The organism is Stenotrophomonas sp. S39, assembly GCF_016624665.1.
Lineage (GTDB): Bacteria > Pseudomonadota > Gammaproteobacteria > Xanthomonadales > Xanthomonadaceae > Stenotrophomonas.
In genome coordinates this window covers 1-56,304 of sequence record NZ_JACVTT010000013.1, presented here as the reverse complement: position 1 = coordinate 56,304, position 56,304 = coordinate 1, and the positions used below count along the sequence as shown (strand labels likewise).

Genomic DNA, 56,304 nt, shown 5'->3' with positions numbered 1-56,304 from the left:
TGGGCTCTATACGGGGGCGAGGGCGTCAGAGGTCGGCCAGTTGCTGATCCGAGACGTGATCGAGGAGGACGGCATCCCGTGTATCCGAGTCTCCGACGAGGGCGAACACCAGAAAGTAAAAACGGAGGTCAGCCTTCGTACGGTTCCTCTCCATCCTGAGCTCCTCAAGATGGGTTTCCTGGATTGGGTGGACGGCAAGCGCAGCGCTGGTGAAACGAGGCTGTTCCAAGCAGCCAAGGCCACAGCGGTGAATGGGCAGGGCAACTGGATCACCAAGGCGTTTAGTAGACATCTGGCCGAGGTCGGGAAAGGCTGGGAGCCGGCGAAGCGTGGGTTCCACTCGCTCAGGAAGACGTTCATCCAAGAACTGCAGGGGGCTGGAGTGGTCTCTGAGCTCAGGGCGCAGATCGTGGGGCATGAGCTCGATGACGAGCATCATTCGACATATAGCCGAACCTTTACTGCGATTGAAAAGCTCACGGGACTGGGTGCGCATTCTCCTGGTTTAAGTTCACTTGCTTGGAGCTTGCGGTGACCCAGCTCGCCTAGTCGATGGCAAAAATATGACGGTGAACTCATTAGCCGGAGCTCGGGTGATCGCTAGCCAGATTTGTAGGACATCGGCTAGCCGTTTACCGATACTGGATAGCATGCTGACTTTGACCCAGCTTAGTTTCATCTAAGTTCAGGCACTGGTTTCGCTTCCCATGCATCAGCGGGGCAGCTTGAACGATGATCTTCAATATAAACGGCGGAGTGTGCTTGTGTAAGCGGGAAGAGAGTCGGGGTATTGTTAACTGGGCTTTGGATCTGTGCCAATCATTGATAAGGGCTTCTGATAGGTGATTTTTGTGTTAAGGGGCGGCCATGTCTGAGCAAGAAAGCGATGTTCAAGTGCAGCCAGTATATGTGGCATTTCAGGGGGGAGGGGCGAAAGGTGCGATTCACATTGGGGCCCTTAGAGCGCTTGAGTCTAATATAGTGGCTGAAAACTCTTTAGGCAAAACACTTAAAGCTGAGATAGTCGGCGTAGCTGGCACTTCAGCTGGATCGATTATGGCTGCGCTTGTGGCATGCAAGTATGAAGCTAATGAATTGTTTAAGAATGATTCTGAGCTTGTTTTTCTCGAAAAAATGATGGGGGATGGGAAGAGTTCGTTGACCAGTATGTTTACCTGGCGGGGCTGGCTAAAAATTAGCTTGGCAAGGTTCTTCTTTAAATTGTCCGCTGTGGCGATATTTATTATATCGATCCTCTGCTCGCTGGTTATACTGCTATTGGCTAGTCCTCAAATTTCTTCCAGTGGTTATGGGGTGATCTATGATACGGCTCTCCTGACTTCGTCTTACGTGGCCGCGGTTTGTATATTGTTTGCTTGGTTTGCCATTTATTTCTTTAGGCCGGGCCTGGCTCCTCTCAAAGAAGTTCGCAGTGCCATAAACAGAGCTTTGTTGGGAAGTGATATTTTTAAAGGTAAATCTCCCTCTGATGTTACGTTTAGGCAGCTTGAGGCGGCCGGTGGTAGGCCTCTTAAAATAGTCTCAACAAATATCACCACTAAAGGTATTCAGGTTTTTTCCGCGAGATCAACTCCTGACGTCTCAATTGCAGATGCGGTTTGCGCATCAATTTGTCTGCCTTACATATTTAAGCCGTATGAGGTTGCTCTTGATCATGATAGGACGTGCAAATTCGTGGATGGAGGCCTTCTTTCCAATTTGCCGCTATGGGTATTCGACGAGGAGCGGCGGGTAGATGATTCGGGAAGCTGGACCATTGGATTTTCGATTGTGGGTGAGGCATCAGAGAAATCTCATTGGTTGGGTGCCATCCTCGATGCTGTCGTTGCTGGTCCCCCGGAAATCCATGCTCGTGAAATAGATAATCTTATGGTTGTTCCGTTAAGCACTTCACTGGGAATGCTTGATTTTGGTGCTCCGCTAGAGGACTTTAAGAGGGAAATTGATTGTGTTGAAAAGGTTGCTGGAAATATTATAGTTTCTCGCCTTGATGAGTGGCATGTGGAAGGAGTTCTTGCGCGTCTTGGGGATTCTCTTGTCGATTTTTTCAGGTGTGAGCTGAGAAGATTTGGGGCAGACAAGAAGATAAGTTTGAAGTTGGCAATTGCGTGTCCGAGTGATGATGGTGATGGAGATATGGTCACTCGTTTTCATAGTGGATATCAGTTTTACGATATTCGAGAACGAGCGATTGGAAATGACTCAAGTCCTATCATCGATTTCAGTTTGAAGCGCAAGAAGAAGGATATAAGACTGAGCAGCAGTATCTGGATTGTTGCCTTGCCTCTTAAAACGACGGCGGGAAAGGTCGTGCCCTCAGTGATCCTGGTAGAGTCACCAGACTTGACATCTAGTGATGTTTGTCGTATATATGATTGTGAGTCGAAAGAGGCCTCGGAGGCCTTTAGGCGGTTGGCAGAAACAGTGGCTGATGCAGTGGTTAGAATAAATTTTGAAGCGGAAGTCGGCTCGATTGTTTTTCCGGAGACGAATAATGGAACGTAAAATCGCTAACGAAATATTCGACGTTACGATAGTTGATGAAAACGGCAATCGAACGAAGCGAAGTGTTTCGCAAAAAAAGGCAGGTTTTACCGTAACCATTAAGCCAGCGAGTGCTTCTGAGAAGAGGCTTGGGATGGCCACCCGCGCCATTCATAAGCAGAGGCGGGGTCTGAAGGCGATTCCTGGTGAGGGCGGCTTCCTCAATCCTGACGCTAAGCGCGCCAAGCCGCTGACCTGAGTTGCTGACCTCGACAAGATGCTTGCAGTTTGTTGCAAGTTCTCAAGCTGGGAATCCTTGTCCAGCAGATCTATAAACCAGCAGGGCCGCTGTAGGCGGCCCTTGCTGCGCTTAAGGTGCTAGGTTACTGAGTCGGCTTCGCATATACGACAAACAGAAACATTGGCAGCCCACTCAGCAGGGCGAAGACCCCAAACGCGCCCATCAGAGTCAGCACCATCATGACCCATCACTGCTTCCAAGCGAAGCCCTGCCTCGCAATTGGCCAGAAGGGCCTTGGCCGGATAAAAGGGAGCCGCCTTCCGGCTTGCGCGTCGGGCCGAGATGGGCCCGACGACGCATCCGAAAGGTCCGATGGGAAGCTGGAGCAGCCGAAGCCAGACTACGGCGACGATGTCGACCGGACCAGGTTGTAGACCACTCCACCCAGGACAGGCATCACCACGTGCGCCGGCACCAATGCCAGGACGAGAAGGCTGAAGACTGCGCGGCTTTGCTCAGGATGTGGCAGCAGGTCGGCAAAACCCATCCCTAGGAAAACTGCCAAGTGGGAAGTCGCCACGATGGCCCAGGTCACGAAGAAGCCCTTCCAGAACCCACCCCGCTTGGGCGAGGGAGGGGCGTACGATTGCCGCTCGGTTTCTTCCTGGCGTCGGTAGGCCCGGGCGTTGATCCAGTAGAGAAACCCCAACACGGCCCAGGTGGCCAAGCCGCCCGCGACGGCGAGCCAGCCCAGCGGGGCGCCCTTCTGCAAGGCCTCAAGGCCGCCGGCCACGAACAACAGGCCGGCGCCTCCCAGCAAGACCGTCGCGCAACCGACATGGGCGTAAGAACGCGTGGTCATGGTGGTCTCAGATCTTGTGGGCGGTCCATTCGCCGGACGCTTTCGAAAAGCGAACCGGTTGAACGAATGGCCGCGCCTGGACGACGCCACCGATGTCGAGGACGACCGAGCCGCCCACGTCGCAAACCACTCCCTCGGCCGTTTCCGATTTCTTGCAGCCGCTCAGGCTGAAGTCCCGATACTCTTTCACCCAAACTTGGCTGCCGAGCACGCGCTCAAATTCGGCAGTGATGGCCTTCTTGGCCTGCTCGTCGGAGGGTTTGCTGCCACAAGCCGTCAGTGCGAAGGCAGTGGTCAAGCTCAATGCAATGGTCCTGATCGTGTTCATGAGGGTCTCTTCCTGATTGAGGTGGGGGTCTTACTTATCGCGGTTGCCGGCCGGATCAAACCCGGCGATCCACATGCGGGTGTCGCGGAATGGCGTGAGCATTCCCGAGGGGCCGGGATACAGGTCATCAGCTCGCAAGAAGCCGGACACCCAAGCGGCGCTCAGGGCCACTTTTCGGGCTTGCCACGCCACACCGTCGCGGGTCGTGCGCACGTTGAAGGGCTCGCGGGGCGGGGTGGGGCCAGTGGTCCGATCGTCGCCCGTGTTCGGCTTTCCTGCCCTCACCCTCAGGCCGACCATCACGTCGGTGGTGGCCTTGGCTCGAGCATTGCTGTTGAGCTCCGCTTCTTCGCCCAGGTCGTCCCGGATGGTCAACGGGGCGTCCGCGCATGCCCGGTAGTTCTCGGTGGTGGAGGCGGTGGCGCTGGTCCAGATCCGGGCTTCGACGGTCCAGCAAGGCAGAGAGGCGCCCCATTCGCGGAAGGTAAGCGCGACCCGCGGCCAATCGAGACGGCCCTGCTGGGCGGCCTGGTGGTTCTCGTTCTTGAACAGCCCGGTGATGCGCCCAGCACCACTGATCGGGGTGTAAAGCGGACCGGAGGTGGACGCGCTGCTGGCTGCTGGCCTGGCTCCAAGCGCTTGCTGACCGGCGTCTTTCAGACTCTTTCCCAACTGCCGGAAGAAGCCGGGCTTCGTCTCAGCCGGTGCTTGGGCCAAGGCGGGGAAGCTGGCGATGGCCAGTGCGAGGAGCGCGACGGCTCCTTGTCGTGCGTGCTGCATGGGTAAGCCCCCTGTAGACCACCGGCGTGGTGGCATTTACGATAATCGCAGATGTGCAATCCGGTTCCAACCGTCAGACTTGGAGGGAGTTCAGCTATGGTGCAAGATCCCGGATGCCGCAACCTAAGACGCCCGCGACGGTCTATGGCAAGCGCCTGCGCAGTGCGCGGGTCGCGAAGGGCTGGACGCAAGCGCAGCTCGCCGAGCGAATTGGGATGGTCGACTCCGTCTCGGGAGCGACGAGGGTGAGCCGCTACGAAACAGGACAGCACGATCCTGACCCGGCCACTTCAGAGGCTCTGGCGAAAGCGCTCGGTCTTCCTGTGGCCTACTTTCACGCCACATCTGACCTCATTGCAGAGGTGATCCTGTTGGTATCAAAGCTACCCGTGTCCAAGCAAAAGGAAGCTCTTAAGCGCCTGCGTGAGATCGCCGATCCGAGCGATAGATAGTCCAGGCTGGCTTGGTCTCAAGGCGTGATACACGCGGCAGGCATAGTCAGCCCCAGGCGATGGCTTGAAGACCCCAACCCGTCTCTAGACTCAATTCAAACAGGAGTAGGCGATGTCGGTCGATCAGCGGCGGCGCGCAGTGGAGGCGGTGCAGAAGACCATTGCGCGGCTACAAACTGAGAAGTCGCGCGAAGTAGGCAAAGCGGCGGCTGAGCGAAAGAAGGCTGTGGACGCCTCGGCAGCGGCGGCACGGACGAAGTCGTTGCCTACGAAGATGGCTAAGCTTAAAGATTCCCAGCGCTATGAGGCGAGCGCGGTAGCCCTTGAAAAGAAAGTCGCAGATCTAGAATCCAAACTTGCGCGGGAACAAGTGAAGCTTGGTGATGCTAATAAGCAGCTCACGACCGCGCTACAGCAGGACGAGAGAAGGCGGGCGGCTATGCAAAAGCGTGAACGTGCGTCCCAAGTCGCAGAGCTCTCGCGAGTTCAAGGTCGTCTAACTCAGCACGACCAGCTCCATCGAACCACGGCGGACACGTTAAGGCGTTTGCAGGAGCTTCCCGAGCGTCTTACGGTGCTTTTCCTTGCCTCCAATCCCATCGATCAACAGCCGCTCCGGCTAGACGAGGAGGCTAGGTCCATCCACGAGATGGTGCGGAAGTCTGAGCACCGCGACGTGGTGAGGCTGGAATCTAGGTGGGCGGTTCAACCGCTGGATGTGCTTCAGGCCATCAATGAATGCAAGCCGGGTGTTGTGCACTTCAGTGGTCACGGGTCTGAAGATGATGAAATTTTGTTCCAAGACAGCGCCGGCCGAACGAAGCAGATTAGTAAAGAAGCCATCGTGCAGACCATGATGGCTGCATCCGGCGACATCCAGCTCGTGTTCTTCAATACCTGTTTTTCCCACAGCCAAGCGGCCGCAATCGTAGAGCACGTGCCCTGCGCGATTGGAATGAACACAGCCATCGGCGATCAGGCGGCTCGCGTCTTTGCCGCGCAGTTCTATTCCGCAGTTGGATTTGGGCTTTCTGTAGCGATGGCCTTTAACCAAGCCAAGGCGGCCCTCATGCTGGAGGGGATCAATGAAGCGCGGACGCCTGAGCTGTTCGCTGCGCCAGGGGTTGATCTTTCAGGCGTATTTCTTGTCCGGCCAGAAGGATAGAGCGAGGTTATACGCTATTTTGTCCGTGCCAGTTTTAGGAATTCTCCTTGGCTGACTGGGGGATAGTCAGCGCTGTTCTTCAACTTTGGGCAGTGCCGCGTGGGCGCATGGCTTAAGAACCCAACTCCCAGGCCGATAGGGGCATGACTTGCTGCTACGTGAGGACAAGGACGTGAGGAAGACACTGATTTTTGGAAACGGGCTGGGAATGGCGCTCGATCCCAATCTGTTCTCGCTTGATGGCGCGATTGGACGGGCATGGGAAGGTGAGGGCATCTTTGATCCGGAGAACCGGGCGCTGGTGCGCTGTTGTCTAGTAGACGATGGCGACACGGAGCGGCCCCATGGGGAGGACGACTTGGATGCGCTTCAGTTGGTGGTGTCGTCGTGTGATTTTCTGGATAGGATGAGCCAAGGCGGAGCGCATTGGCTTAGTTTGCACGGACAGCAGTTCCCTGCCGCCGTGCGTAAGTTTCTTTACCAGACAGCCCTCCAGTTCCATCAACGTGAAGTCGTTCTTCCATTGGAGTTTGCGCAGCCGCTGGCTGCCTTCCTTCACGATACCCACTCGCATGTCGCGACCCTTAACTACGACAACCTGCTGTATCAGCGGATGATCGAAGCCTACGTATTGAGGGGCTACGGCGGCGCGTTGGTGGATGGCATGCTGACCGCTGGCTTCGCATGTGAGAACTTGGAGCGCAGGCAGGGGAGAACCTTCGGATACTACCTTCATCTCCACGGCTCGCCGCTTTTCGTAGACCAGGATGGCGTTACCCGAAAGCTGGCACAGGCAGAGTTGAGAGAGGCTGGGGATGTCGTGGGGTCGCATATCGTGCTTACGCACGTCAAGCATAAACCCACCGTGATTGCGGCCTCTCCCTTATTGCAGAGCTATTGGAACCACTTGGAGCTGGCCCTGGCTGAATCTGAAGAGGTGATCTTGTTCGGCTATTCAGGGCTGGACACTCACCTCAACGAACTGCTTGAGCGGCGCTCCCCTGAAAGAATTCGCGTTGTTGAGTGGCAGGGGGCAGGGGAGCAGGCTGAGCGCGAGCTATTCTGGGGGAAGTCCTTGGGCAAGAATGCCACCGTTCTTCGCTTGGCTAACGTGTTGGATTTCACCGAGTGGGCCTGACGCCGGGGTAGGAAACTGGTTGTAGTTTTGGCCTTGCTAGAAACGTTGGTCGGTCAGCAGCATTGCATTAGGGCACTTTTCGATAAAGGGGACTTTCTTATGCAACAACTGGAAAACTACCTGCGAGCGCCTCAGCCAGGCTACGCTGTGCTGATTTCCGGGGACTGGGGCGTTGGGAAGTCTTACCAATGGGAACGCTACGCCTTGCGACTGTCAGAGCGTTCGCCGATCACCATTTCTGCGGCGGGGCTCGAGACGCTGGAGGATCTCGAACGGACTTTGCTCCAGGCATCAATAACCCTAGCAGTCCCCGGTGTCGTTGCAGAAGTGGGATCTGTGCTCGGAAAAGCATTGCTTCGCGTGGCAAAAATTGAGCCAAAAGACATTACTTGGCGCGCGGAGCTGACCCGTGAAAAGACTGTGGTCTGCATCGACGATATCGAACGCTTTGCAGGTTCCTTCAGCATCATCTTCGGCTTTGTCGTCAATCTCATTGACCGCAGTGGTGTTCATTGTGTCCTCATCGCTGACGAAGTTCGCGCCGGAGAGAGGTTCGATGATTTTGGGAAGTATAAGGAGCGAATTGTTGGCGCTACCATCCATATGGAACCCGATCTGTCGGAGTTTTGTAAACTGACCATTAATGGCTTTTCGGACGACAGGTCGCGTCAGGTTCTTGGAGGAGGAGTCGAGCACATCACTAGCCTCATCGAGAGTGCTCGCGTCACCAACTTGCGAACAGTCAGGACGGTGATCGGCGAGATGAAAAGATTGGCCGAAGCGCTTCCGCAGGACGCAATAGATCAATTTTTCAAGAGTTCCCTGCCCAGCGCAGTGTTCTTCTGGACGGTTTCCCTCGCCCGTGATGCCAATGGCCGCGAGTTGGTCAGGAAGGTCTTCTCGACCGATCAGGTGGGCATCATGCTTGCCCTTCATGACGTGATGAAGGAGAAGGGTCAGGCCGCAGAAGATGAGACATCCTCCCTCTCATCCACGTTGGAGCAACTTGGACTAAGCGCGGCTGTCCACAGTTGGCCAGCGTCTCAAGAGTTCATCGATCACATGCGTGGATCGGCGGCCGTCGACTACCAAATTCTCGCAGCTCAGTTTGGGCTGCTCCCGGAGGTTCGGTCTTATGATCCCCTCGCGATCATCGGAGACTACGCCTCTGCTACGGATGAAGAAGTGCAGGCGGCCATCAGTTGCGCCCAGGCCGAACTGGTAACGGGTGGTCAGAATGGTCAGATGGTCAAGCTGTCTCGGATCTTCAGCATCTATCGAAGCCTCTATTTTCTCAGCTTCAAAGGGGTGTTCGTCGAGACGCAAGAAGAGTGGACCCAAGCGGTGCTGCGGCGCCTGGATTACTATCTGAACGCACCTGACCTCATCGATTGCGATGGTTATGAAGTTTGGCCGGCCGACTACAATGCCGAAGAAAAGGAAGTTATCGCTAAGTGTGACGAGATCGTAGAGGTCGCCCGACAACATGCAAAGGAAGTAGCGAGCACAGGTGCACTTTCCTGGATTCTCAGCGGGAAAGGCGTGGCGCCCGATACAGACACCACGCCTGTGTTCAGTTCCGCGCCGCCACCGGAGGACTTCCTGGCAAAGCTTCGAGGAAGCGGCATAGAGGCTGTCATCCGCTTGACTAAAGCTTTCCGGAAGCGGCTCAGTGTCATCAATTCGCCTGATTACGTGGGTGGGGATAGGGACTACGCCCAGCGGCTCATAATCTGCATCGAGCGGGGTGTTCCCTCCAAGCGCCCAATGACGTTGCTTGATGCGGAACTCAGGCAAGCGATGACCTATCTTCGCTCCTTCGTTCAAAAAGTTGATAGGTATAAGCGCTAATCCACATGGGCCTCCCCGGGCTCCGGAGAATACCTGAGCACTAGCTCGTTGCCTTCCCTGGCACTGGTGCTCTATCTGGTTCGCGCGGTCACGTAACTCTATTCTATCGAGCAAGGGCTCATTCGATGAGAAAATCGCTGGGCGACTTGCCCTTCTGGACCAGCGCAGCAAGCCACCTCGGTTGGCGGCCACGGCCGGACCAGGTTTCGCTAGGGTTGGCCGGATTGCGGTATTTAGGAGCCACCTTACTGCCGGCCGTCTTCGCGGGCTTGCGGCCGGTGCGCTTCTTGGAGGTATCGGAAGAGGCCGTTGAAACTGCTCCGTAAAGCTCCTCAATCGTGTAGCCGTGGTCTTTGACGTATTGGTTGATCTTGGCTCGCATGGCCGCAGCCTTGGGTCGAGTCAGCACCTTCGTTTGCTGCTTTTCTGCCTGAGCGATCAGGGTCTTGAGTTCTTTGGCCGACAGGCCGCTGACATCGATGGTCATCTATTTTGATCCGAGTCTTGTGGTCTTTAGCGTAGTTCCAAATGGAATTCGATGCGAACTCTGCCTGACGAGCCCAGGCCGACCTTCAGGACTTGGTCGGGGCCTGGGCAACACCTTGGCCTCATGGATAGAACTTGCTGGGATCACCCAATTGTTCCGCAAACTGCCCACGCTGGTAACGTGGCAGTTCCACGTTGGGCTGATATAGCTCCAGGGCGCTGATCTGCTTGCTCCGCGTCACCTGCGGTTTCTTGTGGAGGTAGTGCTTGCGCAACACCTGGACCCGATCCCGGGGATCGGTGCTGTGGCCGGTGACCAGCGCAATCTCCTTCTCTGGAACGTCGTTCACATCGAGCTCGGTCGCCAGGGTGTGGCGGAAGGCATGGAACCCGATCCCCTTGGCGAACCCTAGGCTCTTCAAGTAGCGGCCAAAATCCACCACGAATTGCTGGCTGTAGCGCGCGTTGGTCTCCCCGGTCTTCCGGTTCACGCCGGCAGAGAGTAGGGGGAACAGTCGCGGGTGGCCAGTGGCCTTCATGTCTTTGACGAACTCGAGGAAACCGGCGTCCAATAGGGGCTTGGCGATGGGGACGACGCGCATGCACCCGGCTCCCTTCATGCTTTGCCGGCTCCGCCGTTGGCGTTTCGGATCCGCGGCGAGGTCTTCATCGACGGTCTTTTGGAAGGCGATGCACCAGACGCCGCGTTCCTGAAGGATGTCGGTCAGCTTCAGCTGGCACACCTCGTTGACCCTGGCGCCCGTGTGTAGGCCAATCATAGGAGCCCACCAATATTGCGGCTTCTTCGCCCACGGGATGAAGGAGGCCGGGTCGAAGATGGCCTGCAGGTCCCCGTCCTCGAACAGGCGGATGGCCTTATCGGGATCGATGGTGTGATCCTCCTTGGGCTTGCGGAAGGCCTTCATGGGCGAGGACGCGATGGCTTGCCCGTTGACCAGGTGGTTGAAGAAGGCGACCAAGAAGCGGCGGTGGCGCTCTTCGGTGGCCCGAGCCAGGGGCGCGACGTCCTGCTCTTGGCCCAAGGCGATCGCGTCCTGGTAGCTGAGGCGCTTCAATCGGGGATCAGATAGTAGGTTCTTCGGGGTCCAACGCAGCAGCTGCCACAACGCTTGGATGTGCTTGTAATCCACGCGGCAGGCCGAAATGTTGCCGCAGGTCAGCAGGAGAAGCTTCAGGGTGCGCTCGGTCGCGAGCACGGTCTTGGGATCCAGCTGCCGGCGGCGCATGTCCGCCAAGTGATCATCGATCTCCTTGGCCAAGGGACGCGCTGGTGTCCCCATGGGCAATGGCTGGGGATACCGGGTGCCGTTCTTCAGGGTGTTCTTGCGGCCGGTCTCGTCCAAGGCAGCCAGGATGCATTCCTGGAGATTGATCGCCGCCTCGCGACCTTGGATGGTGGCTCGGTCAATGCGGAAGCGACCGATGTGGATGCCTTCCAAATGAAGGGTGCCGAAAGGCGATGCGATGTAGTCGGTGAGTGCGGAGGAGGGGAGGGCGGTCATTGGTTCACTTCCATCTGGGGGATGGAAGTACGGATAAAACAGGCCGTAAATTCGTCAACCGGGTTGATACAAAAATTTGCACGCCGCGTAACCACCCTAGGCGTTGCGTTGCTGACGAGGTTACTTCTCGGAAACGATTGAATTCGTTATCAGCACGAAACCACCTAAAACAGGGGTTTTCTCGAAATTTACTTCGATTTATCGCAGTCAATTCCGTACTGTTTGCACAATATTGACTAACAAGTAAGGGGCTTGGATGGCTGATTTTATATGAACACAAGTTAAATGGGTGGGGGGGCTGGTAGGTTATCAGTTATTCGCTTTGGTCGGAACTTGCATCGCCATCCGGGAAGTTCTTCTTCCTCAGTTCCTCGATCGCCCTCCTATCTCTGTCTCTCTCGCCTTGCCGATCGTCGCTCGAGAAGCTGTCCACTTTCAACCTGACCGATCCGCGCAAAACTGGGCTAAGTCGCTCGTCAATGTGCTTGAGCGAACTTGCGAGCTGGATCAGCGGGTCGTTGCCGAGGCGGCTAACGCCTGAGTGGTCGTTCATGCTCAACGTGTAGATGTTGGATTGAATTTCACTCGCATTCGCTGCTTTGCGCCACGTGACCTCAACCTGATAGACATTCCCCTTGAGGTGCGCGAACTCGCAGAGATAGCTCGACAAGCCCTGCCCGGGCTTTAGGACACTGAGGCGCTGGAGAGGGATTGCGTCGCCCGAACGCGGCTCTCCGCTTGTAAGTGGAGGGTCGAAGTGGATCGCGATGTCGTAGGCAGTAGCGTTACCAGTGTTGTCCACATTGAAGTCAAAGTGAGTGAGGGACCAACGGTTGGGCACAAGGGTCGCTACAACATGGGGTTGAGCGGATGCCTCCGCCATGCGCTTGGTTTCTACGGCTAGGACACGGGTGACCCTGAAGAGGAAGTAGGTGGCAACGGCAGTGAGCACAGTGGCCAGCGCTCCGGTCCCCGCTACCACGAAACTGATCACCTGATCGGTATTCATATTGTCCTCTTGCTCAGGCCCGTAAGGGCAATGTTATGGCACTGTCGGCGGCATCTAGCTAGCAGGCCTCACAGTGGCGAGAACTCCCAACACGGACTTCGCTGCCTGTCGCTTTTCCACCTCTTCTCCAACCTTCTCCCTCCCATAACCCCAAGCAGCGCCGGCAATGGCCGCTGCCGGGACGGCGGCAGCGATAAGAGGGGCCAGGCTGGGAAGTAGGGTGGCCGTTGCTGCGGCGCTCGCACCTATGAGACCGCCAGCCACGGCTGCGGCCTTCTTCGGGGCATATTTGCGCTCGATCTCCGCCAGGACCTTCTTCTGTCTTTGAACCAGGGAGCTCAAACCATGGCTGACTTCCCTAACCATTGCGTCGGTCTCAATGGGACCGGCCGTCGCCAGCTGACTGGTGTATTTATTAAGCTCCTCTCGGAACCAGCGGTGCTCATTGTTGACCAGTAGGTTGGCAAGCGTTGCAACCGGGATGTTGGCCAGCCATGAAAGGCTGTCGTCCTGAATTGACCTGAGGGTCTGAAAAGCCTGCTCAGATAGAATGTCTTTCGACCGGAGTTCCGTTGCACTGGCCAAGGAAATCTTTTCGAAGTAGTGCCAATGAACCGGTTGAGACAGCAAGGGCTGAGCTCCCATTTCACTGGCATTTTCCAGTAGGTGATATTGGGGGCGCAGTCGCTCCAAAACTCCGTAGGTGAGCAATACGCCCGTGGGCAGCCGCTTCAGTTCTTCCAGATAGTCAGTTGCCCTGACGCCTTCAAGCTCTTGAAGGTATCGACTGGCGGCTTCGGTAGGCGGCAGAATAATGTTGGGCCGAGCCCCGGGCGCAACAAAGAGACCGGAGGGCATCAATGCTGCTAGGAACGCGTCTTCATGGTGCAGGGCATAGTCGAACACACCCTCGATGGAAGAGACTTCTCCGTTGCACAAGGGGCCGAGTAGCCTTAAGGCCAGCTGTTCGATACCAAGTTTGGTGTGCGCATCCCGTTCCTCAAGCTGTTCTTCGAAGCTCGGGAAGACGAAGACGGGGGGCACCGGCAACTCAGCTTCAACCAAGGGGCGCAGACGAAGGACATAGAAGAGCTGGATGGCGAGCTGTAGATGGACAGCGTTAAGGCTCAGGTTTGATCCTATGAAGGGATAGATGGGATCGGGGATGAGCTGGGTGTCAGCGTAAAGACCCGTGATCCGGACGGCATTCAGAGCGGATGGTCCGAATGTCCTCTGGCCTCCGGTCAGCAGCCTCATTCCACCCAGGGTCTTAGCATGTCGGAAGGTCTCTACCGCATGCTTCTGATAGAACTCTTCTAGCTCTTCAATGGCGCGATTGACAGAAGAGCCAAATAGACTCGGTTGATCTTGGATGCGCGATAGGATGAGTGGCTTTATTTCCTTCTCGTCATCGATGAGGCCGTGCGCGCGACCCGTGATGCCGCTGAAGAGATTGTTGAACAGCTGGAAAAGCTCAGCCTGTAACTCTGAAGCAGGTTTTGGGCTTGCAGCGGGGCTATCTTCCGGTGAAGGCTGCCGGGCCATTGCGGTGGCAGCAGCGAACGACTTCGCCATCATGACTGTCTCTCTAGACAAGCCTGTCGGGTCCACTAAGCCGAGGGCAGTCAACGGCGCCGACGTAAGCTCATCTGCAATGCGTTGGAGGTGTGGAGGAAGATGCATTCGTCCCTCCAATATCGCTTTGCGAGCCAGTAGGAGCCCATGAGCGGTTGACGAGTCCGTTTCATCCGCGCGATTCATGAAGTTTTCCAGGTCGATTGTCGGTGCTTGATGGAGAACGCCCGCCATAAGCATGCCACTCGACCAGAGTGATCCACAAGACAGTATGGCGGTATGCCTGGTGCTACTCTTGCGAGCCGCCGAGACGCTCAATGCCCCGTGATCGGGCAGCAGCGCTTAGCGCTTGGTTTTTCCTATTCGTAATGTGCTCTAACAACGCCCCAAGGAGCTCTGCATCGTCGAGTTCGTTGGCACCAGCCAAGAAGATCAAATCGGCTACCCGCTTGCGTCGCTTTGCTTCCTCTCTCCTCGCCGTTTCCCTAGCTTTTGATTGAAGGCGCTGGTTGGCTAGGAGCTCTCTCGCTTGCAGTTGAGCCAATCGTTCCGTGGCTCGGTGGATTTGGTCTCGGTAGTGATTTGTTGCGGCCATGTGCTTCTCCTGGAATGGCCCTCGAGTCAAACATGCAAACGGGCATCGTCAAGCTCTGGGCGGTCTCGAACATTTACTCGGCGTAGGAGTGTCGCAATGTTGAAGCGCCCGACAATAGAGAGAAGAGCAAGAGCGCACCTAGGCGTCACTACGTGACGCGTGCGCAAAGGGCGTCGCCCCTTGAACCCCAATCGCTTTCAGCTCTTGCGAAAATCCAAAGCCACGGCATAAACAAAGCAACATCCTCTGCTTTGGAGCCACATGGCCATCTACCATGCGAACGTCAAAACCTTCAGTCGAGCCAAGGGGCACTCGTCCATTGCCGCTGCCGCCTACCGCGCTGGGCTTCTTCTCGAAGACACGCGCACTGGGCAGCGCCACGACTACCGCCGGCGAGATGGCGTGGTCGAAACACGCTGCATCATCCCTGACCATGCGCCCGACTGGGCCCTGGTGCCTGCCGCACTCTGGACGGAAGCAGAGGCGGCGGAGCGTCGCAAGGACTCTACTATCGCGAGGGAGTTCGAGTTCGCGCTGCCCCACGAGCTTGACGATGAGCAGCGATCGTCTCTTGCCCTCGCCGTGGCGCGGGCGTTGGTAGATCGTTACGGTTTTGCCACACAAGCCAGCATCCACAGTCCCGGCAGCAAAGGCGGCATGAACTGGCATGTCCACATCCTCGCAACCACCCGCCGGCTTGGCCCTGACGGCTTCCTGGACAAAACCCGAGAGCTCGACGGAGGCCCTGCGGGCCGGGCTGAGGTCGAGTGGATCCGGGAGTTGGTGGCCGCGACGACGAATGCGCATCTGGAGGCTGCGAACCTGGACGTTCGCGTGGATCACCGCAGTCTGAAGGCCCAGGCAGACGACGCGCTGGCACGCGGCGACCTCGTGGCCGCCGCAGTCCTGTCACGCGCCCCCACGCGTCACCTGGGAAAAGACGCGTCAGCCATCGAGCGCCGAGGGGAGTACTCAGAGCTTGGGGAGAGGAACAGGTCCATTCACGAGGCGAACCAAGACGCCTTCGATGAAGTGCTAGCCCGGTTTGAACAGGAACGCCGGGCCATGCCGGTGCCTGAGGGGCACAGTGAGGCGCAGGCCCAACGCGAGGCGAAGCGCTCGAGCCTCAGTCAGATGCTTGCCTTCTCCGATGGGCAGATCGTCGTCTCGCACGGGTTGGGCAAAGCCATCAGCGAGAGGCGCTCCGACGGCAGCACCGAGGATGTGCCAAGCGAGACTCTCTCCGTTGAGGCAATCCGGATGGAGGTGGTCCGCCAAGGCGAGCTGCTCAGGGATGAATTGGCCGCCCACGCGCTCCATTCCACGCTGAGGCTGGTCAATGCACTGGCGAGCGGAGAAGTGGCTCCCGAAGAGTGCAAGGAGCATCGCTCTGCGCTCAACCGGCTGCTGCTGGGCTTGAAGCGGTTTGCAGCAGCGTTGGTCCGTTTCCCCAAGCGTCTCAAGGCCGTGCGCCGTGCGATCCGATTGCGGCACATGGCCGAACAGGCGTGGGACGACTTTGCGGCCAATCACCCGGAACCCGGGGTGTCCTGGACGGCTCGTGAGTGGGCCAGGCGTCGCGGCCGCCGGTTGGCGGCGCTGGAGCAGCGGTCTGCTGAGTTGGCGGCAGCCCAAGCTGCAGCGACCTCGGAGCAAGAGGTGATCTTGGCCGAAGACCTACGGCTGCGCGCTGAGTGCCTGGAAGCTGCGAGCCTGACGGTCTTGGAGAGTTGCTCTCGGCCCGCCGAGCCAGCACCGGAGGCGTCGCAGGCCTTCCAGGAAACGACGGTCGCGGTGCACGCGCCCCAGCCGGGCCGGCCTCCAAGACGCCCCCGGTTGCACTAAACGCAACGAGCCCCGCCTAGCGGGGCTCATCTTGTTTCAGGTGGCATCCTTCAGTGAACAGAAGGCCCCGAGTTCCGGGACACTGAAGGTGACGTGCTCTTCTTTGCGCGGCTACGCCGCCATTCGTCTGTCGGGATGAACGTGCGGTCCACCACGGCTTCACGTGTGCGCGTTTGGGGGATCGGGGTAGGTGGAGTGAACTTGGCACCCCGTGGTTGGTCCTCCTCCCATTGCCGGATCAGTTCAGCAGACACGTCCAACGCGTGCCTCACATCTTCAACGCGATCACTCAGTTGGCGGGAGGGGCCTTGGGACATGAGTCCGATAAGCAGTTGGCTGGCGATTTGGAACTGTGGGTGGGACAGCATAGTTGGTCCTCTTAGCGTTGATGGTGCAATCATCAAAGCGTGGATCGCCTCAAAAGCAAGGGTAGAGACCGAGGCCCTACTCACAGAAATGAATCTTAGTTTCTTCATGCCACCGGTAAGTCCTGCGAAAGTTCAGGAATATGCAAAGAGGGGCGAGTCTGCACTCTGCTGTCAGCGACGGCGGCAGTCTGGATGTCCCACGCTCCGAAAGCGCTAAGGACTGCCATTTCAGGGAGGAGCTGAGATAGGGGGAAGGCCAGAGTTGCCTACCATGTTCGGTCTGCAGAAGGCTATCCGGCACCGCGTCTTCCACTTAGCTGCCGCGTCCTGGCCTGGATGTCGGAGTATCTGGGCACATGGGCGAGATCTAGCGCGCTTCGGTCTCTTGTCCCCCGGGGGGGAGGGGCTGTCGGAATTGTTAGGTTGATTTTCTGAGTGATCGCCAATATGTTAAGCGTATGTGAGTGCAGGGGGCGCCCATGTCCACGGAAAGCGATTCAGGTCAATCGGGTTTACACTCAGCTGAGGCATCTGCGCTGGGCTTCTATTACCAATCGTTGTTTGCTCTGAAGACATTGCTCGAGTTGGACTCGGACAATGCCGCTGTAGCTATCGAGCGACTGGACGATGTAGAGGTAGTTGCGGACCAGCAGACGCTGCTTCTTCAGTTGAAGCACTCGTTGAGCACCACACCTGCACCAATCACCTTGGCTTCACGAGCGCTTTGGAAGACGCTCAAGGCGTGGATCGATACGCTGCCGAAGCTATCCATTGCGGAAACAGTTCTGCATCTTGTCGCAGTTGGGCATGTCCCAGTAGGAAGCCCTCTCCTAGCACTTTTGCAGGAAGGATCTGACCGGGAGGAGCTCATCGACGCGCTGGTCGCCGAGGCCACTCGTGTTGTTGAAAAGCGTGCAGAAGCCAAGGCTGCGAAGAAGGATTTGCCATACGCCGACCGTGCTGACGGGTGTGAGGCTCTCTTAAATCTGCCAGCGCTTGGTCGCGAAGCGCTAGTGAGAAGGATAAGAATTCACCCTAATTCGCCCAATATCGCGCTGATTGAGAGTGAAATTGCTAAGAGTTTGAAGTTGTTGCCATCCGAGCAGCGGGCGCTCGTGGCGTCCAGGCTCGTCGCATGGTGGGACAGAGAAGTCATTTATTCGCTGTGCGGTCAGCGCGATAGAGCCATTGCTAAGTTGGAAGTCCAAGCTCAAATCTCGTCGATCATCGGGGAGATAGAGTCTGGTTTGCTTCATGCAGACTTCTCAGGAGCGAAGCCTCCGCCTTCGCACGAGCCTGATTCGATGCTTCTTCGACAGATCCGCCTTGTGTGCGGTAGTAAGACAGACGAGAACAAGGCGACCGTGGAAGAATGGCGTGCCCGCGCTCAACGCTCCAAGTGGGTTGAGGATAATCCCGCTATGGCTTCCACTATCAATCGACACGATGACCACCTTTGCGAAGAGTGGTCGAATCGACACGAACAAATGACTGAGGACTGTCAGTTTTCTGGTGAGTCTGAAAAATGCACAAAAGGCTTGGCCTTGCTGCGTTGGACGCATGACGATGCCCCGGGAGCCGTTGAGGCAATTGCGGCAAAGTGGAGCGCTGTGTTCTACGTGAGGGGCAGCTACCAGGTGCTAGCGGTGGATAAGAGGGTAGGGTGGCATCCAGACTACATCCACCGTCTGGAGGATGACGTGTGAGAGGCACTTATGACGTGTTCGCTGAGTCGAATCCCGCATTCTGTGCCTATGCATTGAATCGGTTTATCGAAGCTTTTGAATCTTTCAATGCCGATGGGCCAGAACTTCCCCTTTGTTACCTCGCACTTCCCATCGCGTTATCAGGTGACTTGTCTCAGACATTTGAAGGGACAAACAAAAATACTGGCCTGCTCGAGTGGTTGACGAGGCGGCCCGAGGTGCAGATTGAATTGGTTGATCGACTAAACGGATCAATCGCAGTCGTTACGGAAGCGGTCCGTTTCAGTTGTTTTATGAAGGTGCTGACTTTGCAAGATGGGCGATTGAAGTTAGGTCCAAAGAAGCTAAAGAAAAGCGCTGTAAATGGACTGAGCGCAGGGCCTGCTTCGGTGATCAGGAGTTCAGAGCGACTTGGCTATTGGTTCGCAATGGCAGGTTCGGCACGGACGACATTTGATATGATGGGGCTTACTGTATGAAGCGCTGGAATGTGCTTGACATCTTCTTCCTGGGCGTCGAAGGTCAGCGCCGCATAGTGACTTTGAAGCCGGACCAGGTGAACATCATTACGGGTGCTTCTGGGACGGGAAAGTCGGCTCTTATCAAGGCCATCGATTACTGCCTAGGATCCAGCAAGTGCGAACTGCCGGCGCATGTGCGGCGCAGAGCGCTCGCCGTAGGCGTGCGATGGGCAAAGGGTGATGAGCAAATCATTGTCGGGCGAATCACTCCGCCGGTTGGACAACAAACCAGCGGAAGGATGTTTGTTTCCAAAGGGCGAGATTTGGAAATTCCCTCGAGCGTAGATCGCTTTGAGGGCAGTAGCACAGTCTCCGCAGCTAAGGCTTTTTTAGAGCGGGCTTTTGGCATCGGCGACACAGATAGTCCGGCTACTGATTTCGTGTCGAAGGGGCGCGCGAGTGTTCGTCAAGTCACGCCCTATCTTTTCCTAACCAAAGAGGTCATCGACAGCGAGACGGTGTTGCTCCACGGCTTGGAAAAGCTGGAGAAAGCTAAAGACATTGTTGCAACCTTGCCTTACTTTCTGCGAGCAACCGACGAGGAGAGCATTCTCGCGGAGCGTCGTTTGCGTCAGTTGCAGAGAGGTCTGGAGATTGCAGAGGCAAGAGAGCAGGCGAAGGCATCCTCCGATAGCTTAATGATGGGTCGTGCGCTCGGACTACTAACAGAGGCTAGACAGATTGGACTCGTGCGCGCCGGTGCGTCCTTCTCCGAAGAACAGGAGGTCTTGCAAGCCCTGCGGGAAATTCTGAGCGGGCGTATGATCGAAGGAGAGCAGCCTTCCGACGACGAGCTTTCTGTGCTGCACGCATCTCGTCGTCAAGTTCTTGCACAGCTGGAAGTTGTGAGAAGAAGATCCAGAGCGACCAAGTCGGCGATCAGAGAGTCTTCCGGTTATCAGGGGGCGGTGAAGCAGCAACATGAGAAGTTAATGCTTGTTGATCACTTAAAGTTGAGCGATGTTTCACATGTCTGCCCAGTGTGTGATAGCCCGTCGGATCGAGGTCGGGAAGTGGCAGCTGCATTGCAATCAGCTTTGTTCAAGGTGCGCAATGAGAGCATGGTTGCCGATCGTGTCAAGCCTCAGTTGCTTGAGGTCGATACTGAGTTGGATAGCGAAGCGCAGCGCTTAAACAATGAGCTTCGGCGCATAGATAGCCGCATTGAAGGTTGGCTAGGTCAAAGTGAAAGAGCGCGGGAGCTCACCAGCCTGGCGCAGCTTCACAGCCATTTGAAGGGGCGAATCTCTTACTTTGTCGAGAATATTGTTGATGAGTCGCCAAGGTTGGGGGTGGACTTAGAGGCTTTAAGAGCAGAGATTGATGAGCTTGAGGCACTTGCGAACAGGGACGCTAGGAACGTTCGACTGCAGATCGCGGAACGCAAGGTATCCGGGTTTGCATCAGAAGCGCTAAAACAGTTGCCTACCGTCGCCCCTTGTGTTGGAGCTGAACTAGAGTTTCTATCGCGAGGCCCAGATGTAGTGATGATCGAGGGTGGCAGCAACGCGGTCCTCCGTATGCCTGATGTGGGATCTGATCAGAATTACTTGGCTATTCACATCGCTCTGTGCTTCGCTCTTCATCGCTACTTTGAACTGGTAAATTCACCCGTGCCGGGATTGTTGGTTCTGGATCAGGTTAGCCGCCCCTATTTCCCTGCCAAAGGTGATGATTATGACGTCAGTGAAATCGGGGCTGGCGTAGAAGATGAGGATACTCAGGCGATGAGGCAGCATATCGATTTCCTTTTTCGAGAGACGAAACTCCGCAGCGGTCTCCAAGTGCTCCTGATCGAGCATGCCTATTTTGCTGATGACGCGAGGTATAGGGAGGCTACTCGAGAGCGTTGGACCAGGAAGTCAAAGGAGGCGCTGATCCCTCTCGATTGGCCTGTGCGCAAGGATGCCTGACAGCCCTGGCTGAAGGTGTCCTGTTCAGGCACTGGATGTGGGGATACTTGACCAGCTATGATCAAGGAAACTTCGAAAGGAAACCTGCCCGGCTGGCTTTCTGCAACGGTTTGAAGGGGTTGGATCAAAGGTGATCCGATCCCACTCTCTCCGCCACGATTTTTCTAAAGAGCCCTTGGAAACGAGGGCTTTTTGCTGTCCGGTCATTGACATTTGGTCTTCTGCTGCATTGCTTTCTGCAGCGGTGGCTAGCTCCCCCTGCAATCATCTGCTCGGATAGGCGAGATCAATGATGCTTAGAGGCCTGGGGCCATTGCAACTCGCTTGGCTCTTGCCCCCATCTACCGAGCTGAGCGCTCCGCTCGCCTGAAAATGGATGTAGGAATTTACCTACATAATGAAGGGAAAAAAACCTACGGAAACGCGGGTGCTACGATGGCACGATCTTCACATGAGTTGAACATCCTACAGAGCAGGGGGGCTTGTGACATCGCATTCCGTATCAGCATTCGAAGTGAAGGTTAAGAATCCAAAGCAGCCCGGAAAGGACAAGAATTCCGTTTTGGATGCCATCAACGTCGCAGGTAAGAAGTTCGATCTGCTAAATGTTGTTGAAGCATTTGTGAAGCTCCATACAGGAAGTCATCAAAAATTTCTGGTCAATGGAAGCAATCGCCTCATCAAGATTAGCTCTCCCAAGTTGGACAAGGTTGCACGAGAAATATCGTTCTATGTTGGGCAGGGTAGCTTTGGCATACCAAGTGACATCATTAGTTCGACCAGTTTGAAATCCACGCACAAGAAGAAGTCGGAAGAAAGTGACGTAATTGACTACTATGTCCACCTTAGGCTTCCAGCAGGCAGTAAGGCCGGCTACGCAATTCTTCACTCCATAGGAAATATCAACGTAAAGTCGTGGTTGTCAGACTACCTTGGACTTCACGTTAACAATCAGCTTGCGGCCTGCGGCTTGGTCGTTAGTCCGCTGTGTTCCAGTCTCGCGCTAAAGACCTATTTGAAAGACGCAGACGTTAGATCCATCAAGGTTTCCCATTTCGAAACGCCTGCAGGAGCGGACGTTGCCGACATCCTCACCGACGACACTATTGAAAAAACTCTGGTGCTCAAGAGGGAGGGCGGGCTTGGAAAGCTCTCCGCGTTCATCGGGAAAGGTAAGAAGAGAGATCTACTTGTGGCGATTTCTGACAAGGATTGCACGGATGTGAAGGCGGAAGTCTCCTTCAATGGCCGCTCGCGAGTCATCTCACTGGAGGGATCGAAAACTCCTAAAGCAAAATTCTACCTTCAGGAGCCGCAGATAAAGTTCAAGGACGGAGTTCCTACGCGAGAGTCAATCGCAAAATTTGCGACCGAGCTGATGGATGATCTAGACAACTCGAATTGATGAGAGGTCTGTGAGGTATGAGTGCAAAGATTAATGTGCTGGGTATCGTCAAAGCTCATCTGATGACCTTGAGAAATCACTCTGCCGGGCGAATTAGCTTGGTGGATTGGTCGGTATTCTTCATTTGTCCGCTTATTATTGGCGTGGTCGTCTATCTTTCGCTCATTCCGCTGACCGAAAGCTTGGTCGCTGCATTGATTAATGCAGCGGCCATCTTGCTTGGCCTGCTCCTGAATTTATTAGTCTTGATGTTTGATCAGCGGACCAAGGTGAAGGATCTGCTCGATAAGCTCCAGAGGCCTCAAGCAAGCGTGGATGCCAAGCGAATTCGGCACGTCGAGCTGAGGCGGAATGTCATTGATGAGTCAGTGGCGAACATATCTTTTGCTGTGCTTCTTTGCCTGTGCTCTCTAGTGAGTTTGCTTGTTTTTACAATGGCTGTGAAGAGTGGGTCCGGTAGCAGGATGGAGTCGTTTGTCTATGCCATGAACGCCTTCATATGGATAAACGTAATGCTTACCATATTGATGGTTATCAAGCGGGTGTATGCGCTGTTCAGCTCTGTTGACAGGGCGGGGTAGGTCCCTAGCCCCTTAGGTTCTTCAGGAAAAAAATAGGCGTGCTATTTATTTGAAGTGCTTCGCTTTCAGTCTGGCTCCATTTCGGAAGGCTCGCGCAAGCTCTACAATAAATTCATGAAGGGGGAGCTATGCGCGCATGATCTCATCTGCCTATTTTCCCTGGCTTGTTATGACACAACGGGTAACTAGAGCACGACCGGAACGCCCCATGCGGTCCATTCCGCTCCACAAACACCCCCACCTTGCACACCGGGCAGCGCTCCTCATTGATGACCGCGCCTGAAATCCCGGTCACCTCCACAACGCCTTCCTCAACCAGCTCATCCAGGAAGGGCGAGTGCTTGCCCTGCAGCGTGAACATCGCCACACTCCGCCGCGCACGCGTCAGCGCCACATAGAACAACCGCCGTTCCTCGCTCAGCGGGTACGTATCCCCATCCGGCATTGCCAATGAAAGCACCGGATCATCCGCGCGCAGGCTGGGGAATCCACGGTTCACCATGCCCGGCAGGATCACATAGTCCGCCTCGCGCCCCTTCGATCGATGGGCCGTAAGGAACTCAACCTCCATCGTGCTGCCAAACAACGTCTTCCAATCCGCAGGCAGCGCACTGCGATCCGCACGATAGCGGCCGAGCACGAACACCCGAACGCGCCCATCGCGCCCCGGCGGTACGGCTCCAGAAACCAACTGCTGGTGCAGCTTGGCCAGGTACTGGCGAACACCGTCCTGCACTTCCTCACGCCGCGTCATCTGGAAGGCCTGCACTACCGGCCCCATCGCCGGCGCAGCAGAACGCACCGCCTTGGCAATCTGTGCAGGATTGCGGCTGATGAAGCGGCTGGAGATATCGCACAGTTCCTGCGGGCAGCGGAAGGTCTGCTCCAGCTTCAGCACCTGGGCATGGCCCATCCATTCGCGGAACCCGGTCATCACCGAAACATCGGCACCCGCGAAGCGGTTGATCGACTGCCAGTCATCGCCCACCGCAAACAGATGGCGGCCCGGCTGGCTGACCAGCGCACGGCAGAGGCGGGCGCGGGCGCGCGAGGCGTCCTGGAATTCGTCGGCCATCACCAGGTCGTAGGGCGATTGGTAATGCCCTTGCTCCAGGATGCCGGCGGCCATGTTGAGCATGTCCTCGAAGTCGATGCCGCGCTCGTCGGCCAGCGCGTTGTCCCAGGCCTGGAAAACCGGCGCGGCGATTTCCAGGAATCGCCGATGGCGTTCCTTGAACTGGTCTTCGGGCATCTGCCGCAGGCGCGCGGCCAGATCGTCCAGCGTCAGGCAGTTGCTCTTGGCGTGGGCGATGAAGGTCCGCATCAGGCCGATCAGGTCCGCGTCCGGCATCGGCTTGGCGCCCTCGTTGGGCAGCTCACGGTCGGGGTTCGGGTCGAGCCGGACATCGGAATCGCCGAGTTTCCCGGCAAGATGTTCCAGTGCATGCCCGCTGCGCAGGCCAAACGACGTCGTTTCGACCAGCGCGGTGCCGCGCGATACGTGCTGCTGGCGTTTCCACTGCATGCCTTCGGCGTAATTGTCGAAGTGCTTCGGCGGCTGGCCGTTGGCATCCAGCGCAAAGTGCTCGTGATAGAGCGCAGCGTCCGGGTAATAGAAGTCCGGTCGGTACTGGCGGTGGGTATCGGTGGCGGTATCAAATTCGTAACGGCGCTCGTAGTCGTACGTCACGCCGTTGTAGAACAGCCAATCGGCAATGACGCACTCTTCCAGGCTCTTTACCCGCTCGCCCTGCAGGGTGCGGATGTAGGGCGTGCCGTCGCGGTCGTAGCCATCGGCCATCATCTCGGCACCGAACGGCGGAAGATCGCGCCCGAACACCAGCCGGAACATGTCCCACTGGGTGCGGAAGTGGATCGAGCGATCCTTCAGGTCGTCCACCAGCTCGGCCAGCTTGTTGAAGCCCTGCGTCGCGTCGATGGCCCACTCGGGAATGTCGGGCTTGCGCCCGGTGGCCCTGCCGATGATCGCCAGGCCCAACGCATGGAAGGTCCGCGCCTCGACCACGGTGTCGCCCATGCCGAGCCGTTCGAAGGACCGCTGCGCGCGCTCCTCCAGTTCCTTGGCGGCGTCCTTGTTGAAGGCCAGCATCACGATCCGCTCGGGCTCAACGAACCCGCGATCAATGGCATAAGCCGCCTTGGCGACCATCGTGGAGGTCTTGCCGGAGCCGGCCGAGGCGACGACCTGCACGCAGTTGTCGAAGCAGATGACCGCACGGGCCTGTTCCTCGGTCAGCGGCCTGCTTTCCACCCGGTCCAGGAAGTCCTTGGCCAGCACCAGTTCCCGCGTTGTCATGGTCGCATTGGCGTCTGCCCACACGGCGGGCCAATCCAGCTGCCAGTCGTGCAGGGCATCCAGCGCGACGCGGTGGCTGTGCGCGTGCAGATCGTCGTGCACGTCCTCATCGAGGAACAGTCGCTCAAGCTCGGCCGGCGACAGGGGCAGGGCGGGGCGCTCGGCCAGCAGGGCCTGCTGCTGCTCGTGGGTGATCCAGCGGCGGCCTGCAGTGCCCCGGTCGGTCAGGGCGTCGGCATCAGCCAGCCATGACTGGATCTGCTCCAGGATGTCCTCAAAGAGCGCCTTGCGCCCGCGCGTGGTGCGCGCAAAGAGCACCTGCTGGACAGCCGCCGAGAGCTGCGAAGCTTGGCGGTTCGGCAGACCATCCACTGACAGTGTTTGGCCGTCATCGCTCTTCAGCGCAACTCGGGCCCAGAACAGGCCAGGAAGAACCCGCACGCGTTCGTCGCCGTCCACGCGCTGCGAGTACTGCCGGCCCGCAATCAGCAGCTCGACATGTTCGCCATCCAGCCGCAGCCGCCAGTCCGGCGAGCGGGTCACACGCTGGCCCCAGCCCGAGGGGCGCCATTCCATAGACATCCAGATACTGCCTTGCGTACGTCACTGGGCGTAAAGCGCCCTTACAGCCCCATGATAAGGGGGCTTGATGCCGTGCGCAGGGCTTCCGCTCTGGCGGGCCAGCAGCCAGCGATGGCGTTGCACCACCGCTGGCGTAACAGGCGTCAGGCGTTCACGTCGACCACGATCCGCCCGCGCACCTTGCCCGGGATGATCTGCTCGTACACGTCCAGCACCTCGGCCAAGCCGATCTGCTGCACCGTGCTCTCAAGCTTCTGCGGGTCCAGGTCGGTGGCCAGGCGATCCCATGCACGCTGGCGCACGTCCTGCGGTGCGTTCACCGAATCCACGCCGGCCAGGGTGACGTTGCGCAGGATGAAAGGCAGCACCGAGCCATGCAGCGCATCGCTCTGTGCCAGGCCGCAGGCCGCTACGGCGCCGCGGTACTTGGTTTCGGCAAGCGCGTTGACCAGGGTCGGGCCGCCGGCCACGTCCACCACGCCAGCCCAGCGCTCGGCGCTGATCGGCTTCTTGCGCGGCTCGGAAAGCTCCCCGCGGTCGATGATCTCCGCCGCGCCCAGGCTGTGCAGGTACTCAGCATGTTCCGGGCGTCCAGTCGCGGCCACCACGCGGTAGCCCAACTTGGACAAAATGGCCACGGCAATCGAGCCCACGCCGCCATTGGCGCCGGTGACCAGCACATCGCCCTTTTCCGGGGTCACGCCCGCGTCTTCCAATGCCAGCACGCACAGCATGGCGGTATAGCCGGCGGTGCCGATGGCCATGGCATCGCGGGTGGTCAGGTTGCCGGGAATCCTGTTCAGCCACTCACCCCGCACGCGGGCGCGCTGGGCCAGGCCGCCGTGGTGGCCCATGCTCAGATCCCAGCCATTGAGCACCACGCGATCACCGGCCTTGAAACCGGCATTGCTGGATTCCAGCACCACGCCGGAAAGGTCGATGCCGGGAATGAGAGGGAATTTCTGGATGACCGGGCGCTCGTTGGTCAGCGCCAGCGCGTCCTTGTAGTTGAGGGTCGAATAATCAACCTGCACCAGGACATCGCCGTCCATCAGGTCGGCTTCGTCAAAATCCACCAGTTCGGTGGAAACACGGTCGTTGGTCTTGCTGGAAAGGAGAGCCTTGAACTTCATGAAGCGCCTCACGTTCAGTGGATGGCCCCATGCTAGGCTCGCACCGTGATCGCAACAAGAACGACGATTTTTCGTAGGTACTATGGTTTTCCGGAGTATGTATGCGCAGCAAGCGTTGGGATGGCAAGAGCGGGTGCGCGGTTGAGGTCACGCTGTCGGTGATGGGCGGCGTGTGGAAACCGGTCATCCTGTTTCACCTGATGAAGCGCAAGCGGCGTTTCATGGAATTGACGCGGCTGGTGCCCAACGCCACGCAATCGATGCTGACCAGCCAGTTGCGTGAACTGGAGGCGGACGGCGTGCTGATCCGCCATGTGTACCCGGAAGTGCCGCCGAAGGTGGAATACGAACTTTCCGAATTCGGGCGTTCGCTGGTGCCGGTGCTGCTGGCAATGCGCGAGTGGGGCGAAACTTATCGCGGTTACCAGAGTACGCGTGGGGACAGTTGAAGGTTGGGAGCCTGGTGAGGTTCCTGCTGCAACGGTCTATATGGCTGAGCTCCTCTCATCAGGGAGGTGGCGAGGATGGGGGCACGTCCCCGCAGGTCACCACGATAGGCTTCAATTCGCGATCATTGGCGGATTGATGTAGGTGAAAGCAAGCTCTGAATACACGCATCTTTCCCACAGCCCCATTGTCTGGGTTGTCTGGTGTATATCCGGAGAGGACCACCTGGTAGTACGCGCCAGCCTGCAGCGGCGGGGCAGGGGTGGGTCCGGACCCATAGGGCATGCACTGGTCAGGTGGGAGTGCAGGTTCGGGAACATGCTCGTCCATGAAGACCCGTTCCCACATCGGGTAGAGACCCTGCCCAGCAGCGCTTACTCCGATGGAAGCAATCTCAGGCGGCTCGGATCGATTCTCGCGGGTGTCGGGAACGCCAAAGCACAGCCTGCCGTCGGACGTGCTGACTGTGGCTTTCTGGTAGCGCCCTGGCGGTGGTGAGCAGCTGGCGGCCAGCGGTAGCAGCAACGCGCAGAGGAGCCATGACAGTCTGATCATCGTGTCGCTCTTGGAAGGTGCACTTTTCGCCATACGGCCATTCAGCTGCATCGGTTCAGTGCGCTACTCGCTGCACCACGCGAATCACTGGGCCTCCACTCATGAGGGGGGCAGCGAAGATGTGGGTACATTGCCGCATACCACCATGACAGGCTCCAAGCGGGTGGTGTCGGCGTATTGACGGAGATGGAAACAGGAGATGAAGGAACGCATCTCTCCCTCACCCTCATTTTCTGGGTTGCCCGGTGTATACCCGGAGAGAGCCACCTCGTAGTACGTTCCCACCTGTAGTGGCGGAGCAGCGGACGATACAGACGCATAAGGGATGCACTGGTGAGGGGGCAGGACGAGCTTGGGGATGCTCTCATCCACGAATATGCGTTCCCACAGCGGGTAAAGGCCGTTCCCAACTTCGCTCACAGCGATTGAGACGATCTCAGGAGGCGCGGACCGCGTTTCGCGCGTGTCGGGAACGCCAAAGCACAGTCTGCCGTCGGACGTGCTGACCGTAGCCTGCTGATAGCGTCCGGGCGGTGGTGAGCAGCTGGCCACAAGCGGCATCAGTAACGCGCAGAATAGCCATGATTGCTTGATCATCGTGTCGTCCTTGGAAGATTGCGTTTGTCGCCAGGCGATGAGAGGAACTGCGCGAGGGTACGGTTCAAGTTGGCACGAATGTCGAGCATTGCCTGATCCGTAGCTCGGTTCCTCTTGCTGTGCGAATCACGGAAGGTAGCGAGGAAGTAGTCTGCGAGAATGTCGCCTTGCGCTTCCATATTGTAGTCGCGCAGTAGGCGAACCTCGTCAAGCTGATATCTGTAGCTCATGTTCGGCCGTGGACCCCGAGTTAGCTTTATGTTGTAGCCAAGCTGATACTGCCAGGCATGCGTCATTTCATGGATGAAGAGTTTCTGGAGGTCCAGGTTTTCACGAGAGAAGTCATCTCTATACAGGTCTTTTGGGAAATAGATCTCGCCATTGGGCGCAACCACAGTGTTATCCGGTTGCATCCCAACCAGCATCCAGTAGCCATGGTTGTGAATTCTCACCAGGCTGTAGTCAATCGCATCGCCGAATACCAGCTGTGCCATCTCGATCTCGCCTTGTGTCAAGCGGCGTTCATGGCTTGGCACCTGCACCGGTACGATCGACGTTCCCAAGGTGTCAGAGGTGGTGATCACACCGTCAACTTCAAAAATCTCTACATCATCGATCCCGGCCAACACAGTGCGTTCGCAACAGCCGCTCGTGGTACTGGGTGGGCGCAACTCCCCGCGCACCACTGCCACGCTTTCCCGGGTTGATACACGTGAGGTCTCGCCCAGCGCGCTGGTGATGCCGGAGAAGGTCTGGCCATCCGCCAGGTGGAGCGTGTAGGGAAGCTCACGCAACGGCATGCCCTGTGAGCCGGTGAAACGGATGGCCTGGTCGAACTGAAGGTGGCGGCCGCTGTCCAGCGGCGTTGCAGCAGGCTGCGTACTGGCTGAGTTGCGGCTGGCAGTTTCGCCCGTGGTGGCCGTATTGGATACATACACCCGGAGTTGCTGGCTGGACATCACCCTGCAGCCACACGCGAGCGCGCATCCGTCCAGCGCAACGGGCTGGCCATCGATGATGATCGTGCTGTCGCCTTCAACAATCGAGAACACCCCTTTGTGCATCTGCGGGCACGTGGCCTTGTCACCCACGCGTGCAACGCCCATGCCCTCGATGTCGGTTCGGTTCGACGCGGTGATTACACGCCCTCCGCTGGAGGTCGGGTCTCCCATCACAATCCAGTTCCGTGCCATGAATCGCTTCCATTGCTGATCGGCCGGGAGAATCCGATGCGATTCGGAATGGATTCGAGTGTCTTTTGCGACATTCCCGCTGGAACCGCACTGCAACGGGCGATTGCGGATTCTCTGGAGGCGCAGGCCTGCTCTCTGATGCCGGATCCGCAGGGTGTTCAGGGGTCGATTGCGACACCTGATCTGTTCCGACGTGAGCGGCTTATGGGGAAAAGGTGAGTCAGGTGTGTCGCGTTCGGCCTTCCCGCATACACAGTGGCATGCCATCTGCAGGCGAACGTTCCCGCCCCATCGGGTGCGTTTGATGGATAACTCGCCACCGCATGACGCAAGTGCCATGACTGCACGCGAACGCGGCATTTCCCTACTTTTCATCCGCGAACGAGTACGCCAATCATCGCCTCGCCAAGGCATTCGCCCTGGCCGGGATTGGCGTCCCGAACTTACGTAGTACACGGCGTCGTTGTTGCGGTCGAACCTGCAGTCACGACAATGCACCTTCTGCCAGTCCATGGCGGACGGTGTGTGGGGGTCTCAGGACCCGCCGGCTTTCGTACTACGTATCCGGCACGGCAACCCGCACCGTCCGCCACCTTGCATCTGCAGGTGGCCACACCGTGAGGTTGCCGTCATGCCTGACCGTCTTCCCGATTATCCCCGCCTGCACGCGCTACTCGGCGCTGCCCTGCGCGATCTTCCCAACACCCTCGCAGAGAAGCTCGAGGATGCCCTCTGCGACTCTGCCGAGCGCGCCGTACCTTCCACATTCCTTGCGCACTTGAAGGGCCACGGCGCGAACCTGCGTGCCGATGGTGAACCCTGGACCGAAACCCGCCTCAGCCCCGGGCGCGCCTTTGAGATGGCCCTGGCCACCCGCAGCGCTTCGGGCATTACCGCACTGACTGCCGTGCTGCACGCGGCGCATGTGGCGCGGGAGAGCGAGACCCCGGATGGCTACCCTTCGGCCGCTGTGGTGGAGGGCCTGTTCAACGCCTGCCAGGTGTTGTCGCTGCAGGTGGAGCGCTGCCTGGTGCCTTGAGGCTCAACCCGGGCAGCGAACGGGTCTGCGCGGCGCGTTCCGGGCCGAATCGGTTGTCATCGCCGGTTCCCGGCAGCAGCATCACCGGGAACAGGACGAACACGCCCAACGGTACGAAAACGATTACCGCATACCAGCCTGACTCGTCGATGTCGTGCAGCCGGCGCACGATCGCGGCCAGGGTCGGGATGAACAGCAACACGGCTGCCGCCATGCCCAGCAACCAGCCGGCGGCAGCCAGTCTGTAGGCGTTCTCCCCATGGGGCAGCTCGATCAGGGCGTTGCATGCGCCGAATACCGCGAGTACGAACAGCAGGTACGACCAGAACTCCGTGCGGTCACAGCGGCCTGAGAAATCGAAGTAGCGCCTGAGCGGCTCGAACGGGGGAAGCATCGGTGGTCGGCTCAATCCAATGGGGCAATCAGGTGTCCGCGCCATGGCATGGGCGGGGCATTCCTTTGCTGCGGTGGGCGAGAGCGCCACCGGCAGTTCCTGGCTGCTGTGTTAGCAGCCGGCCCTTGAGCGCATCCTGAATCGCCAGGCCTGTTTCCATGCTGCGGTGCCGCCGCAGCGTGCAGCGCGCGCGTAACCGGGGCCTCACGCAGTCTTTGCAACTCCGCGTCGAGCCATTGCTAAGTTCGCTGGGTATCCACTCCAGGAACTCTGCAATGACCCGGAAGTCCCCGCTTGTCCTGTTCTGCCTTTGCCTGGCCCCGGCGTTGGCCTTCGCCCAGTCTGACCGCCAGGTGGCCGAAGACATGGTCACCCGCGCCGCCAATGTCTGCCCCGGCCACAGCACTGAACGCACTACGCCGACCGTGAAGAAGGTGCCGGTGGGTGCGCTGCGGGTGATGCTTGATCGCGGCCTGGTGATGTGCCCGGACCGCCGCCTTGATGCCACTGCCCCAGCGGTGTTCTATGGCCGCGTGGGGGTGTTTGGCTGGAACCCGGAAGTGCCGGCGGCGGCGACGGTGGTGGTTGCGAAGATCGACCAGATGACCCGCAAGGATGAGTACCCGGTGGAGACGCTGGTGTGGGATGCCAAGGGCACCGCGCTGACCCAGCAGACGGTGCCGGCGTTTGAACCGCGGCCGGGTGCGGCGGTGTTGTACAAGGTGCGTTGATTCATCAGCGCTCTAGGGCCGGTAGATGCCCACCTTGGTGGGCGCTTCGGTTTGCGCGCGCGGTGACGGAATCGTGCCCACCACGGTGGGCACCTGCCAGAGCGATGTGAGGGCGCATCCGCCACGGCGCTACTTCGCTGGCGTGTCCGCCGTCTGTGCGGCCACCATCGCCTGCTGCATCTCCTTCAGCGAGAGATAGCCGTCGCCATCGGTATCCAGGCCGGCGAAGTACTTGGCGATCTCCGGCACGACGGCCGCTTCCTGCTTGCTGATCTTTCCGTCCTTGTTGGTGTCCATTTCCTTGAACGCGGCGTCGATGGAATCGGCCTGCTTGCTGAAGCGCGCCTGCTGGTATTTCGCGTACTCGGCCTTGTCGATGCGGCCGTCGCCGTTGCTGTCCATGGCGGCGAAACTCGAATCAATGTAAGCCTGCTTCGGATCATTGATGGCGGCGTGGCCAAGCAGCGGCGCGGCGCAGAGGGCAATCAGTAGAGCGGTCTTGTTCATGCGGTGGTTTCCTTGAAGGCTGCGGGGCAGTTCAGCGGCAGGGATGGCTGTAGCCGTCCGAGCCACGGTAGGTGTCGTTGCGGCGGTCGTAGTTGCCGTAGCGGCTCATGCAGTAATCGGCGCGCTCACGGTTCTCGCGTTCACGCTTGGCGGCGGCCGCGATGACGCCGGCCACCACGGCCGCGCCCACCACACCCACCACCACGCCCTTGGCCTTGGCATCGTCACGGCGGTCGCGTTCCCGTTCGCGCTCACGGCGCTCGCGTTCATCGCGCTGGCGGTCTTCGTAGCCACGGTCCCATCCGGCGCGGTAGCCATCGCGGTGCTGCGCCTGCGCCGGGCCGGCATAGGGCAGCAGCACCAGAAACTGCACGGCGGCCGCCAGCAGCCATGCGCTGCGTCCTGTCTTCTCAACCATCGTTCCGCTCCTGTGCGGCTGTGTCGGTAGGGTCAGTACAGCGCGCGGACATTGCGCGAACCTGCCGTCACTGCAGCGTTCTGCATGCCGTTCAGCGGACCAGGGCTTCCACCGGGTCGAGCTGTGCGGCACGGCGTGCCGGCAGGAAGCCGAAGCCGATGCCGATCAGGCTGCTGCAGGCGAACGCGGCCAGGATCGAGGCGGAGGAGAACACCAGGCTGAAGCCGATATCGGCCAAGGCCAGCACCGCACCCAGGGCCAGTGCCACGCCGATGCCCAGCACGCCACCGAGCAGGCACACCAGCACCGATTCGATGAGGAACTGCTGCAGGATGTCGCTGCGCCGGGCACCCACGGCCATGCGCACGCCGATCTCGCGCGTCCGTTCGGTCACCGAGACGAGCATGATGTTCATCACGCCGATGCCGCCCACTACCAGCGCGATGGCGGCGATGGCGCTGATCATCAACGTCAGGATGCGCGTGGTCTGTTCGATGGACTGGCGGATCTGCGCGTTGTTGCTCATGTAGAAGTCCGCGCGGCCATGGCGGCGCGCCAGCAGCCGGCTGATCGAGGCCTCCGCTGCCTGCATGCCCACCGCATCGGAGACGCGGACGGTGATGTTGGATACGTGGCTCTGCCCCAGCATGCGGGCCATGGCGGTGGTGTAGGGCACCCAGACCTGCAGCAGTGAAGCGTCACCCGCGGCGCCGGCTTCCTTCTTGACCACGCCCACCACCCGCACCGGCACGTTGCCCAGCAGCAGGCTCTGGCCGATGGGATCCTCCTGGGCGGCGAAGAAGCGTGCGCGCGTGTTGGCGTCGATCACCGCCACCTGCTGGTGGCCGGCCACGGCAGGCTGGCCGAAGAAGCGGCCGGCGCCCAGCTTCAGCCCGTGCACGCGGAAGTACTGCTCGCTGACACCCTGGATCTGCACGTTTGCTGCACGATTGCCACGCTGTGCGGTGCCGCTGCTGGCCACGCCGGGCGTCGCGCTGTCCACGAAGGGCTGGCCGGCCAGGGCAACGCTGTCGCCCGGGGTCAGTGTTTCCACCTGCGCGGCGTGTACATCGCCGAAGCCCGAGCCGGGGTAGATCTCGATGGTGTTGGTGCCCAGCGAGGCGATGTTGGACAGGATGGCCTGGCGTGCACCGGTGCCCAGCGCCACCACCGACACCACCGAGGCGATGCCGATGATGATGCCGAGCATGGTGAGGAAGGTGCGCATGCGGTGTGCGTTCATCGCGCGCAGGGCCATGCGGAAGGCTTCGGTGAAGCGGTCGCGCAGCGCCTGCCAGCCGCTGCCCTCGCTGCGCGCCTGCAGGACGGCACTCGTGCTGGTACTGGCGGCCAAGGCAGCTGCGGTGGGGCGGTCATCCACGATGCGCCCATCGCGGATCTCGATGATGCGCTGGGCGTGCTCGGCCACGGCCATGTCATGGGTCACCAGCACCACGGTGTGGCCTTCGGCGTGCAGGTCACCGAGGATCTTCATCACCTCCTTGCCGGACTGCGTATCCAGTGCGCCGGTGGGCTCGTCGGCGAAGATCACCGCGCCACCGTTCATCAGCGCACGGGCGATGGACACACGCTGCTGCTGGCCGCCGGACAGCTCGCCGGGCAGGTGCTGCATGCGCTCGCCCAGGCCCAGCCGCTGCAGCAGCGCCTGCGCGCGGCGGTGGCGCTCGGCCGCTGGCTGGCCGGCATAGATGGCCGGCACTTCGACGTTGCCCAGCGCGGTGAGGTCGGTCAGCAGGTGGTAGCGCTGGAAGATGAAGCCGAAGTGCTCGCGGCGCAGTTCGGCCAGTTCATCCGGCGTCATCTGCGCGGTCTCGCGGCCGGCAATGCAGTAGGTGCCGGCCGAGGGCCGGTCCAGGCAGCCGAGGATGTTCATCAGCGTGGATTTGCCCGAGCCGGACTGGCCGACGATGGCCACCAGTTCGCCCGCGCGGATGTCCAGGTCGATGCCATCGAGCACCACCAGGGTATGCTCGCCTGCGGCGAACTCGCGGCGGATGCCGCGCACGCGCAGCAGCGCACCGTCCATCGCGGCGTCGGTCATGGCTGTGCAGCGCCCGTGGCAGCGGCGGCATCGGCAGTCTGTGCCAGCACCACCTGTTCGCCTTGCTGCAGGCCACTGCGCACCTCTACGTTGATCTGGTCATCCAGCCCGGTGGTGATGCGCCGCGCGGCTGGCCGGCCATCGGCGCCACGGACCTGCACGCTGTAGCTGCCATCGGCTGCCCGTGCGCCCAGGGCGGCCGATGGGATGGTCAACACCCCCTTGGCACGGCCGAGCACGATGCGCACCTGTGCGGTCATGTAGCTGCGCAGGCGGCCATCGGCGTTGTCCACGTCGAACTGGCCGTTGTAGTACATGGCGGTGCGGCTAGCACCAGCCGACGCGCCGGGCGCGGCGAAGCCGGAGGTGTCTTCGTTGGTGATCGATTCCGGCGCCGGTGCGATGTCGCGCAGCGTGCTGCTGTAGCGCCGGCCGCTGTCGCCGAGGATGGTGAAGTACGCCTCCTGGCCCAGGGCGGTGTGCACCACGTCGGCCTCGGAGATTTCAGCGTAGACGGTCATCACGTCCTGGTTGCCCAGCATCACGATGGTCGGCGCGCTCTGCACGGCGTTGACGGTCTGCCCCTGGCGGGCGACCACGGCCAGCACGGTGCCGTCGGTGGGGGCAGTGATGCGCGTGTAGCCCAGGTTGGTCTGTGCCACGTCCACATCAGTCTGCCGTTGCACCACTTCGCCATCGAGCGCAGCGACCTGTTCGCGGGTGGCGTCGACCTTGGTTTTCGCTGCATCGTAGTCGGCACGCGCCACCAGTTGGCGGGCGACCAGTGCCTGCTGGCGCTGCAGGGTCAGCTGGTACTGGCGCAGGTCGGCAGCCAGGGCATCGCGGTTGGCGCGGGCGCTGCGCTGTGCGGCCTGGGCGCTCTGCAGCGCGTTGCGCTGGGTACGCGAATCGATCTCGGCAATCAGGTCGCCGGCCTTCACTCTGTCGCCCAGCTTCACGTGCAGGGTTTCGATGCGGCCGGAAACCTGTGCACCCACGCTCACCAGGCGCGAGGGCTTCAGGGTGCCGGTGGCTTCGACCACCTGTTCGATATCGCCGCGTTGAACGGGCGACACCTCCAGTTCCGGTGGTGCGGCCGGCATCAGCCAGAGCACGGCCAGGGCCAGCAGGCATACGCCAGCGGCGGCGGCGATCCACAGGCGGCGACGGGTGCGGGGTGCGGCGCTCATGGGCGCGTTGCCCGTTGTGCGGTGAACATCGGAAATCCTTGCAGGAATGACGGGCGTGCCTGTGCGTGCAGGCAGGGCCGAGTCTCGATGTCCTGGATTGCGCCAACCTTGCGGCGCCGGGCCTGCTCAGTGGCTGCCGACCTGCAGCGCCACGGCAAAAGCCGCGCACAGGCTGCCCAGCACCAGCAACAGATGCCCTGTGATGCGGTGCGTGCCGGCACGCAGCTGTACGGCCACCGATACGCCGATGCAGGCCGCGCCCGCCAGCAACGCGGCGCGCGCGGGCAGGGACAACAGCACCGCCTGAGCGGCCAGGGTGGCAGCCAACAGCGTGGCCGTGGCCACATGCAGCGGCCGCTGCCAGGGGCGATGGCGGCCGTATGCAGTGAGCCATGCGTTGAGCAGCAGCAGGGCCGCGCTGGCGCCGAGCAGGGTGTTGGCACCCGGGGCCGCGACCGTTGCGAACGGCAGCAGGCTGGTCCACGACAGCAGCGCCGGGGCAGGGGCTTCCAGCCTTTGTGGCCACGGTGAAGACGTTCCGGTGCGGGCCTGTGACCACGCGGCCATGGCATGCAGCGTGGCGTGCGTCGCCACCAACAGCAGTGTGGCCGCCGCCAGCGCTGCACCTGCGTGCAGTGCAACGAACACCACCAGGGCGGCGCCGGGCAGGGCCATGAACAGTGCGCCGAACAGTCGCGCCAGTGCGATCGGCCGCGCCGGCTCCGGCAGGTCACGCAGCCAGCGCGGCCAGTGTGCCAGCCCGCGCAGGCGGCGCGGTTGCGGGTGCCGGTTCCAGGCGGCGACGGTCAGCGAAGTGGCCGCGGCGCCCGGTTCGGATCGGGGCGTGTTCTTCGGCGGTGCAGCGGCGGCCTGCGGCATGGGCGTCCTTTCAGTACGGAACAGGGACGCGCACAGGCGCCCTGCGCCCGATACTGCGCAGCCAACATTGCCGCAAGCTTGCCGGCGCGTGCCGCACGCGCGCGCAGACAGGTGGCAGTCACGCCGCCGGCGGGTTCGCACCGGGGTGCGGCGGAAACTCCACGCGGATCAACGCGCCGCCACCGGGCGCGTCGAGAATCGTGACCTGGCCACCGTGGCGTTCCACCACCTGCCGCACCAGATTCAGGCCCAGGCCCGCGCCACTCTGCCGGGGGCGCAGGCGCTGGAAAGGCTCGAAAACGCGTTCGCGTTCGGCCACCGGTATGCCGGGGCCATCATCTTCCACTTCCAGGCAGCTGCCCTGCACACGCACGATCACGTTGCGGCCACCGTGTTCGGCCGCGTTCAAGACCAGGTTGGAGATCACCCGCTCGATCGCGCCGGCTTCGCCCAGCACCGGGTAATGCTGCTCCACCGACACCGCGACCGTGCGCTCGGACTGGATCAGCAGTGGCGCCAGGTCGGCCACCGCGCGCTTGGCCACACGCGCAAGGTTCAGCGTCTCCTTGGGCCCGTCTTCGTCCATGCGGTGCAGGTCCAGCAGCTGCTCGGCCAGCGTGGCCAGGCGCGCTACTTCCAGGGCCAGGCTGTGCGAGGTGGCATCGTCGGCGGCGTCCAGCTTCACCCGCAGGATCGCGATGGGCGTGCGCAGTTCGTGGGCGGCCGCGGCAATGAAGCGGCGCTGGCGTTCGTGGCCTTCATCCAGCCGGTCCAGCGCGTCGTTCACCGCGTTCACCAGCGGTGCGATCTCCACGGGTACCGCCGTGGCGGTGAGGCGGATGCCGCGGTGGTTGGCGGAAATCTTCCCGGCCTCGGCGGCGATGCGCTCCACGCCGGCCAGCGCGCGGCGCACGATGATCGGCGTCAGCACGATGGTCACCAGCGCCAGCAGCAGGAAGATCGGCACGGTGATGATGTGCGCGGCCAGCGCCATCTGCCAGGTGAGGGTATCCACTTCGCCATGGGCCATGATCGTCAGCTTGCCCGCCGGGCCGGTGTGCTGGCGTACCACCACCGCCAGGCCGTCGCCGCGTTCGCGCCCGCGCAGGTCTCCGTAGGGAATGCCGTCCAGCAGCCCCACCAGTGAGGCGTAGGCAGGCGGCACGTTGCCGAAGGTCACGTGGTGGCCGCTGTCATCCTGGGCGATGAACCAGGCGCCCGGGGCGATCTTCAGTTCTTCGGCCAGCTCCGGTGTGTTCTTCACGAACAGCCTGCCGCTGGCATCGCGATGCACGGCATCGGCGGCCACCGGCGCGAAGGTCTGGATGGTGTAGTAGCCACCGCTGTCCACGCGCACCAGCACCATCAGCAGCACGAAGAACGCCAGCAGCAGGGCCAGCAGGTGGAAGATCAGCGGCTTGATGATCAGCGGCCACTTCAGCGAAGGACGCCGCGCCATTACTTGATTTCCCGCATCAGGTAGCCGACGCCGCGGATGGCGTGGATCTCCACGCCGGCATCGGCCTCGGCCAGCTTGCGGCGCAGGCGCGAGACGTGCGAATCGAGGGTGTTGGAGTGCACGCCATCATCGAAGCCGTACACCGCCATCTCGATGGATTCGCGCAGCACGGTGCGGCCGATGCGCCGCGCCAGCGCGGCCAGGACGCGGATCTCGCGTCGCGGCAGGTCCAGCCGCTCGCCGCCCACGCGGGTTTCGCCGGACACCGGGTCGAAGCTCAGGCGGCCGACGGTGACAGTCTCGGCGTTGAGGCCGCTGGGGCGGCGGCCGACGGCGCGGATGCGGGCGAACAGTTCCTCCAGCGCAAAGGGCTTGGCCAGGTAATCGTCGGCACCTTCATCCAGCCCGGCCACGCGGTCGGGCAGCCGGCCCAGCGCACTGAGCACGATGATGGGTACGCCGGGGTTGTGCTGGCGCAGCAGGGCGATCAGGGCCAGGCCATCGCCGTCGGGCAGGGTGCGGTCCAGCAGCACCAGGTCGTGCAGCCCGCAGAGCGCCGCCTCGCGGGCCATCGCCAGGGTGCCGGCCAGATCCACCACGTGGCGCTCGCGCTGCAGCGCGCCTTTCAGCGTGGCGGCCAGTTCGGCTTCGTCTTCGATCAGCAGGATATGCATCGGCGGTACGGCGGGGCAGATGGGAAACGGCGGTGCCGCACCGTATTACAGGAACATTGCGTGAACATGGCGTGGCCCGATGCCGTGTGGGATTTACCCCGGCGGCAGGGCCGGGGCGGTGTATGGCGTGCCGGCCAGTGCCGCCAGGACCCCGGTCGTGCCGCGCACGATCAGCTGCAGCATGGCCTCCTGGGGTTCCTCGTTCGAGGCCAACGCCTGCAACCCGCGCTGGTAGGCGGCCACGACCACGCCCATCAGCATGCCCGCGCCCAGGCGGGCCTCGGCATCATCGGGCGCACGGCCTGCGGCAGTGGCCATCAGCAGGGCCAGATCATCGGTCAGTTGCGCCTGCAGGCGCCGCCCGTGGTCGGCCAGCACGGGGCTGTCGGCCACGGTGGCCCAGAACGCGGCGGCGCCGGGGTGGATGCGCAGCAGGGGGTGGCCACTGTGCAGCAGCTCGCGCAGCAGGGTGTTGAAGGCGGCCAGCGGGGTCAGGCCGGCATGCGCATGCATGCCCTCACGCAGCAGCTGCCGTGCTTCTTCGTCGCGGTCGAAGACCAGGTGTTCCTTGCTGGCGAAGTAGTTGAACACCGTCTTGCGCGATACCCCGGCGGCCTCGGCGATCTCGGCCATCGACACGGCCTCGAAGCCGCGCTCGATGATCAGGCGCGTGGCCACATCGGAAATGGCTTGCCGGGTTTCGGCCTTGCGTTGCTCGCGGCGGCCAGCAGGTGGGCTCATGACGGGTTCACATCGAAAACGTACACCGAGTGTAACATTCGCGGCGACAGAGCGCCGACCCGGTGCTCATGGGGGTTTTCCATGCAGTACGACGTGGTCATCGCCGGGGCCGGCCCGGTCGGCCTGTTCCTGGCGGCCGAGCTGGCCCAGGGTGGCGCGCAGGTGCTTGTGCTGGAGCAGGCGGCAGTGGCCGACACGCCGCTGAAGCGGCTGCCGTTCGGCCTGCGCGGCCTCACCGCGCCCACGCTGGAGGCGCTGGACCGTCGTGGCCTGCTGCAGGCGCTGGCCGCCACCCAGGTGCGCATGCCCGCCAAGGGGGCGCCGCCGCCGGGCACCGCGCACTGGTTGGCGCAGGCGCGGCCACTGGGCGGGCACTTCGCCGGTATTCCGTTCGCGCTGGACCGCGTCGACAGCGGGCGCTGGCCGTACCGGTTGCCTGGTCCGGCGGCCACCCAGATGCCGGTGGAGCTGGCGGCGCTGGAAGTGGTGCTGGCCGAACGCGCGCAGTCGCTGGGCGTGCGGATCATGCGCGGTACGGCCGTGGAAGGCCTCCAGCCGCAGGCTGACCATGTGCGGGTTGATGCAGGCGGGCAGCGCTTCACTGGCCGCTGGCTGGTGGGCTGCGATGGCGGCCGCAGCACGGTGCGCAAGCGCGCCGGTGTTGCCTTCGTCGGCACAGAGCCTGAGTTCACCGGCCACTCCCTCAGCGTCACGCTGGAGGATCCCTCGGTGCTGACGCCTGGCCGCCAGTACACCGACCATGGCATGTGCAACTTCAACCCGCCCGGCACGCTGGCACTGGCCGATTTCGATCGTGGCGCCGGGCACCGCCAGCCGCTTGACCGTGATACCGCTGAGGCCCTGCTTCGCCGCGTTTCAGGCCGCGATGTGCGGGTGCGCGAACTGCACCTGGCGACAACCTGGACCGATGCCGCGCGCCAGGCCGAGCGCTATCGCCACGGGCGCGTGCTGCTGGCCGGTGACGCCGCGCACGTGCATTCGCCGCTGGGCGGGCAGGGGTTGAACCTTGGGCTGGGCGATGCGATGAACCTGGGCTGGAAGTTGGCCGCGGTGCTGCGTGGCGAGGCGGGCGAGGCGCTGCTGGACAGCTACCACGCCGAGCGCCACCCGATCGGGGCGCAGGTGCTGGACTGGTCGCGCGCACAGGTGGCGCTGATGCGGCCGGGTGCGGGCTCGCGTGCGCTGGCTGCGGTGATGGCCGATCTGCTCGATACCACCGGGGGCGCGACCTACATGGCCGAGCGCGTATGGGGTATTTCGCAGCAGCTGCCGCTCGGGAGCGCGCATCCGCTGGTGGGGCGCAGTGCGCCGGATTTTGTATCGGCTGATGGGCTGCGCATGGGCGAACTGCTGCGCGCCGGACGCGCTGTGTACTGGGTGTTCGACGCAGGTTCGCCGCTGTGCGGCGTGCTGGATGCGTGGCAGCCGCAGGTCCAGTGCATTATCCGCCAGCCCATAGATGGCATGGGACTGGCCGCGCTGCTGGTGCGGCCCGATGGCATCGTCGCCTGGGCGGCCGACACTGGTGAAGCGGCAGGCGACGTGCGTGAGGCGGCGTCGCGCTGGTTCAGATCCGCAGCGTAAGCACCGTCCCGGCGCCATCGGAACTGATGACGCTCAGCGTGCCGCTGTGGGCCTTGGCGATCTGCGAGGCGATGTACAGCCCCAGCCCGAGCCCCGCATCCAGCCGGCGCTCCTGCGGCCGCGCAAACGGCTCGAACATCTGCGCCAGCTGCGCTGCGGGAATGACGCCCTGGTTGGCCACGCTGATTTCGATGCCGTCGTCGGTGCTGCGGCCATGCACCCGTATCGGCTGGTCCGCCGTACCGTGCACGGCGGCGTTGATGACCAGGTTGGCCAGCAGCTGGCACAGGCGTGCGGCGTCGCAGAGGAAGGTCAACGGCAGCTGCAGGTCCACTTCGCAGGTGCGCTGCGGATAGGGGCGCATCGCTTCGCGGCAGGCCATGGCCAGGATGCCGGAGAGGTCCGACCACGGCTCCAGCTTCAATGCGATGCCGCTGCCCAGGCGTCCGCGTGTGAAATCCAGGGTGACATCGATCAGTTCGGCGATGCGGTCGGCACTCTCGTTGATATGGCCAAGCACCTTCTGCTGCGAATCGGACAACGCGCCCAGCGACAGCAGGTCGACACCGGCGCGGATGGCCTGCACGGGGTTGCGCAGATCGTGCGCCAGCACACCGATGAATTCCTCGCGCTGCTTGGCCACCCGCTGCAGTTCGGCATTGGACTGCTCGAACTCGGCCAGTTGGCGGCCGACCGAATCGCCCTGCGCCTTCAGGCCATCGATGGTGCGGCTGTCGGCATCGTGGCTGAGGATGGCATCGATCTGCGCCGCCACCAGTGCCGCCAAAGAGTTCAGCGACTGCACGCGTTCCTCATCCACCGGCCGGGGTTCCGGGTCCAGCGTGCACAGCGTGCCGAAAATGGAGCCGTCGACCAGCACCAGCGGCACCGAGAGGAAACTGCGGAAGCCGTACATGCCGGGGATGGGGCTGCACTGGTAGTCCGGGTGGCTCAGCGCATCGGCAAACCACACCGGGGAGCGCGACGCGCGGACCTCCTTGCAGAAGGTCTTGTTCACATCGAGGAGCATGCCGCTGGAAATGCCCAGGCCTGCGCTGTCGATGCTCTGGATGGAGCGTGCCGAGGTGTCGGTTACTTCAGCCACCAGTGCCACGCGCATGCCGGTCAACGCGCATGCCAGGTCCAGCGATGGCCGGAAATCGATTCGGGTAGGCATGGGGGTTCCAGACAGACTGCGGTATGCGGCCAGTATAGCGAGCACTAGCGGAGTTTCATCACGCCTTCGCGGCCGCATGCACACACTGCACGCCCTTCCCGAACCGCAAGGCATGCCGTGATCAGCAGTACGCTCCTCCAGACCTTCTCCGCTTCCCACCCGGCCGATGCGCGTGTGCTGCGCACCCGGTTTGGCAGCAAGGAGACTTTCGTGGGCTGCTGCGTGACCGGCATCGAACTGGGCCGGCCGGTGTTCGACATGGCCGGCGAGCAGATGCTGGATGCGCTGTTCGAGCGCGCCGGGCAGGTGAAGGTGGTGGTGCTGGGCAGCGCCTTCGAGTGCCCCATCCGTTTCCATCAGGAACTGCAGCAGGTGCCGGCCGATACCGCGCTGTGCTTCGCGTTTGGCGATGTCGTGGCGCTGGAGGAAGCGTTGCCGCTGCTGCGACCGCAGTACACCGGCGGCGTGCTGGAGCGCTGCGGCTCGCTCGAGGGTGTCGGCGTGGCTGAACTGCTGGCCACACGCGCCGCGTAACCGCGCGCAGAGGCAGTCGAGCAAGCTCGACTCTACGCCTGGGAAGACTCGGTGTGTAATCGCGTGCTTCGTAGCGTCGAGCTTGCTCGACGGATTTTCACGCAGAGGCAGTCGAGCACGCTCGACGCTACGCCTGGGCGGACGCGGCGCGGAATCGTTCGCTGAACGCTTCAGCCGTCATCGGTCGAGCCAGGGCAAAGCCCTGGATTTCATCGCAGCCCAGTGCCTGCAGCCGCGCGACCTGCTCGGCGCTTTCCACGCCTTCGGCCACCGCGGCATAGCCCAGGCGCTGGGCCAGGCCGATGATCGCTTCCACCTTCAGCGCGGCACGCGGGTCCAGGCACAGGCGGTCGATCACGGTCTTGTCCAGCTTGAGCGTGCTGATCGGCAGCTCGGTGAGGTAGCCGAAGTTGCTGTAGCCGCTACCAAAGTCATCCACGGCGATGCGCAGCCCCGCCGCCGCCATCTGCCGCAACTGCTGGCCAGCGGGGGAGTCCACGCGCAGCCACTGGCTCTCGGTGATCTCCACTTCGATGTCCGCGCAGGACAGCCCTTTCTGTTCGATCGCGCGTATCAGTCGCAGCGCCGCATCTTCCTCGCCCATGTCGCGCGCCGAGTAGTTGATCGAAAGGGTCAGCGTGATGCCCGCCGCGCGCCAGGCAACGCACTGGTCCAGCGCCTGGTCGATCACCCAGCGGGTGATGCCCTGCATGACCGCCGTGCGTTCGAACACCGGGATGAACTCGGCCGGGCTGACAGCACCCAGTTGCGGGTGGTTCCAGCGGATCAACACCTCGGCGGCCACCGGTTCCAGGTCCGAGGCGCGGAAGCGCGGCTGGTAGACCAGGTGGAACTGCTTCTCCTGCAGCGCTTCGCGTGCATCGGTGGCCAACCGATAGCCGCGCCGCGTGCGCGCATCGCGCGTTTCGGAATACCAGCGGAACGGCGAGCGGCTGTTGATGGCGGCGTTCAGCCCCACCAGCATGCGGCGGATGGTTTCGTCTGCCGTGTGCTGGCCCAGGGTGACGCCACAGATGCCGGCATGGAAGGAAGGCGACATCGGCACCTGCGCGGCCATCATGGGCCGGGTCAGCCGATCCTGCAGCTCGGCCACCAGGTCTTCCACGGCCTTCGACGATGACAGCTCGACCACGAAGGCAAACCGCGCCACACCCACGTGGTAGACCTCGGCCATGCCGTCCAGCGCCACCCGCAGGCGCACGCCGATGCGGCGGATCAGTGTTTCCAGAGGCGCCATGCCCAGTACCTGGCCGGCCTCGGTAGCGGTGGTGGCATCGAAGACGTCGATCAGCACCGCATGCACGAAGGTGTCCGGCTCACGCGCGGCGTGGGCGTCGAAGTCCAGCGTGAACTGATGGCGGTCGGGCAGGCCGCTGACCGGATCGCGACGGCCGGTCAGGGCGCGCAGCTCGAGTTCGTTCATCGCCGCATTGGCCAGGGTCTGCAGCTGGCGACGCTGCGCTTCGGAAAACTGCCGGGGCGCGTCGTCCATGATGCAGAACGCACCGATGGCCACGCCGTTGCGGGCAACCAGGGGCGTGCCTGCATAGAAGCGAAGCTGCGCATCGCCGGTCACCAGCGGATTGCTGGCGTGGCGCGGGTGCGCGCGCAGGTCATCGATGACCAGTGTCTCGGCAATGCCGATGGCAGAGGCGCAGATCGAATCGCGGATATGCGTCTGGGTGACATCCAGCCCCTTGCGCGAGACCAGCCGCTGGCGATCGACCTCAAGCAGCGAAACGAACGCAACGGGCACGTTGAAGGCGTGCGTGGCGAGCTCGGTGAGGCTGTCGAGGGCGGCGCCGGAAACTTCGCCGAGCGCATTGAGGCCGGCCAGGGTGGAAAGGCGTTCTTGTTCGGGGGAGGGCATCAGGACCACATCAGAACGCACAGGGGGGCTGCATGGGCGGAACGACCGCGGCAGCGCAACCACAATGTCGCGCGGCAGGGATCGGGGGAAGGGGTGCAGGCCGCTGCCTGCTGAATGCTTCAGGCCTGCGCCGTGATGGTAGTGCGGGGCCGATCCGGGCAGTGTGAGTGCCCGCATCGGTCCCTGCCGATCAGGCCGCGCGCCGGAGTGCGGTGGCTGCGTGGCCCGAGACGCGGAACACGGCGGCGGCCTGGTCCAGTTCCGCTGCCTGCCCGGCCATTGCGCGCGCGGCTGCACTGGCTTCCTCGACCAGCGCGGCATTCTGCTGGGTGGCCTCGTCCATCTGCGCGATGGTCTGGTTGACCTGCTCGATGCCAGCCGCCTGCTCGACGCTGGCCTGGGCGATCTGCTGCACCAGGTGCCCGGTCTGGCCCGCGGCAGCGGTCAGCTGCCCGATGGCGGCCTCGGTCTGGCGGGCGATGGTGATGCCCGCTTCGACCCTGCCGGTGGATTCATCGATCAATGCCTTGATGTCCTTGGCCGATGCCGCCGCGCGCTGGGCCAGGGTGCGCACTTCGCTGGCGACCACGGCGAAGCCGCGGCCCTGTTCGCCCGCGCGGGCCGCCTCGACCGCTGCATTGAGGGCCAGGATGTTGGTCTGGAACGCGATGCCGTCGATCAGGCTGACCATTTCGCCGATGCGCAGCGAAGAGGCGTTGATCTGGCCCATCACGCGCACCACGTCCTGCACCGCGTGTGCGGTCTGCTGCAGGGCCTCGCCGGCACTGCGCGAAGCCGCATCGGCCTGCTGCGCATGCTCGGCGTTCTGGCGGACGGTGGAGGTCAGCTCTTCCATCGATGCAGCGGTTTCTTCCAGGTTGGCGGCCTGGCTTTCGGTGCGCCGCGACAGGTCGGCGTTGCCTGCGGCAATCTCATCGGACGCGCTGGCGATCGAACCGGAGGCCTGCTGGATGCGGCGGATGATGCCGGCGAGGTTTTCCGCCGTGCGGTTGGTGTCGCGCTGCATGGCGGCAAACACGCCCTGGAAGTCGCCGTCGATGCGGCGGGTCAGGTCGCCCTCGGCCATCGCACCCAGCACCTTGGATAGCGCACCGAGGCTGCCGTCAGCGGTGGCCATGAGGCGGTTGAGGTCTTCGATCATGCGGCGGAAATCGTGGCGGTAGGCGGTGGCATCACCACGCGCGCTGAAGTCGCCGGCCGCGGCGGCCGATGCCAGGCGCTGGATGTCCTGGTTGATGGCGTGCAGGCTGGCCTTGGCGGCATCCATCGACTCGTGCAGCATCGCGCGGCTGCCCGGCAGGCGCCGTGCGTCGCGGCTGAGGTCGCCCTGGGCGTACTGGTTCAGTACCTCGATGGCGTCGACGATCGCGTCCAGGTGCTCGAACACCATGGTGTTCATGCCCTGTGCCAGCTCGCCGTACACGCCGGGGAAATCCACCGGCATACGGTGGCTGATGTCCTCGGCGGCATGCTTGCCGATCATCAGCTGGGTCTGCTGCGAGAAGCGCTGCAGCAGGCCGACCATGCCGTCGGTGGCACGCAGCATCTGGCCCACTTCGTCGGGGCTGTCGTCCTGGTGGCGGATGCTGAGATCGCCGCGGGTGACCGCATTGATCGACGCCTGCACCTGCGCCAGTGGGCGGGTCAGGCTGCGCGAGATCAGCCATGCCGCGATGATGCCCAGGCCCAGGCTGAGCACGCCGAACAGGCTGAGCAGCGCGGTCGTGCGTGCGGCCAGTGCCTGCATCTCCTTGGCGGCTTCGTCGACCAGGGTCTGCTGCAGTTCGGCGAACTCGGCCAGCGCGGCGTTCCAATCGGCGGCAGCGGGGCCGGCACGGGTCAGCAGCTGCGTGCTGGCCGCATCGAAATCGCCGGCCAGCATCGCCGCATCGAGGTCGCGGTTGAGTGCAACGGTGGCCTGCTGCTTCTGGGCAACCTTGGCGCGCATTGTTTCGGCCAGCGGGCTGGTGGCCGGGCGCTCGGTGAAGTGGGTCCAGATCTGGTCGTAGCGCTCCGACATCGCATGCGCCCTGGCGATGTCCTCGCCCAGGCCCTGGCCGCGCTTGATCAGCATGTCGCGGCGCAGGAGCAGCAGTTCCTTGTTGATGATGAGCATGTCGTACAGCTCGCCCATGCGGGTGACGCGGACGTTCACGGCGTTGTCGAACTGTTGCCGCTGCTGGTAATTGCTGTGCAGGGCGATCGCAAGAATGGTGGCGATCAGGAGAAGCAGGATGGAAAAGCCCGCAGTGAGGCGGGTGCCAACCTTGAAGCGGCGCAGCGTGTTCATTTTGTGAAATCCGGTAGTCGTTGTAGGCCCGACTGCCGGGCGTGTCTGCACAGGAGAGAGTCCCGGCAAGCAGTACAACGGTAGCGGCGGCGCAGGCTGAAGCTTTAGCGCCGAGGACGGATTTTTTTCGGAGGTGCCTGCAGGTCAGGCGATGCAGAGCACGAACACGGCCGACAGGGCGAGCATCAGCACGAATACCCGCCGGCTGAGGGCCAGGCAGGCCAATCCAGCGGCCAGCGCCCAGGCGCCGAGCAGCACGCACGCCAGCAGCCACAGCCCCATGCCCATCAACGAGCCGGACACCACGCCGGACAGCGCCAGTGCCTTGAACAGGCCCACGCCCAGCACGCTGCCCAGCATTCCGGCCTGCAGGGCAACGGCATCATGGCGGGCGGGGGCAGGGCGGTGATGCATGGGCTGCACTGTGCAGGAAGCCACATCCACGCCATGTGTTTTTTGCGGTTCAGCGAAGGCGGCGTAGGGGTCAGAGCCCTTGCCTTTGGCAAGGGATCCGACCCCAGGCCCACCGCTCACGCGTCGTCGTCCAGCGCGTCCCCATCCCAGTCGGCCGGCACGTCATCGGCCTGCAGCCCGTCCGGGTCGACGGGTTCGAGCAGCGTGTAGTCATCGCGACGCGGGTCGCGGATGCCGAGGCCGACGTACGTGGCTTCCAGTGCAGCGGTACGGGCACGCCGCCGCAGTTGTGCCGGTGTGGCCAGGGTGCCGCCGAGCCAGGCCGCAGCTGCGGCGGGCTCGAGGAACACCGGGCCATCGGGCGACAACGGGGCGGGGATGGCCGGGTTGCCATCGGTCAGGATCGAAAACGTATCGCGCTGTTGGCCCGCGTCATCCTGCCAGTGCTCCCACAGCCCCGCCGCCAGCAGCGCTACGCCATCCTGGCGCTGGACGAACATCGGCCAGGGCGGCCGCCGCTGCCGGTCCCATTTGAAATAGCCGGTCATCGGCACGATGCAGCGGCGCTTGTTCCAGGCATCGGCGAAGATGCGGCTGCGTGGCGCGCGTTCCAGCCGGGCGGTGACCGTGGTGTAGGGCGTGGACGGTTGCTTCGACCAGCGCGGCACCAGGCCCCACTGCATGTCCGCAACAACGGTGCCCGCAGCTGCATCGGATGCCCCGGCGGCCCAGACCCATGCGTGGCCGTCCTTGCCGATGTTGTAGCGCGCATCGGCACCGGCCAGCGCCGCAGACACTTCGCCGGGCAGGTCAGCGGAAAAGCTTTCCGCGTCGACGAAGGCCTGCACGAAGCGCCGCATGCCCGCCCCGCCGCGTCAGTGCGGCGCGTGCGCCTGCAGTACGTCGCGGCCGTGCGGGGTCAGGTCGATGTCACCGTCTTCGGCCTGCACCGCAAGCCCGGCGGTGACAGCCCAGGTGGCGTCGTCGCCCTTCACTGGCTGCGCATCGGCGATCGCGCGCAGGATCTGCAGCTGTCCGGCCGTCAGGGTCGCGTCCACGTTCATACACCCAGTACCCGCGGCAGCTGCCAGTCGGCCACGCGTGCATTGCTCACCGCCTGGTGGCAGCCGCAGTCATCGCAGCGGAACAGGGTGCCACCGGGAAGATGCAGCAGGTTGCCTTCGGTGGACGATGTCGTGGCATCGCAGTGCTTGCAGGTCACCGTCAGCGCGGTAATGCGTTCGACGCCACCGGCCATGTTGAAGACGGCCTCGAAGGCGCGAATGGCGAAGTGACCGGTGTCCGACATGGGAAAGGGGCTGCCAGGGAGAAGGTGCATTCATCGTCACACTTTCCCCTGTGACGGCACCGTCAGCCCGATGCGGCGGCGAGGTCAACGCAGCCCTCGGCAGGCGCAGCCCCTGCCAGCGGCAAGGGCTGCGGTCCGGGGGCTCAGGCCGCCTTGCGGCGGCGGTCCACCAGCATCGACACGCCCCACAGCAGCAGGCCGCCGATGGCGGTGGCGGCACCGACATAGCCGGTGGTGGCCGGGCTGAAGCCGGCGCTGATGGCCATGCCGCCCAGCCACGGGCCCAGCGCATTGGCGGTATTGAAGGCGGCGTGGTTGGAGGCGGCGGCCAGCGTCTGCGCCTCGCCGGCCACATCCATCAGGCGGGTCTGCAGCACGGCTGCCAGCGCGCCCATGGTGCCCACGGTGATGATCATCGGGCCGATGGTCCACACCGATTGTGCGGCCAGCGGGTACAGCAGCAGCATCACGATGGACCACACCAGCACCACGGCCGCGGCCTTGAAGTGGAACTTGTCCACCAGCCAGCCGCCGGCGATGTTGCCGATGATCGCGCCGATGCCGAAAACACCCACCGCCAGCGGCATCCACGACTCGGCCACGCCGGTCACCTGCACCAGGGTCGGTGCGAGGTAGGTGAACACGCAGAACATGCCCGCAAAGCCGACCGCGCCGATGGCCAGCGCCAGCCAGACCTGGGTGGTGTTGAACGCGCGCAGCTCACGCATTGGCGAGGTGCGCACCTCGTCCGGGTCGGGCAGCAGGAAGCGGGCGATCATCACCACGGTGGCGATGGCCAGCACGCTGACCAGGCCGAAGGCGGTGCGCCAGCTCAACTGCTGGCCCAGCCAGGTGGTCAGCGGGTTGCCGATCAGGATCGCGATGGACAGGCCCAGCAGCACCCGCGACATCGCCTGGCCACGCTGGCCGGCCGGGCTGATGGCCGCGGCCACCAGCATCGCCACGCCGAAGTAGGCGCCATGCGGCAGGCCGGCGACGAAGCGCGCGATCAGCATGGTGCTGTAGTTGGGCGCCAGGGCGCTGGCCAGGTTGCCCACCGCGTAGAAGCCCATCAGGGCCAGCAGCAGCTTGCGGCGCGGGAACGAGGCACCGATGAACGCGAGGATCGGCGCACCGACCACCACGCCGATGGCGTACGCGCTGATCAGGTGGCCGACCTGGGTTTCGCTGATCGACAGGCCGCGGCTGATTTCCAGCATCAGGCCCATGCTGGCGAATTCGCTGGTGCCGATGGCAAAGCCACCCAGCGACAGGGCGAGGATGATCCAGGTGCGCTGACGCGGCGTCAGCCGCGCGGCCAGGGGAGAATTGGGGCTCATGCGGGGGGCGGGCAGGGCGGAGGAAGCCGCCCATTGTACTGCTGCACCGCAACACCGACAGCTGCGCCGGGGTAAATCAGTGTTCGATGGGTGGATTGCTGCCGTGGTTCAGTCCAGGGGCATGCCCGGTGTTACCGGTTGCCAGCGGGGCAGCGGCCCACAGGTGTCCAGGAAACGCTGCAGGATGCGCTCGGCGCTCTCGCCGTAAGGCGGCGCCCAGTCCGGCGTGCCCTTGTCGGTCCAGGTGTCGTACGCATCCAGCTCCATCTGGGCTTCCAGTTCCTGCGAAACGATGCCGCGCACCTCCGCCAGCGATTGCAGCACCTGTTGGCTGTGCATGAACAGCAGCAGCGCAGCGGCTTGTTCAGTTTCTTCCGTGAAGCCGGACGTGATGCGGTCAAGGCCGCACACCAGCGTGTCCAGGCGCTCACCGGCTTCCATCAGCTGCACCAGGCGTTGGCGTGGGGCGGCCTCGTCGCGCTCGGCACCAGGGCTGTAGCGCGGCGGGTGCAAAGGCGTGCGGCGGGCGCCGAGGGCGGCCAGCGCGTGCCGGTACTTGCTGCGCAGCCGCTCGGCGGTCGCCGCATCCAGCGCGGCCAGGCGCGCTTCGTCGGCGTTGTCGGCGATATCCGCCAGTTTCACCTTCAACGCCACTGGGTCGGCGGCGATGCGTGCGTAGTACGTGTCTGCATCGGGTGCACTGTTGCGGCTCATCAGCTGCACTGCCTGCTGGATCGGCGCGGGGAAGTCGCCGACGCGGGATGCGTGATCGGCGCAGTCTTCCACCACATCATGCAGCCAGGCCGTCGCCTGTGCGATCGGATCGTCCTCGATGGCGCCCGCCACGCGCGCCACATGTTCGATGTAGGGGCGCCCTGCTTTGTCCTGCTGCCCGGCATGGGCTTCGATTGCCAATGCGCGTGCTCGTTCGACCCAGTCCATCATCGCCTCCTGCAGGTGGGGGGTCGATTATCGCCCAATCGTAGCCGCGCTACGCCTGCTGCCCGACAATGGCGGGCAGACGCACTGAACGGGATGCACCGTGAACTACCTCATCCGCCCTGAAACCCCGGCCGACGTCGCCAGCATCCATGGACTGACGGCAGCCGCCTTCGCCCATGCCGCGCACAGCAGCCATACCGAAGCGTTCATCGTTGACGCGTTGCGTGCGCGCGGTGAACTGACGGTGTCGCTGGTGGCGGTGGACGAGAGTCGGCTGCTCGGCCACGTGGCCGTATCGCCGGTGTCGATATCCGATGGCAGCGCTGGCTGGTTCGGCCTGGGCCCCATCTCGGTCGCGCCGGCCTGGCAGGGGCAGGGCATCGGGTCTGCATTGATGGACGCGGCCATCGACGCACTGCGCCGGCAGCATGCGCGGGGCTGCGTGCTGCTGGGCGAGCCAGCGTATTACCACCGCTTTGGTTTCCGTGCCGAACCGGCGCTGGTGCTGCCGGGCGTTCCTGCCGGGTACTTCCAGGCGCTGTGCCTGCAGCCACCGTTGCCACAGGGCGAGGTGCGCTATTCCCCGGCATTCGAAGCGACTGCCTGAGTATCCAGCCCAAGGGCGCGATGCCCCGGGCCGCAATGGTTCAGGGCATTTCGTCGTCGCGCAGCGGCACCCATGGCACCGGCTCGGGTTCCGGCGGCGGAATGCGCCGGCCACCGATATGGGTCAACAGCGCATTGGTGCGCTGTTGTTCGGCCAGCAGCCGGGCCAGCAGCGAGCGGCACGAAAAAACCGCGAAGGGCACGAACAGCCAGACCGCGCCCATCACCACCATCAGCAGGCCCCACATCACTTCGCCTGGTTGCATCGTTCGTCATCCGTGTCGAGGGAGTGCAAACCTAGCATCCAGTGCACGGATTGTGGGCGTGCTCAGCCGCCGTAGCGCAGATGGATCAGCGGATACGGCCGGCCGTGGCCATCGACCGGCGAGCGGCCGGTTTCGACGAAGCCCAGGTGCCGGTAGAAGCCGACAGCCTGCGCGTTCTGCGCGTTGACATCGGTGGTGAGCTGGGGGTGTTCGGCCAGCGCGTGCTGCAGCAGCAGGCGGCCCACGCCGGAACCGCGCGCAGCGGGGTCGATGAACAAGGCTTCCATGTGGCTGCCGTCCACCAGCATGAAGCCAAGCGGGCGATCCTGGGCATCGGCGGCGACCAGCAGCGGCGCCTGCGGCAGGAATCCGGCCACTTTGGCATCGATGGCCTGGCGGTCATCGGCACTGAGGAAATCGTGGGTGGCATCGACCGAGCGGCGCCAGAGATCGACCAGGGCAGCGCCTTCGTCGGCGCGGGAGGGACGTAGTGTGGGCATGTGACTGTCCAAGGTGCTTGTGAAGGACGCGTAGTATGCTGCTGCGTCACCCGCAATTGAACAGCCCCCAAGCGGGAGGAGAACCATGGTCGACACCCCGCTGGGCGTGCCTGTGCACGATGCCGATGAACACTGGATGCGCCACGCACTGGCCCTGGCCGAGCGCGCGCAGCACGAGTTCGACGAGATTCCGGTGGGGGCGGTGCTGGTGGGTGCCGATGGCACGCTGCTGGGCGAGGGCTGGAACCTCAACATCGCCTCCCATGACCCCAGTGCACACGCCGAGATCGTGGCCATGCGCGAAGGTGGGCGGGCACTGGCCAACCACCGGTTGATCGGCAGCACCCTGTACGTGACCCTGGAACCGTGTGCGATGTGCGCGATGGCGATCGTGCACGCGCGCGTGGCGCGGCTGGTCTACGGTGCCAGCGACCCGAAGACCGGTGCCTGCGGCAGCGTGTTCAACCTGCTGGGCGATGCCCGCCACAACCACCGGGTGGAGATCCACGGTGGCGTGCTGGCCAAGGAGGCCAGCCTGCGCCTGACCAACTACTTCCGCGCCAAGCGCGGCAAACCGCCGCTGTTGCTGGAAGACCACGCCGGCGAGGGCTGAGCAGCGAAAGGGTATGATGGCCTCCTCTTTCCTTTTCCGGCGGGCGCCATGCCTGCCCAGCAACGAGGCGACACGATGGTGGAGAACGGCGCGGCCAACGAACGACTGATCTGGATCGACCTGGAAATGACCGGGTTGGATACCGACAACGATTCGATCATCGAGATCGCCACCGTGGTCACCGATGCCCAGCTGAACGTGCTGGCCGAGGGCCCGGAATTCGCCATCCACCACCCGCTGGAAACGCTGGAAGCGATGGACGAATGGAACCGCAACCAGCATCGCCGTTCGGGCCTGTGGCAGCGCGTGCTGGACAGCACCACCACCCTGGCCCAGGCCGAAGCGCAGACCGTGAACTTCCTCGCACAGTGGATTCCGTCGGGTGTTTCGCCGATGAGCGGCAACTCGATCTGCCAGGACCGCCGTTTCCTGCACCGCCAGATGCCGCGGCTTGAGAAGTATTTCCATTACCGCAACCTGGACGTATCCACGGTGAAGGAGCTGGCCAAGCGCTGGGCGCCGACCGTGGCTGCCGGGCTGGCCAAGAACAGCAACCACACCGCGCTGAGCGACGTGCATGATTCGATCGCCGAACTGCGCCATTACCGCCAGTTCATGGGCGTGCTGTCGGGCCTGCCGACGGCCTGAACAACGACGCCGGGCATGGCCCGGCGCTACCGGGGTCACGCGAACTGGTAGTGCCGGCCGCTGGCCGGCAAGGCGCCGGGGTCGGATCCCTTTCCGGCGGAAAGGGCTCTGACCCCTCTGTCGTGCCCGCGACAAACCGTTCAACTCCATGGCGCTACTATCGGCCCCATGAACGAGCCGATCCTGCTGCCACGCGATATCGCCCACGATGCCCAGGACTGGGCCGACCTGCAGCGGGCGGTGACCCTGCTGGAGGCGCCGACGATCACCGCGCGCATGGCCAACCTGGTCGGCACGCCGCTGGAGTTCGCGGTGAAGGCGCTGCCCAAAGCGATCTCCGGACGCATCCATGGCGCCGTCGAGGCGGCACTGTCGAAATCCGCGCAGGCGGCGCTGTGGAGCATGGGCAACACGCCCGGCAAGTCGGCCTCCACCCGTTGGCACAAGGTGGCCGCGGCCACATCGGGTGCCGTGGGCGGTGCCTTCGGCTTCGCCGCGCTGTTCATCGAGCTGCCGGTGTCGACCACCATCATGATGCGTGCGGTGGCCGACGTGGCCCGCAGCGAGGGCTTCGACCTGTCGCAGTTCAGCACCCGCCAGGCCTGCCTGGAGGTGTTCGCGCTGGGCGGCAATTCGCCACGCGACGATGCCAGCGAGACCGGTTACTACCTGGCGCGCGGTTTCACCACCGACGTGATGCGCCACCTGTCGGCCGAACTGGCCGGGCGCGTGGTGACCGGCCGCGACCTGACCCTGGGCGTGGCACCGAAGGAGGCCGGCAAGCTGCTGGCCAAGCTGGTGGAGAAGGTGGCTGCGCGTTTCGGCGTGGTGGTAACCGAGAAGTTCGCCGCGCAGGCGGTGCCGATCGTGGGCGCTGCGGCCGGCGCCACCCTCAATACGATGTTCACCGACTACTACCAGGACATGGCGCGCGGCCACTTCATCGTGCGCCGGCTGGAGCTGAAGTACGGCGAAGAGGTGGTGCGGACGTGCTATGACCGGGTGGCGCATGGTGCGTTGAAGATCGAGCCGACGCTGTAACCGGGCTCTGCAAACGGGGTCAGAGCCCTTTCCTGCGGAAAGGGACCCGACCCCGACCCTTGCCTTCACGGCACAACTGTTTTGCCCGCAAGCGGCTGTTGCGGGTCGCGGGCCGTCCCCATCCTTGCGGTCAGTCCCCCGCAAGAGAATGCGCCATGTTGTTCACTCCCCACACCCTGGGCACGCTGGCCCTGCCGAACCGCATCGTGATGCCGCCGATGACCCGCTCGCGGGCGGCCGCCGGCAATGTCGCCACCGCGCAGATGGCCCAGTACTACGCCCAGCGCGCCGGTGCCGGCCTGATCGTCAGCGAAGGCACCCAGATCAGCCCGCAGGGCCAGGGCTATGCCTGGACCCCAGGCATCCACAGCGAGGCACAGGTGCAGGGCTGGCGGCAGGTGACCGATGCGGTACACGCCGCCGGTGGCCGCATCTTCGCCCAGTTGTGGCACGTCGGCCGCGTCTCCCACGTCGCCCTGCAGCCGGACGGCGCGGCGCCGGTCTCGTCGTCGGCACTGCTGGCCGAAGGGGTGAAGGTCTTCGTCGACCCGACCGGCGCCGGCCCCGGGTCGGGCGTGGGCGAGATGATCCAGCACTCGATGCCGCGCGCGCTGGCCGAGGACGAGATTCCGGGCATCATCGCCGACTACGCGCAGGCCACCCGCAATGCGCTGGCCGCCGGCTTTGACGGCGTCGAGCTGCATGGTGCCAACGGCTACCTGATCAACCAGTTCATCGATTCGCAGGCCAACCAGCGCACCGATGGCTACGGCGGCGCGCTGCAGAACCGCCTGCGCTTCCTGCGCGAAGTGGTGGAAGCCGTGGTGGCCGTCGCCGGTGCGCAGCGCGTGGGCGTGCGCCTGGCGCCGCTGACGACCCTGCAGGGTGCGGTGGACGACACGCCGCAGGCGACCTACCTGGCCGCCGCGCATCTGCTGGGCGGGCTCGGCGTGGGCTACCTGCACATCGCCGAGGCCGACTGGGAGGATGCGCCGGTGATGCCGGTGGCATTCAAGCAGGCCCTGCGCATGGTCTACCCGGGCACGCTGATCTACGCCGGCAAGTACACCGCCGAACGAGCCGAGCAGGCGCTGGCCGAGGGCTGGGCGGACCTGATCGGTTTCGGCCGGCCGTTCATCGCCAACCCCGACCTGCCGGAGCGCCTGCGCGGTGGGGCGGAGCTGAATCCGCCGGATCGCGCGACGTACTTTGGCGGCGGCGAAGCGGGGTATACCGATTACCCGGCGCTGGAAGAGGCCGTCGAGGCCTGATACCGATGTGTGGTTGCCGGGCCCGGGGGGGGGGGGGGCCCGGGGGCGGGGGGGGGGGGGTATCGGGGG

The 56,304-nt window shown here is 62.6% G+C and carries 54 protein-coding genes (1 of these 54 only partly in view); 23 read left to right on the top strand and 31 right to left on the bottom strand.

The window, feature by feature from the left end; all coding sequences use genetic code 11:
- The 3 genes from IAE41_RS05950 to IAE41_RS05940 form a co-directional block, all read left to right on the top strand.
- Positions 1-535, top strand: partial view of a site-specific integrase gene (locus IAE41_RS05950; protein ID WP_200732447.1) — the final stretch only. 932 nt of this gene lie to the left of the window's left edge; 535 of the gene's 1,467 nt are visible here — the last part of the coding sequence; its start codon lies off the left edge, out of view; its stop codon occupies positions 533-535.
- A 332-nt stretch (positions 536-867) separates the two neighbouring features.
- On the top strand, positions 868-2,526 hold the full coding sequence (locus IAE41_RS05945; RefSeq protein ID WP_200732446.1) for a patatin-like phospholipase family protein: 1,659 nt from the start codon (positions 868-870) through the stop codon (positions 2,524-2,526).
- A complete protein-coding gene (locus tag IAE41_RS05940) occupies positions 2,516-2,764 on the top strand; it encodes a hypothetical protein (RefSeq protein ID WP_200732445.1) in 249 nt (82 codons plus the stop codon). The genes IAE41_RS05945 and IAE41_RS05940 overlap by 11 nt, the downstream gene beginning before the upstream one ends.
- Positions 2,765-3,146: 382 nt before the next feature.
- On the opposite strand, the gene IAE41_RS05935 is transcribed toward IAE41_RS05940, so the two are convergent.
- The 3 genes from IAE41_RS05935 to IAE41_RS05925 are packed head-to-tail and all read right to left on the bottom strand — an operon-like array spanning position 3,147 to position 4,716.
- Positions 3,147-3,608: an ABC transporter permease gene (locus IAE41_RS05935; RefSeq protein ID WP_200732444.1), complete on the bottom strand. Its 462-nt coding sequence runs from the start codon at positions 3,606-3,608 to the stop codon at positions 3,147-3,149.
- A 7-nt stretch (positions 3,609-3,615) separates the two neighbouring features.
- Positions 3,616-3,936 (bottom strand): hypothetical protein, encoded by a 321-nt coding sequence (locus IAE41_RS05930; RefSeq protein ID WP_200732443.1) that lies wholly within the window; start codon positions 3,934-3,936, stop codon positions 3,616-3,618.
- Positions 3,937-3,966: 30 nt separating this feature from the next.
- Positions 3,967-4,716 (bottom strand): hypothetical protein, encoded by a 750-nt coding sequence (locus IAE41_RS05925; protein ID WP_200732442.1) that lies wholly within the window; start codon positions 4,714-4,716, stop codon positions 3,967-3,969.
- Positions 4,717-4,829: 113 nt separating this feature from the next.
- On the opposite strand from IAE41_RS05925, the gene IAE41_RS05920 reads away from it, so the two are divergent.
- The 4 genes from IAE41_RS05920 to IAE41_RS05905 all read left to right on the top strand — a co-directional run bounded on the left by IAE41_RS05920 (position 4,830) and on the right by IAE41_RS05905 (position 9,322).
- Positions 4,830-5,168 carry a helix-turn-helix transcriptional regulator gene (locus IAE41_RS05920; RefSeq protein ID WP_099560350.1) on the top strand — a complete coding sequence of 113 codons (339 nt, stop codon included), beginning with the start codon at positions 4,830-4,832 and terminating at the stop codon, positions 5,166-5,168.
- Positions 5,169-5,280: 112 nt separating this feature from the next.
- Entirely contained in the window at positions 5,281-6,333 is a 1,053-nt protein-coding gene (locus IAE41_RS05915; protein WP_200732441.1) for a CHAT domain-containing protein, read from the top strand.
- A 172-nt stretch (positions 6,334-6,505) separates the two neighbouring features.
- Positions 6,506-7,471, top strand: coding sequence for a hypothetical protein (locus IAE41_RS05910; protein WP_325166985.1), 966 nt, complete (start codon positions 6,506-6,508; stop codon positions 7,469-7,471).
- A gap of 99 nt (positions 7,472-7,570) precedes the next feature.
- Complete coding sequence (locus tag IAE41_RS05905; protein WP_200732440.1) at positions 7,571-9,322, top strand: P-loop NTPase fold protein; 1,752 nt, start codon at positions 7,571-7,573, stop codon at positions 9,320-9,322.
- A 118-nt stretch (positions 9,323-9,440) separates the two neighbouring features.
- Here IAE41_RS05905 and IAE41_RS05900 read toward each other — a convergent pair whose 3' ends face one another.
- From IAE41_RS05900 to traD, 5 genes are all read right to left on the bottom strand, one after another.
- Positions 9,441-9,809 carry an H-NS histone family protein gene (locus IAE41_RS05900; RefSeq protein WP_200732439.1) on the bottom strand — a complete coding sequence of 123 codons (369 nt, stop codon included), beginning with the start codon at positions 9,807-9,809 and terminating at the stop codon, positions 9,441-9,443.
- A 121-nt stretch (positions 9,810-9,930) separates the two neighbouring features.
- The gene (locus tag IAE41_RS05895) at positions 9,931-11,331 is read right to left on the bottom strand and encodes a site-specific integrase (protein ID WP_200732438.1); all 1,401 of its coding nucleotides are present in this window, start codon (positions 11,329-11,331) and stop codon (positions 9,931-9,933) included.
- A 313-nt stretch (positions 11,332-11,644) separates the two neighbouring features.
- Complete coding sequence (locus IAE41_RS05890) at positions 11,645-12,340, bottom strand: hypothetical protein (RefSeq protein ID WP_200732437.1); 696 nt, start codon at positions 12,338-12,340, stop codon at positions 11,645-11,647.
- Positions 12,341-12,394: 54 nt separating this feature from the next.
- Positions 12,395-13,915: a hypothetical protein gene (locus IAE41_RS05885; protein ID WP_234458333.1), complete on the bottom strand. Its 1,521-nt coding sequence runs from the start codon at positions 13,913-13,915 to the stop codon at positions 12,395-12,397.
- 289 nt (positions 13,916-14,204) lie between these two features.
- Positions 14,205-14,510 (bottom strand): conjugal transfer protein TraD, encoded by a 306-nt coding sequence (gene traD, locus IAE41_RS05880; protein WP_080347497.1) that lies wholly within the window; start codon positions 14,508-14,510, stop codon positions 14,205-14,207.
- 261 nt (positions 14,511-14,771) lie between these two features.
- Here traD and mobQ point away from each other — a divergent pair, with 261 nt between their 5' ends.
- The 6 genes from mobQ (at position 14,772) to IAE41_RS05850 (ending at position 22,849) form a co-directional block, all read left to right on the top strand.
- The gene (gene mobQ, locus IAE41_RS05875; protein ID WP_200732435.1) at positions 14,772-16,355 is read left to right on the top strand and encodes a MobQ family relaxase; all 1,584 of its coding nucleotides are present in this window, start codon (positions 14,772-14,774) and stop codon (positions 16,353-16,355) included.
- 847 nt (positions 16,356-17,202) lie between these two features.
- Positions 17,203-18,429 carry an ABC-three component system protein gene (locus IAE41_RS05870; RefSeq protein WP_200732434.1) on the top strand — a complete coding sequence of 409 codons (1,227 nt, stop codon included), beginning with the start codon at positions 17,203-17,205 and terminating at the stop codon, positions 18,427-18,429.
- A complete protein-coding gene (locus IAE41_RS05865; protein WP_080347496.1) occupies positions 18,426-18,908 on the top strand; it encodes a three component ABC system middle component in 483 nt (160 codons plus the stop codon). Before IAE41_RS05870 ends, IAE41_RS05865 begins: the two co-directional genes overlap by 4 nt.
- Positions 18,905-20,863, top strand: coding sequence for a DUF3732 domain-containing protein (locus IAE41_RS05860; RefSeq protein ID WP_200732433.1), 1,959 nt, complete (start codon positions 18,905-18,907; stop codon positions 20,861-20,863). The genes IAE41_RS05865 and IAE41_RS05860 overlap by 4 nt, the downstream gene beginning before the upstream one ends.
- A gap of 514 nt (positions 20,864-21,377) precedes the next feature.
- Complete coding sequence (locus tag IAE41_RS05855; protein ID WP_200732432.1) at positions 21,378-22,268, top strand: hypothetical protein; 891 nt, start codon at positions 21,378-21,380, stop codon at positions 22,266-22,268.
- A gap of 17 nt (positions 22,269-22,285) precedes the next feature.
- Positions 22,286-22,849 carry a hypothetical protein gene (locus IAE41_RS05850; RefSeq protein ID WP_200732431.1) on the top strand — a complete coding sequence of 188 codons (564 nt, stop codon included), beginning with the start codon at positions 22,286-22,288 and terminating at the stop codon, positions 22,847-22,849.
- Between the two features lie 142 nt (positions 22,850-22,991).
- On the opposite strand, the gene IAE41_RS05845 is transcribed toward IAE41_RS05850, so the two are convergent.
- Positions 22,992-25,742: a UvrD-helicase domain-containing protein gene (locus tag IAE41_RS05845; RefSeq protein WP_200732453.1), complete on the bottom strand. Its 2,751-nt coding sequence runs from the start codon at positions 25,740-25,742 to the stop codon at positions 22,992-22,994.
- 149 nt (positions 25,743-25,891) lie between these two features.
- Positions 25,892-26,881, bottom strand: coding sequence for an MDR family oxidoreductase (locus tag IAE41_RS05840; RefSeq protein ID WP_200732430.1), 990 nt, complete (start codon positions 26,879-26,881; stop codon positions 25,892-25,894).
- Between the two features lie 101 nt (positions 26,882-26,982).
- Between IAE41_RS05840 and IAE41_RS05835 the strand changes: the two genes are divergently transcribed.
- Positions 26,983-27,330, top strand: coding sequence for a helix-turn-helix domain-containing protein (locus IAE41_RS05835; RefSeq protein WP_108746931.1), 348 nt, complete (start codon positions 26,983-26,985; stop codon positions 27,328-27,330).
- A 1,146-nt stretch (positions 27,331-28,476) separates the two neighbouring features.
- On the opposite strand, the gene IAE41_RS05830 is transcribed toward IAE41_RS05835, so the two are convergent.
- Entirely contained in the window at positions 28,477-29,673 is a 1,197-nt protein-coding gene (locus tag IAE41_RS05830; RefSeq protein WP_200732429.1) for a PAAR domain-containing protein, read from the bottom strand.
- A gap of 631 nt (positions 29,674-30,304) precedes the next feature.
- On the opposite strand from IAE41_RS05830, the gene IAE41_RS05825 reads away from it, so the two are divergent.
- Positions 30,305-30,712: a hypothetical protein gene (locus IAE41_RS05825; protein ID WP_200732428.1), complete on the top strand. Its 408-nt coding sequence runs from the start codon at positions 30,305-30,307 to the stop codon at positions 30,710-30,712.
- On the opposite strand, the gene IAE41_RS05820 is transcribed toward IAE41_RS05825, so the two are convergent.
- A complete protein-coding gene (locus tag IAE41_RS05820) occupies positions 30,660-31,106 on the bottom strand; it encodes a DUF805 domain-containing protein (protein WP_200732427.1) in 447 nt (148 codons plus the stop codon). The two genes, IAE41_RS05825 and IAE41_RS05820, sit on opposite strands and share 53 nt — an antisense overlap.
- Positions 31,107-31,381: 275 nt before the next feature.
- Between IAE41_RS05820 and IAE41_RS05815 the strand changes: the two genes are divergently transcribed.
- Positions 31,382-31,837 carry a hypothetical protein gene (locus tag IAE41_RS05815; protein WP_079222329.1) on the top strand — a complete coding sequence of 152 codons (456 nt, stop codon included), beginning with the start codon at positions 31,382-31,384 and terminating at the stop codon, positions 31,835-31,837.
- Positions 31,838-31,966: 129 nt separating this feature from the next.
- Here the strand turns inward: IAE41_RS05815 and IAE41_RS05810 are convergent, their stop codons facing one another.
- The 8 genes from IAE41_RS05810 to IAE41_RS05775 form a co-directional block, all read right to left on the bottom strand.
- Positions 31,967-32,344 (bottom strand): EF-hand domain-containing protein, encoded by a 378-nt coding sequence (locus IAE41_RS05810; protein ID WP_200732426.1) that lies wholly within the window; start codon positions 32,342-32,344, stop codon positions 31,967-31,969.
- 31 nt (positions 32,345-32,375) lie between these two features.
- Positions 32,376-32,762 (bottom strand): hypothetical protein, encoded by a 387-nt coding sequence (locus IAE41_RS05805; RefSeq protein ID WP_200732425.1) that lies wholly within the window; start codon positions 32,760-32,762, stop codon positions 32,376-32,378.
- 91 nt (positions 32,763-32,853) lie between these two features.
- Positions 32,854-34,824, bottom strand: a complete 1,971-nt coding sequence (locus tag IAE41_RS05800) for a MacB family efflux pump subunit (RefSeq protein WP_234458332.1) — start codon at positions 34,822-34,824, stop codon at positions 32,854-32,856.
- Positions 34,821-36,014: an efflux RND transporter periplasmic adaptor subunit gene (locus tag IAE41_RS05795; protein WP_200732424.1), complete on the bottom strand. Its 1,194-nt coding sequence runs from the start codon at positions 36,012-36,014 to the stop codon at positions 34,821-34,823. Before IAE41_RS05795 ends, IAE41_RS05800 begins: the two co-directional genes overlap by 4 nt.
- Positions 36,015-36,140: 126 nt before the next feature.
- Positions 36,141-36,893: a hypothetical protein gene (locus IAE41_RS05790; RefSeq protein WP_200732423.1), complete on the bottom strand. Its 753-nt coding sequence runs from the start codon at positions 36,891-36,893 to the stop codon at positions 36,141-36,143.
- Positions 36,894-37,011: 118 nt separating this feature from the next.
- On the bottom strand, positions 37,012-38,352 hold the full coding sequence (locus tag IAE41_RS05785) for a HAMP domain-containing sensor histidine kinase (protein ID WP_200732422.1): 1,341 nt from the start codon (positions 38,350-38,352) through the stop codon (positions 37,012-37,014).
- Entirely contained in the window at positions 38,352-39,026 is a 675-nt protein-coding gene (locus IAE41_RS05780) for a response regulator transcription factor (protein ID WP_200732421.1), read from the bottom strand. The genes IAE41_RS05785 and IAE41_RS05780 overlap by 1 nt, the downstream gene beginning before the upstream one ends.
- 93 nt (positions 39,027-39,119) lie before the next feature.
- Positions 39,120-39,767, bottom strand: a complete 648-nt coding sequence (locus IAE41_RS05775) for a TetR/AcrR family transcriptional regulator (protein ID WP_200732420.1) — start codon at positions 39,765-39,767, stop codon at positions 39,120-39,122.
- An 81-nt stretch (positions 39,768-39,848) separates the two neighbouring features.
- Here IAE41_RS05775 and IAE41_RS05770 point away from each other — a divergent pair, with 81 nt between their 5' ends.
- Positions 39,849-41,372 (top strand): FAD-dependent monooxygenase, encoded by a 1,524-nt coding sequence (locus tag IAE41_RS05770; RefSeq protein ID WP_200732419.1) that lies wholly within the window; start codon positions 39,849-39,851, stop codon positions 41,370-41,372.
- Here IAE41_RS05770 and IAE41_RS05765 read toward each other — a convergent pair.
- Positions 41,356-42,549, bottom strand: a complete 1,194-nt coding sequence (locus IAE41_RS05765; RefSeq protein WP_200732418.1) for a GAF domain-containing sensor histidine kinase — start codon at positions 42,547-42,549, stop codon at positions 41,356-41,358. The two genes, IAE41_RS05770 and IAE41_RS05765, sit on opposite strands and share 17 nt — an antisense overlap.
- A 117-nt stretch (positions 42,550-42,666) precedes the next feature.
- On the opposite strand from IAE41_RS05765, the gene IAE41_RS05760 reads away from it, so the two are divergent.
- A complete protein-coding gene (locus tag IAE41_RS05760) occupies positions 42,667-43,083 on the top strand; it encodes a hypothetical protein (RefSeq protein WP_200732417.1) in 417 nt (138 codons plus the stop codon).
- A gap of 127 nt (positions 43,084-43,210) precedes the next feature.
- On the opposite strand, the gene IAE41_RS05755 is transcribed toward IAE41_RS05760, so the two are convergent.
- The 8 genes from IAE41_RS05755 to IAE41_RS22460 all read right to left on the bottom strand — a co-directional run bounded on the left by IAE41_RS05755 (position 43,211) and on the right by IAE41_RS22460 (position 51,290).
- Positions 43,211-44,974, bottom strand: coding sequence for a sensor domain-containing phosphodiesterase (locus IAE41_RS05755; RefSeq protein ID WP_200732416.1), 1,764 nt, complete (start codon positions 44,972-44,974; stop codon positions 43,211-43,213).
- A gap of 190 nt (positions 44,975-45,164) precedes the next feature.
- Complete coding sequence (locus IAE41_RS22710; protein WP_200732415.1) at positions 45,165-47,285, bottom strand: methyl-accepting chemotaxis protein; 2,121 nt, start codon at positions 47,283-47,285, stop codon at positions 45,165-45,167.
- A 144-nt stretch (positions 47,286-47,429) separates the two neighbouring features.
- On the bottom strand, positions 47,430-47,699 hold the full coding sequence (locus IAE41_RS05745) for a hypothetical protein (protein WP_079222317.1): 270 nt from the start codon (positions 47,697-47,699) through the stop codon (positions 47,430-47,432).
- 116 nt (positions 47,700-47,815) lie between these two features.
- On the bottom strand, positions 47,816-48,559 hold the full coding sequence (locus IAE41_RS05740) for an SOS response-associated peptidase family protein (protein ID WP_200732414.1): 744 nt from the start codon (positions 48,557-48,559) through the stop codon (positions 47,816-47,818).
- 15 nt (positions 48,560-48,574) lie between these two features.
- Positions 48,575-48,763, bottom strand: a complete 189-nt coding sequence (locus tag IAE41_RS05735) for a hypothetical protein (RefSeq protein WP_200732413.1) — start codon at positions 48,761-48,763, stop codon at positions 48,575-48,577.
- Positions 48,760-49,008 carry a hypothetical protein gene (locus IAE41_RS05730; RefSeq protein ID WP_079222314.1) on the bottom strand — a complete coding sequence of 83 codons (249 nt, stop codon included), beginning with the start codon at positions 49,006-49,008 and terminating at the stop codon, positions 48,760-48,762. Before IAE41_RS05730 ends, IAE41_RS05735 begins: the two co-directional genes overlap by 4 nt.
- A 143-nt stretch (positions 49,009-49,151) precedes the next feature.
- Positions 49,152-50,348 (bottom strand): MFS transporter, encoded by a 1,197-nt coding sequence (locus tag IAE41_RS05725; protein WP_200732412.1) that lies wholly within the window; start codon positions 50,346-50,348, stop codon positions 49,152-49,154.
- 108 nt (positions 50,349-50,456) lie between these two features.
- Positions 50,457-51,290, bottom strand: coding sequence for a hypothetical protein (locus IAE41_RS22460; RefSeq protein WP_234458331.1), 834 nt, complete (start codon positions 51,288-51,290; stop codon positions 50,457-50,459).
- A gap of 100 nt (positions 51,291-51,390) precedes the next feature.
- Between IAE41_RS22460 and IAE41_RS05715 the strand changes: the two genes are divergently transcribed.
- Complete coding sequence (locus IAE41_RS05715) at positions 51,391-51,897, top strand: N-acetyltransferase (protein ID WP_200732411.1); 507 nt, start codon at positions 51,391-51,393, stop codon at positions 51,895-51,897.
- Between the two features lie 40 nt (positions 51,898-51,937).
- On the opposite strand, the gene IAE41_RS05710 is transcribed toward IAE41_RS05715, so the two are convergent.
- Together IAE41_RS05710 and IAE41_RS05705 are read right to left on the bottom strand one after the other, a co-directional pair.
- A complete protein-coding gene (locus tag IAE41_RS05710; RefSeq protein WP_200732410.1) occupies positions 51,938-52,162 on the bottom strand; it encodes a hypothetical protein in 225 nt (74 codons plus the stop codon).
- A 62-nt stretch (positions 52,163-52,224) separates the two neighbouring features.
- A complete protein-coding gene (locus IAE41_RS05705) occupies positions 52,225-52,662 on the bottom strand; it encodes an acetyltransferase (protein ID WP_200732409.1) in 438 nt (145 codons plus the stop codon).
- An 85-nt stretch (positions 52,663-52,747) separates the two neighbouring features.
- Here IAE41_RS05705 and tadA point away from each other — a divergent pair, with 85 nt between their 5' ends.
- From tadA to IAE41_RS05685, 4 genes are all read left to right on the top strand, one after another.
- Positions 52,748-53,275 carry a tRNA adenosine(34) deaminase TadA gene (gene tadA / locus IAE41_RS05700; RefSeq protein ID WP_200732408.1) on the top strand — a complete coding sequence of 176 codons (528 nt, stop codon included), beginning with the start codon at positions 52,748-52,750 and terminating at the stop codon, positions 53,273-53,275.
- 75 nt (positions 53,276-53,350) lie between these two features.
- Positions 53,351-53,923: an oligoribonuclease gene (gene orn, locus IAE41_RS05695; protein WP_079222308.1), complete on the top strand. Its 573-nt coding sequence runs from the start codon at positions 53,351-53,353 to the stop codon at positions 53,921-53,923.
- 168 nt (positions 53,924-54,091) lie between these two features.
- Positions 54,092-54,964: an EcsC family protein gene (locus IAE41_RS05690; RefSeq protein WP_108758529.1), complete on the top strand. Its 873-nt coding sequence runs from the start codon at positions 54,092-54,094 to the stop codon at positions 54,962-54,964.
- A gap of 155 nt (positions 54,965-55,119) precedes the next feature.
- Positions 55,120-56,235 (top strand): alkene reductase, encoded by a 1,116-nt coding sequence (locus tag IAE41_RS05685; protein WP_200732407.1) that lies wholly within the window; start codon positions 55,120-55,122, stop codon positions 56,233-56,235.
- Positions 56,236-56,304: the final 69 nt, after the last annotated feature.

Coding starts and splice junctions, on each gene's coding strand:
- IAE41_RS05945 (WP_200732446.1), top strand. CDS start 868: ATGTCTGAGCAAGAAAGCGATGTTCAAGTGCAGCCAGTATATGTGGCA.
- IAE41_RS05940 (WP_200732445.1), top strand. CDS start 2,516: ATGGAACGTAAAATCGCTAACGAAATATTCGACGTTACGATAGTTGAT.
- IAE41_RS05935 (WP_200732444.1), bottom strand. CDS start 3,608: ATGACCACGCGTTCTTACGCCCATGTCGGTTGCGCGACGGTCTTGCTG.
- IAE41_RS05930 (WP_200732443.1), bottom strand. CDS start 3,936: ATGAACACGATCAGGACCATTGCATTGAGCTTGACCACTGCCTTCGCA.
- IAE41_RS05925 (WP_200732442.1), bottom strand. CDS start 4,716: ATGCAGCACGCACGACAAGGAGCCGTCGCGCTCCTCGCACTGGCCATC.
- IAE41_RS05920 (WP_099560350.1), top strand. CDS start 4,830: ATGCCGCAACCTAAGACGCCCGCGACGGTCTATGGCAAGCGCCTGCGC.
- IAE41_RS05915 (WP_200732441.1), top strand. CDS start 5,281: ATGTCGGTCGATCAGCGGCGGCGCGCAGTGGAGGCGGTGCAGAAGACC.
- IAE41_RS05905 (WP_200732440.1), top strand. CDS start 7,571: ATGCAACAACTGGAAAACTACCTGCGAGCGCCTCAGCCAGGCTACGCT.
- IAE41_RS05900 (WP_200732439.1), bottom strand. CDS start 9,809: ATGACCATCGATGTCAGCGGCCTGTCGGCCAAAGAACTCAAGACCCTG.
- IAE41_RS05895 (WP_200732438.1), bottom strand. CDS start 11,331: ATGACCGCCCTCCCCTCCTCCGCACTCACCGACTACATCGCATCGCCT.
- IAE41_RS05890 (WP_200732437.1), bottom strand. CDS start 12,340: ATGAATACCGATCAGGTGATCAGTTTCGTGGTAGCGGGGACCGGAGCG.
- IAE41_RS05885 (WP_234458333.1), bottom strand. CDS start 13,915: ATGGCGAAGTCGTTCGCTGCTGCCACCGCAATGGCCCGGCAGCCTTCA.
- traD (WP_080347497.1), bottom strand. CDS start 14,510: ATGGCCGCAACAAATCACTACCGAGACCAAATCCACCGAGCCACGGAA.
- mobQ (WP_200732435.1), top strand. CDS start 14,772: ATGGCCATCTACCATGCGAACGTCAAAACCTTCAGTCGAGCCAAGGGG.
- IAE41_RS05870 (WP_200732434.1), top strand. CDS start 17,203: ATGTCCACGGAAAGCGATTCAGGTCAATCGGGTTTACACTCAGCTGAG.
- IAE41_RS05860 (WP_200732433.1), top strand. CDS start 18,905: ATGAAGCGCTGGAATGTGCTTGACATCTTCTTCCTGGGCGTCGAAGGT.
- IAE41_RS05850 (WP_200732431.1), top strand. CDS start 22,286: ATGAGTGCAAAGATTAATGTGCTGGGTATCGTCAAAGCTCATCTGATG.
- IAE41_RS05845 (WP_200732453.1), bottom strand. CDS start 25,742: ATGGAATGGCGCCCCTCGGGCTGGGGCCAGCGTGTGACCCGCTCGCCG.
- IAE41_RS05840 (WP_200732430.1), bottom strand. CDS start 26,881: ATGAAGTTCAAGGCTCTCCTTTCCAGCAAGACCAACGACCGTGTTTCC.
- IAE41_RS05835 (WP_108746931.1), top strand. CDS start 26,983: ATGCGCAGCAAGCGTTGGGATGGCAAGAGCGGGTGCGCGGTTGAGGTC.
- IAE41_RS05830 (WP_200732429.1), bottom strand. CDS start 29,673: ATGGCACGGAACTGGATTGTGATGGGAGACCCGACCTCCAGCGGAGGG.
- IAE41_RS05825 (WP_200732428.1), top strand. CDS start 30,305: ATGCCTGACCGTCTTCCCGATTATCCCCGCCTGCACGCGCTACTCGGC.
- IAE41_RS05820 (WP_200732427.1), bottom strand. CDS start 31,106: ATGCTTCCCCCGTTCGAGCCGCTCAGGCGCTACTTCGATTTCTCAGGC.
- IAE41_RS05815 (WP_079222329.1), top strand. CDS start 31,382: ATGACCCGGAAGTCCCCGCTTGTCCTGTTCTGCCTTTGCCTGGCCCCG.
- IAE41_RS05810 (WP_200732426.1), bottom strand. CDS start 32,344: ATGAACAAGACCGCTCTACTGATTGCCCTCTGCGCCGCGCCGCTGCTT.
- IAE41_RS05805 (WP_200732425.1), bottom strand. CDS start 32,762: ATGGTTGAGAAGACAGGACGCAGCGCATGGCTGCTGGCGGCCGCCGTG.
- IAE41_RS05800 (WP_234458332.1), bottom strand. CDS start 34,824: ATGACCGACGCCGCGATGGACGGTGCGCTGCTGCGCGTGCGCGGCATC.
- IAE41_RS05795 (WP_200732424.1), bottom strand. CDS start 36,014: ATGAGCGCCGCACCCCGCACCCGTCGCCGCCTGTGGATCGCCGCCGCC.
- IAE41_RS05790 (WP_200732423.1), bottom strand. CDS start 36,893: ATGCCGCAGGCCGCCGCTGCACCGCCGAAGAACACGCCCCGATCCGAA.
- IAE41_RS05785 (WP_200732422.1), bottom strand. CDS start 38,352: ATGGCGCGGCGTCCTTCGCTGAAGTGGCCGCTGATCATCAAGCCGCTG.
- IAE41_RS05780 (WP_200732421.1), bottom strand. CDS start 39,026: ATGCATATCCTGCTGATCGAAGACGAAGCCGAACTGGCCGCCACGCTG.
- IAE41_RS05775 (WP_200732420.1), bottom strand. CDS start 39,767: ATGAGCCCACCTGCTGGCCGCCGCGAGCAACGCAAGGCCGAAACCCGG.
- IAE41_RS05770 (WP_200732419.1), top strand. CDS start 39,849: ATGCAGTACGACGTGGTCATCGCCGGGGCCGGCCCGGTCGGCCTGTTC.
- IAE41_RS05765 (WP_200732418.1), bottom strand. CDS start 42,549: ATGCCTACCCGAATCGATTTCCGGCCATCGCTGGACCTGGCATGCGCG.
- IAE41_RS05755 (WP_200732416.1), bottom strand. CDS start 44,974: ATGCCCTCCCCCGAACAAGAACGCCTTTCCACCCTGGCCGGCCTCAAT.
- IAE41_RS22710 (WP_200732415.1), bottom strand. CDS start 47,285: ATGAACACGCTGCGCCGCTTCAAGGTTGGCACCCGCCTCACTGCGGGC.
- IAE41_RS05745 (WP_079222317.1), bottom strand. CDS start 47,699: ATGCATCACCGCCCTGCCCCCGCCCGCCATGATGCCGTTGCCCTGCAG.
- IAE41_RS05740 (WP_200732414.1), bottom strand. CDS start 48,559: ATGCGGCGCTTCGTGCAGGCCTTCGTCGACGCGGAAAGCTTTTCCGCT.
- IAE41_RS05735 (WP_200732413.1), bottom strand. CDS start 48,763: ATGAACGTGGACGCGACCCTGACGGCCGGACAGCTGCAGATCCTGCGC.
- IAE41_RS05730 (WP_079222314.1), bottom strand. CDS start 49,008: ATGTCGGACACCGGTCACTTCGCCATTCGCGCCTTCGAGGCCGTCTTC.
- IAE41_RS05725 (WP_200732412.1), bottom strand. CDS start 50,348: ATGAGCCCCAATTCTCCCCTGGCCGCGCGGCTGACGCCGCGTCAGCGC.
- IAE41_RS22460 (WP_234458331.1), bottom strand. CDS start 51,290: ATGGACTGGGTCGAACGAGCACGCGCATTGGCAATCGAAGCCCATGCC.
- IAE41_RS05710 (WP_200732410.1), bottom strand. CDS start 52,162: ATGCAACCAGGCGAAGTGATGTGGGGCCTGCTGATGGTGGTGATGGGC.
- IAE41_RS05705 (WP_200732409.1), bottom strand. CDS start 52,662: ATGCCCACACTACGTCCCTCCCGCGCCGACGAAGGCGCTGCCCTGGTC.
- tadA (WP_200732408.1), top strand. CDS start 52,748: ATGGTCGACACCCCGCTGGGCGTGCCTGTGCACGATGCCGATGAACAC.
- orn (WP_079222308.1), top strand. CDS start 53,351: ATGGTGGAGAACGGCGCGGCCAACGAACGACTGATCTGGATCGACCTG.
- IAE41_RS05690 (WP_108758529.1), top strand. CDS start 54,092: ATGAACGAGCCGATCCTGCTGCCACGCGATATCGCCCACGATGCCCAG.
- IAE41_RS05685 (WP_200732407.1), top strand. CDS start 55,120: ATGTTGTTCACTCCCCACACCCTGGGCACGCTGGCCCTGCCGAACCGC.